Source organism: Micromonospora sp. SD19 (assembly GCF_054462275.1).
In genome coordinates this window covers 228,084-285,015 of the sequence record NZ_JBTLMN010000007.1, presented here as the reverse complement: position 1 = coordinate 285,015, position 56,932 = coordinate 228,084, and the positions used below count along the sequence as shown (strand labels likewise).

Below are 56,932 nucleotides of genomic sequence, written 5' to 3'. Positions count from 1 at the left end.
GGCGCGGGCGGGCCGGCGGGCGACGGCGGCAGCGGTGAACCGGGCGGGGTGTCGGCCATGCGGTCAGCGTAGCCATCCACCGCCGGCTGGTTCGGCCGCATCGGTAGCCGCTATGCTGCCGGCAGGTCACGAGCGCCAGCGTCAAACCCCGGTTTGCTGGCCGGCAACCCTCGTCGAGTTCGCGGTGGGGTGCCCCGGGTGATGACCGGGCCCAGCCCGATCGGTGTGCTGGGCAAGCGCGGACCCCGTCCCGATGTCGCACCCGGGGTCCCTGACCCCGGAGGTTCCGGCGTGTCCGTCACCCTCGTTCCCTCGCTGCCCACAGTGCCCGCCAGGCCGTCCGCGCCGCTCGACGTCCTCGGTATGCCCGGCGAGATCAACCTGGACTACGCGGCCAGCGCACCGTGCGCGCGGGCCGCCGCCGACGCGGTGGCCGAGCTGCTGCCCTGGTACGCCAGCGTGCACCGCGGCGCGGGAGCGCTGTCGCGACGCTGCACCCTCGCCTACGAGCAGGCCCGGCAGACGATCGGGGACCACTTCGGCGCTCGCGCCGACGATCACGTGATCTTCACCCGCAACACCACGGACGCGCTCAACCTGCTGGCGCGGGCCGTGCCGGCCGGCACGACGGTCGTCACGTTCGCCGGCGAGCACCACGCCAACCTGCTGCCCTGGCCGCGCGGATCGGTGCGGCTGCCGGTGCCCACCGACCCCGAAGGGGCGGTACGCGATCTCGCCGCCGCCCTGACCGAGCTGCGTCGGGGCAGCAACCCGGCGCTGCCGGTGCTGGTCGCGGTGACCGGTGCGAGCAACGTGACCGGTGAGCGGTGGCCGGTCGCCGAGCTGGCGCGGGTGGCCCACCGGCACGGTGCCCGGATCGTGCTCGACGCCGCGCAACTCGCCCCGCACGCCCCGGTCGACCTGCTCACGCTGGACGTCGACTATCTGGCCGTGTCCGGCCACAAGCTGTACGCGCCGTTCGGCGCGGGCGTGCTGATCGGCCGGGCGGACTGGTTGGACGCCGCGCCGCCGTACCTGGCCGGCGGCGGGGCCACCAGTCACGTCGGTCCGGCCACCCACGACGTGACCTGGGCGACCGGTCCGGCCCGCCACGAGGGCGGCACCCCGAACCTGCTCGGCGCGGTTGCGCTGGCGGCGGTGTGCGCGGCGCTCGACGACGCGGACCGGGCCACGCTGGCCGCCCACGAGCAGGCAGTGCTGGCCCGGCTGCGGACCGGCCTCGCCGCCCTGCCGCACGTCGTGGAGCTGCGCACCTTCGGCCCGGACGCGCCCCGGGTCGGCATCGTCTCGTTCGTGGTCGCCGGTCGGGACTCCACCGAGGTGGCCACCCGGCTGGCCGCCGAGCACCACATCGGCGTACGGGACGGGTTGTTCTGTGCCCACCCGCTGGCCCGGCGGCTGCTCAGTGAGGCGGCGGGACGTACCGGCCGGCGGGACCTGCCGCCCACCGCGCTGCGCGCCAGCATCGGGCTGGGCAGCACGGCCGCCGAGGTGGACCGGCTGCTCGCGGCGCTGGCCGAGCTGGGCTGAGGCCCGGCCGGCGGCGGCCCGCGCTCAGCCGATCGGCGGGGCGGTGGGTGGCTTCGGCGCCTCGCCGGGCTCGGCGGGCTCACCGACCGGGCGTTCCTGCTCCCCGAAGGCGGTGCGGATCCACCGGTTCGCCTCCTCCTGCTCGATTCCGGAGGCGACCAGCAGGTCGCTCGCTGTGGTGCGGACCTGGGCGACCACCACACTGCCGGAGAAGCCGACCCCCTCGCCGTACGCCCGGCCGGCCTCGCTGACCGCCCGCAGTGACCGTTCCCGGGCCTTCTCCGGCTCCTCACCGGCGGCGAACTCGTGCTTGAGCAGCCGGACCGACTCGGCGAGGTGGCCGATCGCGTCCGGCATCGGATCGGGCACCGGTTCCTCGTCCTCGACCAGCGTGACGGACCGGCGGATCAACGTGCCGCTGTTGCGCATCGCCCGGTCGATCGGGTCGGCCGCCTCGGCGTAGTGGGTCAGTTCGTCGCGGCGGTGCCAACGGGCCGGGGAGAGGGTGGCGGTCTCCTTCGCCCCCTCGATCGCCTCGCCCAGCGTGGCCAACTCCTCCTTGTTGTTGCGCAACCTCTCCAGCGCGCCCTGGATGGTGGCGCGGTCCCGGTTGCGCAGCCCGTCGGCGGTGGCGTCGAGCTGGGAGGCGAGCAGGTCCAGGGCGGGTCGGGCGGCCCGGTTGATCACCCGGAGCGGGTTCAGCGGCAGCAGCACCGCCGTGACCAGCAGCGCGATCCCACCGCCGAGGAACGCGTCGACGAAGCGGGGGATCTCCAGGTTCTGGGTCGACGGGCTCAGCGTCACGATCAGCACCGCGGTGGCCGCCGCCTGGATAACGATCGCCACGCTCGCCCCGGCGAAGATGGTGAGCAGAATCGCCACGGTGACCACCAGGCCGAGCTGCCACGCGCCAGTGCCGAGGAAGTAGATCAGCAGGTCACCGACTGCCACCCCGACGCCCACCCCGACGATCAGCTCCACCGTCCGGCGGAACCGCTGACCGACCGAGGCGGCCAGGGTGCCGACCGCGGAGATCGGCGCGAAGACCGGTTGCGGGTTGCCGAGCAGCCGGTGCGAGACGAAGTACGCGAGCCCGGCCGCCAGCCCGGCCTGCACGGCGAGCCCACCGGCCATCCGTACCCGGTGCAGCCGGTCGTGCAGGGTGGCTCGACCGCGGTGACGCAGCTCTTGGGTGGCTTCGGCGATCCGCGCGCCGTCGATGTCCACCAGCCCTTCACGCAGCGCGGTACGTCGTACCACCGGAGGTCGCTTGTCGCGGGCCACGGCCATGGGCGCGACTACCCGTGGTGGGCTCGCTGAATCCTCCCGTCCGGCGCGTCGCGGGCGGATGCGGCAGACTCGGGCGGTGGCTGATCTGCTGGACCGGTGGCGGGCGGCGGCCCGGGATGCCGGCGCGAGGCCCGACCCGGACACGACCCGGGCCGGGGAGATGGTGATCGCCCGGTGGCGGGAGCCGCACCGGCACTATCACACGCTGGCCCATCTGACGGCGGTGCTCGATGTGGTGGACCAGCACGCCGACCTGGCCGATCGGGTCGACGTGGTCCGGTTGGCGGCCTGGTTCCACGACGTGGTCTACGATCCCCGGGCCGCTGGCGACGCCAACGAACGCGACAGCGCGGCGCTGGCCGGGAGCGTGCTCACCGGGCTCGGGGTGCCGACGTCCACGGTGGCCGAGGTGCGCCGGCTGGTGCTGCTCACCGCCGGGCACTCGGTGACCCCGGACGACCGGGACGGCGCGCTGCTCTGCGATGCGGACCTGGCCGTGCTGGCCGCGCCGCCGGCCCGCTACGAGCGGTACGCGGCGGCGATCCGCCGGGAGTACGCCCACGTGCCGGAGCCGGCCTTCCGGGCTGGACGGGCCGCGGTGTTGACCGGCCTGCTGGCGCTGCCCGCGCTGTTCCGGCTGCCGCCGCTGGCGACCCGGTGGGAAGAGCCCGCCCGGGCCAACGTGCGCCGGGAACTCGCCGCGCTCAGCGGGGAGCCGCAGAACGCGGGCTGACCAGGTGCTTCGGGCGACGCAGGCCGGTGCTGCGGAGCAACTGGACCAGTTCCCGGCTCGGCACGACCTGCGCACCGAGCCACACCGCCGCCGCGAACCGGTCGGCCGGGATGTCGTAGTGGTCCCGGTCGAAGCCGCGCCTCGGCGCGCCGAGCGTCTCGGCGAAGGCGTGCAGCTCGGCGTACGAGACGTCACTGATCAGGTGCGACCAGAGCCGGCCGCGCCACGGCCAGGCCGGCCGGTCCAGGTAGAGCATGATGTCCAAGCTATCCCGTCGAGTCGATCATGTTGTTGATCGCCGGTCGGCGGCTTAGCCTCGGCTGCATGGCTGCCACCGCGCTCCTCGACGACCTGCGCGCCGCGCTCGGTGACGACGCCGTGCTCACCGACCCGGACCTGCTGCTGATGCACCAGCGCGACGAGGCCGACCTGTGCGCCGCCGGCCTGCCGTTGGTGGTGACCCGCCCGCGCGACACCGGGCAGGTGGTCGCCGTGGTCCAGGCCGCGGCGCGACACGGCGTACCGGTGGTGCCGCAGGGTGCGCGGACCGGGCTGGCCGGCGCGGCGAACGCGGTGGACGGCGCGGTGGTGCTCAGCACCGTCGCGATGAACGAGATCCGGGAGATCGATCCGGTGAGCCGGATCGCTGTGGTCCAACCGGGGGTGGTCAACGCGGCGCTGGCCGGTGCGGTGGCCAAGCAGGGCCTCTGGTACCCGCCCGACCCCGGTTCCTGGGAGTCGTCCACGATCGGCGGCAACGTGGCCACCAACGCCGGCGGCATGTGCTGCGTCAAGTACGGCGTGACCACCGAGTACGTGCTCGGCCTGGAGGTGGTGCTCGCCTCCGGCGAGGTGCTGCGCACCGGGCGGCGGACGGCCAAGGGGGTGGCCGGCTACGACCTGACCCGGCTGTTCGTCGGTTCGGAGGGCACCCTCGGCGTGATCACCGAGGTGACCGTGGCGCTGCGGCCCGCCCCGGCCGACTCGCTGACCCTGGTGGCGGTCTTTCCGTCCGTCGCCACTGCCGGCGCGGCGGTGGCCGAGATCGCGGCTCGCGGACTCACCCCCAGCCTGCTGGAGTTGCTGGACCAGACCCACCTGCGGGCGATCGAGGCGTACCAGCCGATGGGGTTGCGGACCGACGCGCAGGCCCTGCTGCTGGCCGCCGCGGACACCGGCACCCGGGCGGCGGACGACCTGGCGGTGCTGGCCGAGGTGTGCGAGGCCGTCGGTGCCGACGAGGTCTACGCGGCCACCGACGCGGTGGAGGCGGCGGCACTGCTACAGGCCCGCCGGTTGGCCCACCCGGCCATGGAGAAGTTCGCGGCGGACACCTACCCGGGCGGCAACGGCGGCCTGGTGATCGACGATGTGGCGGTGCCGCGGGGCGCACTCGCCGCGCTCCTGGACGGGGTCGCCCGGATCGCCGCCGAGTGCGAGGTGCCGATCGGCGTGGTGGGGCACGCCGGGGACGGCAACATGCACCCGAACATCGTGGTCGACCGGGCCGACCCGGCGAGCGTGGCGCGGGGCCGGCGAGCCTTTGACGAGATCATGCGGCTCGGCCTGGACCTGGGCGGCACCTGCACCGGCGAGCACGGGGTGGGGCTGCTCAAGCGGGACTGGCTGGCCCAGGAGGTCGGGCCGGTCGGCGTCCGGGTACATCAGGCGATCAAGTCGGCGCTCGACCCGGCCGGCCTGCTCAACCCGGGCAAGGTGCTCTGACCGGCTGCGGTCAGCCCTTGACCTCGGCCGGGGTGGCCTGGGTCAGCAGCAGCAGGATCTCCCCGGCGACCGGCGTGAGTTCCTCACCGGGGCAGTCCTGTGAGGTGATCAGCCCGGTCGAGGTGATGAGGCTGGACGTCAGCGCGTCGATGCAGGTGGTCCGGTACCGCCGGGCCTGATCGGTCTCGTCGGCCAGCGCCGGGTTGGCCAGCAGCACCTGGAGCCGCTCGGTCAACTCCGGTGCGAGGGTGCCCCGGGAGGTCACCCCGTCGCCGGCGCAGTCGACGCACTGCCACGCGCCGTTGCGCTCGACGCTCAGGGTGCGCATCGGCCCGTCCTCACCGAGGCGTTGGAGCAGGCTGACCTGGCCGGCGGCGACAGTGGTGGGGATCTCCAGCTGCGATCCGCCACCCGCCGTGCCCGTCGTCTGCTCCACCGAGCTGTTCGGCTTGTCCCGGTCGAAGAGCGAGCACCCGGTCAGGGCGCTGGCGAGTGCGACGGCGAGCAGGGGTCCGAGCAGACGAGGGCGGGCGCGGTGTTGCACGCGCGGAAACCTACCCCACCGTAGGTAGCGTTCGAAACCACCATCCGGGTCGGTATCGATAGTTACCCATTGGTAACGTCGCAATTCGTCATCGAGCGGACTGTCGCAGCTCCGCCTGACCGTCACCACCCCGGTCGGCCGCGTAACCCCGGACGTCCGGAGCGCCCAACCGGGCGGCGTCCGCCGCCGCGTCGTCCGGCATCAACTGGGACTGCCGCTCCGCCTCCACCCGGGCGCGGTAGTGCTCGACCTCGCGGGCCCGGGTGGCCGCATCCCAACCGAGCACCGCCCCCATCAACTCGGCGGCGTGCTCCGCCGACTCCAACCCCCGGTGGCTGGTCTCGAACGAGATCCGGGTCCGTCGGGTCAGCACGTCCTCCAGGTGCAGCGCACCCTCGGCCCGCGCCGCGTAGGCGACCTCGGCCGCCAGATACTCCGGAGCACCGGCCAGCGGGGACGCCAGCAGTGGATCGGCGTCCACCAGCGCCAGCAGGTCCAGGGTGAGGGTGCCGTACCGCTCCAGGAGGTGCTCCACCACGCCCACCGGCACGCCGTGCCGGCGGGCCAGGTCGGCCCGGTCCCGCCACATCGCCGGGTAGCCGTCGGCGCCGAGCAGCGGCAGGTCGGCGGTGCGCGACGCGCGGGCCCCACCGAGGCGGCGAGCGGCCCGGTCGACCACGTCCGACGCCATCACCCGGTACGTCGTGTACTTGCCGCCCGCGACCAGCAACAGCCCGAGCATCGGCTCGAAGACCGCGTGCTCACGGGAGAGCTTCGAGGTCGAGTCGGCCTCGCCGGCCAGCAGCGGCCGCAGCCCGGCGTACACCCCCTCGATGTCGGCGGTGGTCAGCGGCCGGTCCAGCACCGTGTTGACCTGCTGGAGGAGGTAGTCGATGTCCCGGGCCGAGGCGGCCGGGTGGGAGCGGTCCAGCCGCCAGTCGGTGTCCGTGGTGCCGATGATCCAGTGCCCGCCCCACGGGATGACGAAGAGCACCGAACTCGCCGTCCGCAGGATGAGCCCCGTCTCGCCGGTGATCGCCGAGCGGGGCACCACCAGGTGCACCCCCTTGGAGGCGCGCACCCGGACGCCGGGCCGCAGGCCCACGTCGTTGAGCATCCGGGACATGTCGTCGCTCCACACACCGGTGGCGGCGATGACGGTGCGGGCCTGCACCTCGAACTCCGCGTCCGGTGAACCGGGCGGGGCCTCCAGGTCCCGGACCCGGACGCCGGTCACCTCGCGCGCCTGCCGGATCAGCCCGACGGCGCGGGCACTGCTCACCACGGTGGCGCCCAGGCTGGCCGCGGTGCGGGCCAGGGTGACCACCAGCCGGGCGTCGTCGACCTGCCCGTCATAGTAGCGGATGGCCCCGGCCAGCGCGTCGGCCCGCAGACTCGGGAAGATCCGCCGGGCACCCTCCCGGGTCAGGTGACGGTGCAGCGGCATACCCCGGCCACCGCCGAAGACCCCCGCGAAGGCGTCGTACGCGGCCACGCCCGCGCCGTAGTACGAGCGACGAAAGACCCGGGCCGGCAGGTCCCGCAGGCCCCGCCCCGCCGGCAGCGGCACCATAATCGGCACCGGGCGGACCAGGTGCGGCGCGAGCCGGGTGGCCAGCAGGCCGCGCTCGGTGAGCGCCTCGTGGACCAGGTGGAACTCCAACTGCTCCAGGTAACGCAGGCCACCGTGGATGAGTTTGCTGGACCGGCTGGAGGTGCCCGCCGCGAGGTCACGCGCCTCGACCAGCGCCACCTTCAGGCCCCGGGACGCCGCGTCCAGCGCGGCACCGGCACCGGTCACCCCACCGCCGATGACCAGCACATCGAAGCGCTCGGCACGTAGTCGACGCAGGTCGGACGCACGGCGGACCGGTGAGAGCTGACCGGCGACGGATCGGGAGATATTGGGGTCGCGCACCCGTCCACCGTAACCGCCGGGCCGACGTGTCGACATTTCGCCGCCCGCGCCGCACGGCCCCAAATGCCCATTTCGCGACCCTCGCCTGTCGGAGATCTTGGACAGTTTCCGTTAGCTGCCAACGGAAACTGTCCAAGATCTCGACGATTCTTCGAGGCGGCACTCGGTCCGGAACCGTTCACCGTGGTCGTAAGGTTCTCGGATGCACGGTCAACCCGGGTACCCCGCAGTCAGCTCTCGAACGTCCCCATGGCCGGTGGTCGCGGCAGTGCTGGTCGGCTGCTGGACGGTAGCGGTCACCGTGGGCACCCAGACCGGTGGCTGGCTCACCGATCAGGTGCTGCTGGGCTTCGGACGGGACCGGTTCGGCTGGCTCTGGCCGGTGCTCGGCCTGGCCACAGTGGCGCTGCTCGGCACGCCCGCCCTGCTGCTTGCCGTTGCACCCCGGTCGGCAGCGGTCCGGGCCACCGGGCGGGTCTGGCTGCTCGGCGCACTCGCTCTCGGCGTGCTCACCCTGCTGCGGGTCGTGCCACCGGTGCACCACGAGGCGTACCTCGCCGCGCTGGCCGGCGTCGCGTTGCTCGGTGCACTCGCCGTGCGTTGGGCGGCGCGCTGGTGGGCGTACACCGGGCTGGTTGGCCCGATCGGCGGCCCGGCACTCACCGGGAACGGCGACGCCACGCGGCCCGAGGCCACCGGGAACGGCGACGCTACCCGGCCCGAGACGGCCGGGAACGCGGAGCCGGTCGCACCCCAGCGACGCCCGCGCCGGCCCGGCCCGGTGCCGCTGCTCGCGGTCGCCGCCGGGTTGGCGCTGCTGCTGCCGTGGGCGTGGTTGGGTGCGCTCGGTGGCCTCCTGGAGACCGCGCTCGCGCTGCTGGCGGCCGCCGCGCTGGGAGTGCTCGCCGCGACCCTGCTGGATGCCCCCTTCTGGTCCGTGTTCGCGGTTGGTCGACCGCCCCGGCCGGCTCGACTGGTGCTGGTCGGCGGCCTGGTCGCCGGGGTGGCGTTGCTGCTGCTCGCGGCCGGGGCCGGCCAGTCCGGCGGACAGCTCCCCGGGCTGCTGACAGTGCCGCCGGTGGGGTTCGCGCTGGCCGCGCTCTGGGCGGCGACCTGGCGGTCCGGCGCCAATCCGGCCGAGGCCAGGCGGGCGGGTCGGGCGGCGACCGGCTGGCTCGTGGGCCTGGCCGCGCTCGGCCCGCTGGCCTTCACCGACCCGGAAGAGATCACCCTTTTGCTGGTCGGCACCCGGGACATCCCGTTCTGGGTGGCGGCCGCGGCCGGCGTCGGGCTCGCCGTCGCGGTGGTGGTCGCCATCGGGTACGCGGTGCTGCTCGCCCGGCCGACGGCACGCACCCCGAACCGGCGGGTCGCCGCGGTGGCGGCGGTGGTGCTGCTGGTGGCGTTCGGGGTGGTCGACCTCGGCCCCGGCCAGCCGGGCCTGTACGGCGAGCGGCTGTTCGTGGTGCTGCGCGCCCAGGCCGACCTGAGCGATCTTCTGGCCGGCGCGCCGGGTCAGGCCGGGCGGGACGCCCGCGCGGCGGAGGTCTACCGGCGGCTCGTGACGACCGCCGAACGCAGCCAGGGCGACCTGCTGCGGGAGGTGAACCGGCTGCGCCTCGACCCGGTGTCGTACTACCTGGTCAACGCGGTGGAGGTGGACGGCGGCCCGGCGGTGCGGGCCTGGCTGGCCGGCCGGCCGGAGGTCGCGCGGGTGCTGGTCAGCCAGCGTCTACGCCCGCTGCCGGCCCCGGCCGGGCAGAGCCGGGGCGACGTGCCCAGACCCACCGCCCCGGAGTGGAACATCCGCCAGATCGGTGCCGACCGGGTCTGGTCCCAGCTCGGGGTCACCGGCACGGGCATCGTGGTGGGCAGCTCCGACTCGGGGGTGGACGGCAGCCATCCCGCGCTGAGCGCCGGGTTCCGTGGTGGAGACGACTCCTGGTACGACCCGTGGGACGACACCCGGAGCCCGACCGACCAGGGCGGGCACGGCACCCACACGGTGGGCAGCGCGGTCGGGCGGGACGGCATCGGCGTGGCACCGGACGCGAAATGGGTGGGCTGCGTCAACCTGGACCGCAACCTCGGCAACCCCGCGCACTACCTGGACTGCCTCCAGTTCATGTTGGCGCCGTTCCCGGCAGGTGGCGACCCGTTCACCGACGGCCGTCCGGAGCGCGCCCCGCAGGTGCTGACCAACTCGTGGGGCTGCCCGCCTATTGAGGGCTGCGACCAGCGGGTCCTGCGGCCGGCCACCGCCGCCCTGGACGCGGCCGGGATCTTCGTGGTCGCCGCGGCCGGCAACACCGGCCCCTGGTGCGCCTCGATCGACGACCCGCCCGCCCCGTACCCGGACGTGCTGACCGTCGGCGCGGTGGACGCCCAGCGGCGGGTGGCGGAGTTCTCTTCGCGCGGGCCGGTGCCGGGCGGCTCGGGCAAGCCGGACGTGCTGGCACCGGGGGTGGGCGTGGTGTCGGCCATGCCGGGCGGCACATACGCCGCACTGGACGGCACGTCGATGGCCACCCCGCAGGTGGCCGGGGTGGTGGCGTTGATGTGGTCGGCGAACCCGGCGCTGGTCGGCGACGTGGACCGGACCCGGCAGATCCTCCGGGACACCGCCACGGCGGCGACGCCCACCTACCGCTCCGACAGCCCCTCCGACGCCTGCGGTGGGCCGTCGAACGTGACCGGCGCCGGCCAGGTCGACGCGTACGCCGCCGTGCGCGCCGCCCGGCGGTAGTAGGGGGTGCGACCCGACAGCCGGTGATCTAGGGTCGGCGACCATGGACGCCGAGATCACCGTCACCGAGCTGACCGCCGACCTGGCCCCCACCGTGGTACGGCTCTGCCAGCAGGCGCTCGACCTGCCCGAGGACGCCGCCGAGGCGGCTTCCATCGTGGACGTGCTCTGGCCGCGGGCCTCCGCCGACCGGCCGGTGGTCGGGCTCGGCGCGTACCGGGGCGCGGACCTGGTGGGGGTGCTGATCTGCTCGGTGTCGTCGGCCGAGCCGGGGATCGGGCACGTGGACCTGGTCGCGGTTCACAGTGATCAGCGGCGTCGGGGTGTCGGCCGGGCCCTGCTCCAGCGGGCCGAGCGGGTGCTCGCCGAGCGGGGGGTGACCGAGGTGCTGCTGGCCGGGAATCCGCCGTACTACGCGTGGCCGGGCATCGACGTCCGCTACACGCCGGCGGTCTGCGCCGCCCTCGCGCTCGGCTACCAGCAGGACCGGACCGCCTGGAACATGACAGCGGACCTGTCGTACGACGGGTCGCCGGCACTGCGGTCCACCGAGGCTGCCCAGCGGCGGCTGGCCGACCAGGGCGTCACCGTACGGCGGGCGGAGCCGGCGGACCTGCCGGCGTTGACCGCGTTCGCCAGATCCACCTTCGGCGGTACCTGGGACGGTGAGTTGGCCGGGTCGGTGGGGCGCGCGGACGCCGGTTGCCACCTGGCGGAGCGGGACGGCGAGCTGCTCGGCTTCGCCGCGTACGGGTCGTCGCGGCCGAGTTGGTTCGGGCCGATGGGCACCGCGCCGGCCGCCGAGGGGTCGGGCATCGGTGGGGTGCTGTTGCGGCGCTGCCTGCGCGACCTGCGGACGGCGGGGCTGGACCGGGCACAGATTGGCTGGGTCGGGCCGGTGCCGTTCTATTCGGGCAGCGCGGGCGCACGGATCGAGCGGGTCTTCTTCCTGTACCGGAAAACCCTACCGATCACCTAACCGGGGCAAACAGGACGTAGATCCTTTCGCCCGCGTCGGCCATCGACGCCCCCTACCGTTTCGGTAGAGGAGGCAGCCATGACCACGGATGACAACCAGACCGAGGACGGCCCGCCGATCACCTGGAAGCCGGTGGGTGAACTCCCCGGTCAACTGCCGTTCGACCGGCTCGACTACGGCGACGCCGAGCAACTGGCCGAGATGACCACCGACGGTGAGCCGTCGATGGCCGAGGAACCTCAGGAGATGGTGGACGCGCCGATCCAACTGCTTCCGCCGTACAGCAGGGCACAGAAACGGCGCAACCAGCGCCCCCTACCGACCTGACGACGAACGGGGCGGGCCGCTGACGCGGTCCGCCCCGTTCGGTGTGTCGGAACTGGACTCAGAAGTCCATTTCCCCGCCACCCGGGCCAGCCGGGGCAGCCGGGGTCTTCTCCGGCTTGTCCGCGACAACAGCCTCGGTGGTGAGGAAGAGCGCCGCGATGGAAGCGGCGTTCTGCAGCGCCGAGCGCGTCACCTTGGCCGGGTCGATGATGCCCGCGGCCAGCAGGTCGACGTACTCGCCGTTGGCGGCGTTGAGGCCGTGACCCGCTTCGAGGTTACGGACCTTCTCCACCACGACGCCGCCCTCAAGGCCGGCGTTGACGGCGATCTGCCGCAGCGGGGCGTCCAGCGCGACCTTGACGATGTTCGCACCGGTCGCCTCGTCGCCGACCAGGTCGAGCTTGTCGAAGGCGGTCTTGCCGGCCTGCACCAGCGCGACGCCACCACCCGGGACGATGCCCTCCTCGACGGCGGCCTTCGCGTTGCGAACGGCGTCCTCGATGCGGTGCTTGCGCTCCTTGAGCTCGACCTCGGTGGCCGCGCCGACCTTGATGACCGCAACGCCACCGGCCAGCTTGGCCAGCCGCTCCTGCAGCTTCTCCCGGTCGTAGTCGGAGTCGCTCTTGTCGATCTCGGCCCGGATCTGGTTGACCCGGCCCTGGATCTGCTCGGCGTCACCGGCACCGTCGACGATGGTGGTCTCGTCCTTGGTCACCACGACCTTGCGGGCGCGGCCCAGCATGTCGAGGCTGGCGGCGTCGAGCTTGAGGCCGACCTCCTCGCTGATGACCTGGCCACCGGCGAGGATGGCGATGTCGGTCAGCATGGCCTTGCGGCGGTCACCGAAGCCCGGCGCCTTGACGGCGACCGACTTGAAGGTGCCACGGACCTTGTTGACCACCAGGGTGGCGAGGGCCTCGCCCTCCAGGTCCTCGGCGATGATCAGCAGCGGCTTGCCCGACTGCATGACCTTCTCCAGGATCGGGAGCAGGTCCTTCACCGACGAGATCTTGCTGTTGGCGATCAGGATGTACGGGTCGTCGAAGACGGCCTCCATACGCTCCGGGTCGGTCATGAAGTAGGCCGAGATGTAGCCCTTGTCGAAGCGCATACCCTCGGTGAGCTCCAGCTCCAGCCCGAAGGTGTTGCTCTCCTCGACGGTGATGACGCCTTCCTTGCCGACCTTGTCCATCGCCTCGGCGATGATCTCGCCGACGGTGCTGTCGCCAGCGGAGATGGAGGCGGTGGAGGCGATCTGCTCCTTGGTCTCGACGTCCTTGGCGAGCTTGGACAGCTCCTCCGAGACGCTCGCGACAGCAGCCTCGATGCCCCGCTTCAGGGCCATCGGGTTGGCGCCGGCGGCCACGTTGCGCAGGCCCTCGCGAACCAGGGCCTGGGCCAGGACGGTCGCCGTCGTCGTGCCGTCACCGGCAACGTCGTCGGTCTTCTTGGCGACCTCCTTGACCAGCTCAGCGCCGATCTTCTCGTACGGGTCCTCGAGCTCGATCTCCTTGGCGATGCTCACACCATCGTTGGTGATGGTGGGGGCACCCCACTTCTTCTCGAGCACGACGTTGCGGCCCTTGGGGCCGAGGGTCACCTTTACGGCGTCGGCGAGCTGGTTCATGCCCCGCTCGAGGCCGCGGCGCGCCTCTTCGTCGAACGCGATCATCTTGGCCATACGGCGTTGTCCTCCTGGACACTCACGGGCCACCCGAGATGTGTGCCCCGGATGGGCCGCCTGGTGTACGCACCTTGGGACGTCGCCACCTGGCGACGACGACGTCCTTCGGCCGGGCCGGATAGCCCGCGACGACCGGCCATGTGTCACCCCGGCGTCTCCACGCCGGTGCAACCTGGCCCCACCGTCCCGACCATTGGCACTCACGGTATGCGAGTGCCAATGACTTGTTTAGCACTCTCCCATGCCGAGTGCAAGCACGATGCCGCCGCTCAACCGAGTTCCGCAGCCAGTACGGAGGTGTTCACCGGCGCCTCATGGGCCCGCTGCTCGGCGTACGTCACCAGCAGACCGATGAGTTGGGCCAGGTGAGCGGGCAGGGCCAGCACGGCGGTGATCCCGATCACGACCACCGCGCCGACCGCGGTGCCCGCCGAGGCGAACGGATCCGTTCCGAGCGGGGAGGTGCCCACCCCTTCCAGCACACCGGGGATCACCGTGCCGACGATCACCGCCGCGGCCACCAGGGCGACCCGACCGAGCAGCAGGCCCAGCCGATCATGGAACATCCGGAACGATCGGCCGATCGGGTTGTGCCGCTCGAAGAGATAGACCGGGCCGGCCATGCTCAGCGCGAGGGCCAGGTAGATGCCCGGCAGCACACAGAAGCAGAGGCCCACGCCGATCAGCAGGCCGATCAGCAGGGTCCAACCCCACAGCCCGAGGGCCCGGCGCAGGCCGTAGCGCAGTGCCGACTCCAGGCTGACCGGCTGACCGGCCGCCTGCTTGGTGATCACCCAGGTGCCGGCGGCCCATCCGACGGCCTGCACCAACCCGACCAGCAGGCTGCCGCCGACCAGCAGGACCAGAAGGTTCAGCAGCTCGGCGGCGAAGTTGTCAGGAAGCGCCGGGTTCGGACTCGACTCGGCCTGGGCGGCCCACTGCGCCGACGGGTCCAGCCCGAGCGAGATCACCGAGAGCACCGCCGCCGGCAGCACCTGGGTGAGCAGCACGATCGGCACCAACTGCCGCCAGCCCCGGCGCAAGGCTGCGCCACATCTGTCGAACCAACCGCCGAGGCCGGCGCCAGGCGGCGTGACCAGTGCGTCGTTCGGGTCGAATCCGTAACCCGGCGGGTACCAGCCGGCCTGCGGCCCCGGATACCACGGCTGCCCGCCGTAGGGGCCCGACCCGGGCGGGTAGCCCCCGGTGGGCGGGAACGTCCAACCCTGCTGCGGCGCACCGGCGCCCCAGGACCCGGTTACGGGATCCCAGCCGGGCGGCGGGCCGGCCGGGGGCAGGCCCGGGCCCCAGCCGGGCGGCGGGCCGGCCGGGGGCAGGCCCGGGCCCCAGCCGGGCGGCGGACCGGAGTGGCCGGGGCTGCCGGCGGGCGAGGACGGGTCCGGCTCCCCGGACCCGGCGGACGACGTGGGCGGGGGCGGCTGGTCGGTCATGAACGCTCCTCGGCATCGGCTGGAACGGTCACGATCTTCCCGGCTGGGTGCCCCTGCCGCAGCCCCGACTCACCGGGGCCGATCGGTCCGAAAGCTCAGCCGGTGACGCGTACGTGCTCGGCCTGCGGACCCTTCTGACCCTGGGCGATCTCGAACTCGACCCGCTGACCGTCGTCCAGCGCCTTGTAACCGTCCATCTCGATAGCGGAGAAGTGGACGAACACGTCCTGACCGCCGTCGACGGCAATGAAGCCGTAGCCCTTTTCGGCGTTGAACCACTTCACGGTGCCCTGTGCCACGGTGCACTTCCCTTACTCGCGCGGCCTTGCCTGACCCGGCGCACGGCGCGGCCGGGCGCCCCGACCACCGACTCAGCGATCGATGACCGCCATTGAGTGAGGTGACCGAAATCGCACGCTACACGAGGAGTGACGGCCGCGCACGGCCACAAATCGGACACACTCCGGGGCCACGCCGAGGTGACGGCGAGCGGGCACAGCTCACGAGAAGGCGGCCATCCCCTGTGGTAGGCATGCGGACATGACCACCGACATGGGCTCGCCGGCGGTGCGGCTGGCGGAGATCCGCCGGGTCCGGCCGGAGGACGCCGCCCGGATGCGGGCGCTGCGCCTGGAGATGCTGGCCGACGCGCCGTTGGCCTTCCTGGAGACCCTGGCGGACGCGGCGGCCCGGCCACACAACGAGTACGCCGCCCGGGTCGCGTACACCTCAGCCGGTTCCAGCAACGCGCAGTTCATCGCCGACCCCGGTGGCCGGCTGGTCGGGCACGCCGGCGGCACCACCGCCCCGAACGAACCCGGCGTAACCGTGATCTACGCCGTCTACGTCACGCCGACCTGGCGCGGCAGCGGGCTGCTCGGCGAGCTGATCGACGGGGTGGCCGCCTGGTCGCGCGCCTGTGGCCGACCGGAGCTGCTGCTGGAGGTGGTGGTCGGCAACGACCGCGCCTACCGGGCCTACCAGCGCCTGGGCTTCCAGGACACCGGGGTACGCGTCCCGCACCCCACCATCCCAGCCCTCACCGAACTGCACATGCGCCGCCCCGCCTAGACCCAAGGAACCACCACGCCGACCGGGACCACCGCGCCGATAGCCATGATCGTGCAGCAACCAGGATCTAGTGGTAACCCACCGACGGGAGACCACTACATCCTGGATCGAGCACGATCATGGGGTGGCGAGAAGGGCTCCAGCCTGGACAGTCGACGACCACCGTGCCTACGGCGGGTTTCCGGGGCAGCCCGACCCGCGCAGGGATCAAGCCTGACCGCCCGGAGCGGGGCGGACTGCCCCGGAAACCCCAACCGCAACCAAGATCGAAGATCAGACGTGCCGCCGGGACTGCACGATCCGGAACCGGTTCGCCACGTACGCCCCGTCCGTCAGCGCCGAGTTGGCCGCCGCGTTGGCCCCACTGCCGTGGAAGTCGGAGAACGCCGCCGACTGGTTGACGAAGACACCTCCGGTGAGGTTGCAGGACAGGTGCACCCCGACCTCGACCGCCACCGCCTCGGCCGCGTCCAGCACCGCCTCGTCGGTGGAGTAGACACCGGCGGTGAGCGCGCCCTTCTCGCCGACCGTCCGGCGCAGCAGTTCCAGGCTGTGTGCTGTGGAGTCGGTGGCGATGGCGAACGAGATCGGCCCGAACCACTCCCGGCCGTACGTCTCCGCGTCGTCAGCGGTCAGCTTCACGATCGTCGGGGTACGCACCACCGCGTCGGCGTACGACGGATGCTCCACGGCGCGCGACTGAAGCACCGGCTCGCCGACCTTGGTCACCTCGGCCAGCCGCTCCAGCACCCCGTCGTTGACGATGGCGCCGGTGAGTTCGACACCCCGGGCCGGGTCCGCGGTGAGCTTGCCGACGGCGGCGGCGATCCCGCCGGCCACCTCGTCGAAGCTCTTGTGCCCCTGGTCGGTCTCGATGCCGCCGGCCGGGATGAGGATGTTCTGCGAGGTGGTGCACATCTGACCGCTGTAGAGGGTCAGCGTGAAACCGAGGTTGCGGCACATGCCGGCGAAGTCGTCGGTGGAGTCGATGACGACGGTGTTCAGCCCGGCCTTCTCGGTGTAGACCGAGGCCTGCCGCGCGTGCGTCTCCAGCCAGTCGCCGTACTCGGTGGAGCCGGTGAAGTCGACGATCTTCACGGCCCGGTGCAGGGCCAGGTCGCTGGCGAGCTTCTCGCCGGGCGCCTCCGCCGCCAACATGATCAGGTTCGGGTCGAAGCCGGCCTCGGCGAGCACCTCCCGGGCGTACTTCACGGTGATGGCCAGCGGCAGCACGGCGCGCGGGTGCGGCTTGACGATCACCGGGTTGCCGGTGGCCAGCGAGGCGAACAGCCCGGGGTACGAGTTCCAGGTCGGGAAGGTGTTGCAGCCGATCACCAGCGCCACCCCACGCGGCACCACGTGGAACGTCTTGGTCATCCGCAGCGGGTCGCCCTTGCCGGCGGCCTTCTCCCAGCCCGCCGTGCCCGGGTGCCGGGTCATCTCGGCGTACGCGTACGCCAGGGCTTCCAGCGCCCGGTCCAGCGCGTGCGCGCCACCGGCCTGGAAGGCCATCACGAACGCCTGCCCGCTGGTGAACTGCACCGCGTTGGCCAGTTCGAAGATGTTCTTGTGCAGCCGGTCGAGGATCTCCAGGCAGACGCCCACCCGGGCCTGCGGGCCGGCGTCACGCCACGCCGGCAGCGCGGCGGAGGCGGCGCTGACCAGCTCGCCGGGGCCGGCGTGCGGGTACCGCACCGCCAACTCCACACCGAACGGGCTCGTCTCGGTGGCGACCCGAGCGCCGCTGCCGGGCTGGTCGAGCGGAAAATCACCACCGAGGTACGCCTCGAAGGCGGCCTTACCGTCGGCGGCGGCGGTCTCGCCGTACACCCGGGGGCTGGGGGATTCAGGATAGGCGGACCAGTAGCCCCGCTCCGTGATCGCGGTCAGCGCACGGTTGAGGGTGTCGGCGTGCCTGTCGTACAGGGGATGCGGGGTCTCCGTCATGCCCGCCATCATGCCTGAGTCAGGTCCGCGAGCAGTAGCGCGAATGCCCGGCAGCGGCGCATGCCTGAGTCAGGTCCGCGAGCAGTAGCGCCGATACCTGTCAGAGGGTGAGCTGCCAGTCGGTCCAGGAGTCCACCGGGCGGAAGCCGAGCTGCTCGTTGATCGCCACCATGTAGCTGTTGCTTGTCGCGTTCCAGGTGTCGATCACCTGTATCGCCGGCTGGTGGGTGAGCAGGTGGTGCAGGTTCTCCGCCTTGGCGATGAGGCCGAGCCGGTGCCCACGGTGGGCCGGGTCGACGATGGTGATCTGCTGGAACGCGTGCCAGTCGGCGGAGGCACCCACGTCCAGCAGCGTCCAGGCGACAAGTCGACCGGACGCCTCGTGGCGCATCCCGAGGTGGTAGCGCCGCCGGCCCCGGGCGTCCAGCGCCCGCTCGTTGCCGCGGATGCGCTCGGCGTCCACCCGCTCCGGCTCCCACTGCACGTCGCCCATGGGCGCGTCCATCAGCAGCCGGCCGTCGAGGTAGGCGATGTCGGCGACGTACTCCGGCGGGGTGGCCCCCTGCCAGCAGACCGACTGGTAGCCCTCGGCCCGCGGGCGGGCCTCGGCGAGCGCCGCCCGCAGCGCGACCCGGTCGAGCTTGCTGACGTCGAGCCGTCGGCGCACCTCGGCGAGGGCGGGCTGCGCTCCGGTAGCGGCGGCGAACGCGTCACCGGCCACGCTTCGGGGCGGCCCGCCGGGCAGCGCGGAGACCGCCATCCCCACCACCCGCTTGCGGCCGTGTTCGCGGAGCAGACGCACGCCGTACTCGTGCAGGGCCCGGCCGACTCCACGACGCCGCAGCTGGGGATGCACCAGCAGGTCGGCGGTGGCGTTGTCGGTGTTGTCGAGCTGCGGCAGGTCCAGTTGGAGGTAGCCGGCCGGCACGCCGTCCAGTCGGGCCAGCGCCCAGAGTGACCGGGTGCCGGGCATCGGCGTGTGGAACAGCGCGTCGAAGCGGCGCCGGCAGGAGGGCGGGAAGTCCGGCAGGTCGGCGTGGTTGACCGCTGACCCGATCCGGTACGCCTCGTCGACCGCGGTCCGGTCGGCGCCGTCGAACGACGCGATAGTGATGCTCATTGCGCTGAGGGTGCACCAGGCAAAAGCGATCGGGCCAGCGAATTAATCGCTGGCCCGATCGAACGTGGTCGGGAGGGACACTCGCACAACGCCTCCGGCGTTGGGTCGCAAGAACTTCAAAAGTCTTCGGCGAAATGCCCTCCCGCACGGAGCATCTTGCGCCGTCCGGTTCCTGCCGTCAAGTCCGTAGCGGCGGGTTTTCCACACTCACAGCGAAAACCCAGTTACTGGCTGATCCACCTGGCCCGTGGGTCAGCCGAGGAGGCCGGCGTCGCGGGCGGCACGCAGCGAGGGCTTGATGTGGTGGGTCGGGCCAACCTGGCCGGCCACCGCGTCGATGGTCTTCAGACCCTCGCCGGTGTTGAACACGACGGTCTCCGCCGACGGGTCGAGCCGACCGGACTCGACCAGCTTGCGCAGCACGGCCACTGTCACCCCACCCGCGGTCTCGGCGAAGACCCCGGTCGTGCGGGCCAGGTCGCGGATGCCCGCCCGGATCTCGTCGTCGTCGACGTACTCCATCCAGCCACCGGTGCGGCGGACCGCTTCCAGGGCGTAGAGGCCGGCTGCCGGGTCGCCGATGTTGAGCGACTTGGCGATGCCGGTCGGCTTGACCGGGATGATCGTGTCGGTCCCGCCGTGCAGGGCGGTGGCGATCGGGTTGCAGCCTGCGGACTGCGCACCGAAGACCTTCCAGCCGCCGGCCGGCGCCTCGACCAGGCCGATCTCGACCAGCTCGGAGAACGCCTTGTCAATCTTGGTGAGCAGCTCGCCGCTGGCCATCGGAATGACCACCTGCGCCGGGATCCGCCAGCCCAGCTGCTCGGCCACCTCGTAGCCGAGGGTCTTGGAACCCTCTGCGTAGTACGGCCGGACGTTCACGTTGACGAACGCCGTGTCCTCGAATTCGTCGGTCTCCACCAGCTCGCCGCAGAGCCGGTTGACATCGTCGTACGAACCGTCGATGGCGACCAGTTCGCCACCGTAGACGGCGGTGGTGATGACCTTGCCCTGCTCCAGGTCGCTGGGGATGAAGACCACCGAGGGCACCCCGGCGCGGGCGGCGTGGGCGGCCACCGAGTTGGCGAGGTTGCCGGTCGACGCGCAGGCGAACCGGGTGAAGCCGAGCGCCTTGGCGGCGGTGAGCGCCACCGAGACGACCCGGTCCTTGAACGAGTGGGTGGGGTTGGCGCTGTCGTCCTTGACCCACAGCGGCGCGGTGATGCCCAACTCGGCGGCGAGGTGCGGGGCCGCCACCAGTGGGGTCAGCCCCGGGTCGAGGGTGACCCGGCTGGCCGGGTCCTGACCGGCGGGCAGCAGTGCGGCGTACCGCCAGATGTTGTCCGGGCCGGCTTCGATCTGTTCACGGGTGACGGTGGCCAGCGCGGAGGTGTCGTAGTCGACCTCCAGCGGGCCGAAACACTCGTAACAGGCGTGCTGGGCGGCGAGCGGGTAGCGGGCCGAACAGGCGCGGCAGACCAGGGCGCGGGCCGGGCTGGCAGAGGTGTCGATGCCGGAGCTGACGAGCGTCGACGTCATGTCGAGAGTCCTCTCATCTTTCCCCGCATCGCACCGTGCGGCGGGGACGGAATTGGCACCTGCCCCGCGGGTCGCTCAGCGGTGAGCGCGCGGGGTGGTTGCCGGGGCGTCGTCGGGCCGTATCCCTCAGCCCCTCTGGATGAGGTATTCAGTTGTGCCGCCGAGTCTAGGCAAAGCTGGCCGTGGCCTCCAGGGCGAATCCCAGGGAGTGGGTCAGCGGGCGTTCACGGCCACCGGGTCGGTCACCGCGATCGGGTCCGTCACCGCACCCGACTGGGGCAGCGGCGTGGTCCGGGGGCGGGCGGCGAGATTCGCGGCGATCAGGGCGGCGATCGTGATGGCGGCCCCGACCAGTTCGACGGGTTCCGGGCGGTAGCCACGGGCGATCTGCACCGCGAAGGTGGTCACCGGAACCAGGTTCATGAACAGCGCGGCGTTGGCGGCACCGAGTCGCTGCACGCCGGTGTTCCAGGCCAGGACCGCGATGACGGCACCCACCACGACGGCGTACGCCAGCTGCGGGGTGACCGCCACGAGGTCGGCGGCGCCTGGCGCGTGCTGCCAGCCGACGGCGTCGGCGCCGATGCTCAGGACGAGCATGGCGGCCGTGCCGGCGAGCGCGGTCAGTGTGGTGAAGCGCAGCGGCGTCCACTCGCCGAACCGGCTGGCGCCGTGGGTGTAGATGGCCCAGCCCAGCACCGCGCCGATCATCATCAGCCCGCCGAGGCCGAACTGGCCGAGCCCGGCCAGGCTGCCGCGCGTGATCACCAGGCCGACTCCGATGAGCGCCACCAGGGAGAGGGCCAGCAGGAGCGGCTTCGGGCGTACGCCGTCGCGAGCCCAGCGGACGAGCTGGGTGATCACCGGGGTGGTGGCCACGAAGAGGGAGACCTGCTGCGGGGCGGCGTGTTCGAGCGCCAGGTTCGTGAGCAGGTTGAACCCCGCGAAGCCGACCACGCCGAGCACCACCACCTCCAGCGCCCTTCCACCGTGCCGCAGCGCGCCGGCCCCCTCGCGGAGCAGCAGGATGGCGACCAGGACGACGGCGGCCAGCAGGTAGCGCGCGGTGGTCAAATTGAGCGGGTCGACCCGGTCGAGCGCGCTGGCCAGGATCGGGAACATCACGCCCCAGCCGAGCACGGCGACCAGTGGGTAAGCGGTGGCGCGGGATCGCATCGGCAACTCCAATGTTCGAGTATCGTCGAACCAACGACACCGACAGTAGGAGCTTGTTCGACTCTTGTCGAACAATGGTTACACTGGTCACATGGAGCCGCACGAACCCGACCTGACCGCCGTACCGGTCACCAGCGTGCTGGCCGCGCTCGCCGACGACGTGCGGCTACAGATCGTCCGGGCGCTCGCCGAGGGCGGCGAGTCCCCCTGCGGCAGCTTCGACTTCGGCGTCTCCAAGGCGACCCGCAGCCACCACCTCAAGGTGCTGCGCGAGGCGGGCCTGACCCGGACCCGCGCCGCCGGCACGAGCCGCCTGGTCCGGCTGCGCCGCGACGAGCTGGACAAGCTCTACCCCGGCCTGCTGGACGCGGTCCTCGCCCACCACCGACCGGCCTGACGCTCCCGCCTCGGCCCCTCCCGCACGTGTCGCTGACGGTCACGGCTGCGGAGCGGGTGACACCTACCATTCGCGCATGCTTTGGAGCTGAATCGTTTACGACATCAGCGCCCAGCTGGGATCCGGCGCGCGGGGCGCAGAGCCGGGCCGGCGCACGGGGCGCAGAGCCGGGCCTGCGGGGGACGGCCGTGACCGGCGCGTCGCCGGGGCCGCCTCGTCGAGGCCCCGGCGACGCGGAACGGGTGCGGTCAGACGACGATCGAGCTGCTCTCAGCCATCGGCGTCGCCGGCGCGGACTCAACCTCGCGGCGACGCGCGAGCAGCGTGTCGAGCGCCCAGGAACCCGGACCGAGGGCCGCGATCAGCAGGAACGACCAGCAGAAGAGTGCCGACAGCTCACCACCGTTGTGCAGCGGCAGCAGATGATCCGGCTGGTGCACGACGAAGTAGGCGTACGCCATCGAGCCGGATGCGAGCAGAGCGGCGGGTCGGGTGAAGAGGCCGGCCAGCACCAGCGCGCCGCAGACCAGCTGGATCAACGCGGCCCACCAGCCCGGCCAGGTGCCGGGGGCTATCGCCGCACCGGTCACGGGGTTGCCGCCGAACAACCCGAACACCGAGGTCACACCATGCAAAGCGAACAGCAGGCCGATCACGATGCGGAACAGGGACAGGGTCGGCCCGCCGAGCCGAGAAACGTTCATCGGTACCTCCATCGAAGGGATTGGATTCCCTCAATGTGAGGCATGAAAGTATCGAAGGTTATAGATTCCTTGTTAGTGGGAAAGTCCCCGGTTGGAATGTACCGGCGTGCAGGGCCCTCGTCGAGCGCTCGCCGCCTCACGGAGCCGGCCACCCGATCCCCTGAGCTGCGAAAACAATCGATGTCGCGTCGCTCCGACCGCCATGGGCACGCTCCCACAGTGTGGGTACGGCCGGTTACCCCACCTCAGACACCGGCGGACCGGCTGCTCGCGGCGCTGGCCGAGCTGGGCGGACGCCCGAGCGATGCCCTGAACGATTCAGCTCGAAAGGCATACCGGGACGGCACATCAGCCGGCCAGGGACAGCGTCACCGCCCCGGATCCGGGGCAGCTCCAGAGGCCCGGACCAGCAGACGGCAGGTGCACACCAGCGCTGCTGCGGGGCCAGGCAGCGGTGAGGCACCTCGATGGGTGAGGATCGACACATGATCTTCAGCTGCACGGCAGCACGGCGATGGTTCAGCGCAGTGGTCGCGGTGCCTCTCGCACTCGCCGCCTGCACCCCCGGTGACCATCGCGGCCAGGGTGGGGACCCGACGGGCCCGCCACCGACCCCGTCGAGCCCCACCCAGTCGCCCAGCGTCGCTCCGGTGGCCGAGTGTCCGGCCTCCGGCGTCCGGATCCGGGCGACCGGCGGGGACGCCGCCTCGGGCCTGCGCGCCCTCGGCATCGAGCTGGTCAACTGCGGCGAGCATCCCTACCAGCTCAACGGCTACCCGGTGCTGCACGTGTTCGACGAGGAACGCGAGCCGATCATGCTTCGGGTGGTCAACGGCGCCAAGGAGATCACCATGGGCTTCGACCAACCGCCCCGGAAGATCACCCTCGCTGCCGGTGAGCGGGCCACCGCCGTGGTGCTCTGGCGCAACCTGGTCACCGACTCGACAGTGGTGGCCACCAACGGCGCGTTTCTGACAGTGGCGCCTGCCGCCGGGCAGCCGGCCGAGGAGGTCGACCCGGACGGGCCGATCGACCTCGGCAACACCGGCCGGATCGGCGTCAGCGCCTGGAAGAAGGCCGACCCGTCCGCGCCGGTACCGACCCGGCCGGCCCCACCGCCGGCGCCGAGCGTGGTGCCGTCGTCGGTGAGCCCACCCGACAGCCGGTTGTGAGCCGCCCCGCTACGACGTGATGTCCTTTCGGGTGAACCGCCAGAACGCCAATCCCCAGAACAACGTCGCGTAGCTGATCGCCGAGATGCAGCCGCGCACCACGTCGTCGGTCTGCACCGGAGTCGACAGCAGCCCCAGCCAGGCGGTGCTGAAGTGGGTGGGCAGGAAGTCACGCAACGCGCCCAGGGCGGTGATCTGGTCCAGGATGCTCGACAGGATCCAGAGCAGCACCGCACCACCCACCGCGCCCAGCGCGGCGTCCGTGGTCACCGACAGCAGGAACGCCAGGCCGGCCACCACCAGCAGGACGATCGCCAGGTAACCCAGCACGGCCAGCAACCGGAGCAACCCCTCGGTGGGTTCCAGCTCGGCGGCGACGGTGCTGCGCAGCGGCGACCACCCGTAGCGCAGGGTGCCGGCCAGCAACGCGGTGCCGGCCAACAGCAGCAGGGCAAGTCCCGAGTACGCGAGCGCGACCACCAGCTTCACCGTCAGCAACCGCGCCCGGGGCACCGGGATCGCCAACAGATACCGCAGGCTGCCCCAGCTCGCCTCGCTGGCCACCGTGTCGCCGCAGAACAGCGCGACGACCACCACCAGCAGGAACGACGCCGACACAAAGATCGAGAACAGGGTGAAGTTGAGCCCACCCGTGGTGGCCAGGTCGACCAGGCTGGAGAACTCGTTGCGCCCGTTGTCGTCGTCGCCACCCGAGTTGAACTGGAACGCGATCAGGATGATCAGCGGCAGCAGCACCATGAACCCGAGCGCCAGCTGGGTCCGCCGTCGGGATGCCTGCCGGCGGAACTCCGCCTTGAACGGCATCGTGGCCGACGGCCGGTAGCCGCGTGCCTCACCTGCGTCGACAACTGCCATCACCGGTCACCGCTTCCCCGAGAGTTGTCGCCCACCAGGGCGAGGAACGCGTCCTCCAGGCGCCGCCGGGGCACCACCCGGTCCACCCCGATGCCGGCGCGTACCAGCTCGGCCACCACCTCGCTGCGGGCCGTGCCGTTGGTGTCGACCACCAACTGGCCGTCGCTCTCCGGCAACACCCGCACGCCGTGCAGCCGGTCCAGCACCGCCCGCGCCGCCACCGGGTCGGTGACGTCGAAGAGCACGCTCGGCGACTCGCCCACGATCTCCTCCACCGGTCCGGACGCCACGATCCGGCCCTTGTTCACCACCACCGCGTGGGTGCACGTCTGCTCCACCTCGGCCAGCAGATGGCTGGAGACCAGCACCGCCCGGCCGTCCGTGGCGTACCGCTGCAGCACCCGGCGCATCTCGGCGATCTGCGGCGGGTCGAGCCCGTCGGTCGGCTCGTCCAGCACCAGCAACTCGGGGAGGCCGAGCATGGCCTGGGCGATGGCCAGACGCTGACGCATCCCGTGGCTGTAGTTCTTGATCTTCCGGTGCACGGAGTCACCCAGCCCGGCGATCTCCAGCGCCGCGTCGAACTGGGCGTCCTCCCACGGCCGCCCGGTGGCCCGCCAGTACGCCTTCAGGTTGTCCAGGCCCGACAGGTGCGGCAGGAAGCCCGGCCCCTCCACCAGCGCCCCGATCCGGGACAGCACCGGCGAGCCGGGCACCAACCGCCGACCGAAGACGTAGATCTCCCCGGCGGTCGGCTGGGTCAGCCCCATCAGCACCCGCAGGGTGGTGGTCTTGCCGGCACCGTTCGGCCCGAGCAGACCCACCACCTGACCCGGGTGCACCTCGAAGTCCACGTTCGACACCGCGACGAAGCCGTCCGCGTACTCCTTGCGCAGTGCGCGCACGGCCAGCGGGGTGTCCGCGTACTCCGGATGCACGGAGCGGTCCTGGCGGCGGTGCCGGCGGCGGACCACCGCGACGACCACGACGAGCCCGATCACGATGGCGGCGAGCAGGCCGGCGAGCACCCAACGCCAGACCGTGGCCGCGGTGGGGATCGGCTCGCCGGCGACAGTGGGCAGGCTGACGGGGCCGTCCGCGGCCACCGTGTAGACGGTGGGTTCGGCGGGGGTGGTGTACGCCTGGTCGGAGCTGGCCACCACCAGCCGCAGCCGATGCCCGGCCTCCACCCGGCGGACGATCGCGGGCAGCGTGACGGTGACCGGGCGGGCGTCCTGCGCCCGCTGCGGCAGGCCGGTCAGCCGGATCGGGGCGACCAGGCCGTTCGGCAGGGTGGCCGCGCCGTCCTTGTCCACGTCGTAGAGCTTCACGAAGAGCACCGCCTCGCCGGTGGGCGACGCCGCCCGCACCGTGACGGTGGGCGCACCGGCCACGTCGACCGCCTCGGTCAGCGGGGCCGACTCGAACCGGGCGTGCTGGCCGGGCACGTCGCTGGCCACCCCGTCCAGCAGCGAGGTGAGCCCGCCCGCGAACGGGATCGAGGAGATGGCGGCCGGGTTGCCGTTCGGCGGGTTCGCGATCGGCTGCGCCGGGCCGGTGACAGTCACCTCCCGGCGGTCGGTGCCGGCCAGGCCCGGGTAGTCGGCGCGGCGGAAACCGGTGGCGACGAGGCCCCGGTCGAGCGCGTCGAAGCCGGCGATCCGCGACCAGGTGAAGTCGTCGCCGGGCGCGTCCCCCTCGCCCTTGACGTAGTGGTCGAGCCACTGGACGGTCAGGAACTTCACCCGGTCCGAGTCCGAGCGGGGGCCGGCTCCGCCGTCGTGGCCGCCGGTGAACCAGGCGACCCGCACCGGGGTGCCGGCGGCGGCGATGCCCTTCGCGTTCGCGTCGGCCTCGCCGAGCGGGAAGAGCGTGTCAGCCTCGCCCTGCACCAGCAGGGTGGGGGCCTTGATCCGGTCCAGCACGCCGGCCGGGCTGGAGCGGCGCAGCAGGTCCACGGCGGCCTGGTCGGCCTGACCGGTGGTGGCGATCCGCAGGTACGCGGCGCACACGTCGGCGGCGAACCGACCGCAGGACGGGTCGGCGGCACCGGTTGGGGCACCACCGGGGGCGGTACCCGGGCCGGCACCCGGCCCGGGGCTGGGCGGGCCGGCCGACTCCGGTGCGCCCTGCGGCGCGGCGGCGGTCCCGCCGGAGAGCCCCGCCGGGCCGGAGCCCACGTTGCCGCCCCCGCCGAAGAAGAGGCCGGCCCAACCCTTCTTGAACACGCCCTCGGTTGGCGCCCCGCCGGTGCTCTCCGGCAGGAACGCCCGGGACAGGTCGTTCCAGGTGATCATGGGGACGATCGCGTCGACCCGCCGGTCCTGGGCGGCCAGCAGCAACGCCAAACCGCCGCCGTACGAGCCGCCGACCACACCGACCTTCGGGTCGCCGGCGGCGTCGGTGCGCACCTCCGGCCGAGCGGCCAGCCAGTCCAGCAGTCGCTCGGCGTCGCGGACCTCGTAGTCGGGGCTGTCCAGGTGGATCTCGCCGCCGCTCCTACCGAACCCGCGCGCGGTCCAGGTGAGCACCGCGTAGCCGCGGCCGGCGAACTCCTCCGCGTCGGAGCGCACCGACTCCTTGGTGCCGCCGAACCCGTGCGCCAACAGCACCGCCGGCACCTTCCGGGCGGATGAGGCGTCGGCCGGCAGGTAGAGAGTGGTGTCCAGGTCCACCGGCTCGTCGCCGGACGGTCCGGAGCGGACGGTGAGCATCGCGCTCTCGGCGCGTACGCCCGACCCTTGTGGCCACACCGCCCAGGTCACGGCGGCGGCCAACAGTACGACGACCACCGCGGCGGCGGTCGCGCGGCGACGGGTGGGCAGGGCACGCCGGAACCACGCGGCCGGCGACGGCGATGTCATGCGGCACACGGTACGGCGCGGAGGCTGAGCGTTGGCTGAGATCCGCCGTACGTCTGTCCGGTTGCCCCGATCGGTGCCGGGTGGGGGTGCGAGCGCGCAACGTCCGACGCGGCACAGCGAGTTGAGTTCGGATTTCGTGAATTCCGATCTTCCGCGGATATCCACCTCGATCCCTCCATGTCACACACACAGCTGACACAGAGCGTGCTGGCAACGCGGACAAATGGTGACATGACTCGAACTGACGCGAACCTGACTCGTTCAGTCGGGTCTGACCAGTCGGGGGTTCGATTAGTTTTCCGGTCCGGTGGACGGGACTTGTCGGGCTAGCCCGACGCCGCCCCGATTCGCGCCCACGCCGGAGGAGACACACATGACAGTCCCCGCGCCGCGGGCCCGTCGACGGCCGTCCATGCTGGGCCGACTGTTGCCCCTGCTGCTCATCGGAGCACTGTTGGCACCGTTGGGCCTGCTCGCCACCTCGAACTGGGGGCGGATCACCGACGATCGGGACTTCGCCGCCCGGGAACGGCTCGGCGTGCAGTACCTCACCGCGCTGGCGGCGGTCACCGACGCCCTCGTGGAGGCCCAGTCCAACGCGGTCAACGGCCGCCCCGCGGCACGCGAGGCGTTGGACAACGCGGTCGAGGAGGCCGCCGCGGTGGACGCCCGGATCGGCGGGGAACTGCTCAGCCAGGAACGCTGGGCCGGCGTACGGGCCAAGCTGGAGGCGTTGCGCGGCCGCAGCGCCACCGACCCGGAGGCCGCCTACACCGCCTACGGCGAGGTCGCCGACCTGCTGCTGGCCCTGCACCGGAAGGTCCGGGACAGCTCCGGGCTGGTCCGCGACCCCGAGGCGGACTCGTTCTTCCTCCAGGACAGCGCCGGCGAGGAGCTGCCCGAGGCGGTGGTCGCCGCCGGTCGGCTCGCCGACCTCGGCGTGCTGGTCTCCCGCCGGCCGGCCGCCCAGCAGCCGCGCGGCCTGATGGAGTTCAGCGGCGTCCGGGTGTCCGCCCTGACACCCGCCACCGACGTCGTCGACAACCTGCGCTCGGCCGTGGACGGCTCGGAGAGCACCGACCTCGGCGCCAACGTGCTCACCCCGTTGGACACCTACCAGCGGTCGGTGGAGGCGCTTGCCGGGTACTCCCTGCCGGACAAGGACAGCGGCGTGGTCAGCCCGGGTCAGTTGAGTGCCGCCGCGCTCAACTCGCACCGCTCGGCCCGCCAACTTCAGCCGGTCATCCTCACCGAGCTGGACGCCCTGCTGGTCGAGCGCATCGACCGGCTCAACCGGGACCGCTGGCTGACCGCCGGGGCGGCGGTCGTCGCCGCGCTGTTGCTGGGCTGGCTCGCCGCGTTGCAGGTCGCCGCCGGCCGCCGGGCCCGGCGTCGGGCCGCCCTGGCCGCGACCCACGCCGAAGGCGCCGACACCCCGCCGCACCGCGACCCCTGGCAACCGCTTGCCGACGAGTCGCGGGCGCTGCAACCGGTCGGCGCGGCCCGTGATCCGGAGAGCACACAGTGGGGGGCGTTCGATGCTCAGTAGGCTCCGGATCCGCGGCAAGCTCGCACTGCTCGTGGTGATTCCGCTGCTCAGCATGGTCGGCCTGGCCGTGCCGGTGATGCTCGACCGGGTCGCCGCGGCGCAGCGGGCCGGCGACACCGCCGAACGGGTCCGGCTCGCCAGCCGGGTCGGCAGCCTGGTCCAGGATCTCCAGCAGGAACGCATCCTCTCCGTCGGCCTCCTGCTCGGCCGGGTCGAACGCAGCGAGCTGATCCGTAAGTCCGCCGACGTGGACGACCGGGTGGCCGACCTCCGGGCGGCGCGGAGCGACGCGCTGACCGACGAGGTCGACAGCGCCCTCGACCGGGTGTCCAGCCTCATCGACCTGCGGACCGCCGTCCTGGCCAGGGCCGCCAACCCCGGTCAGGTGATGGACACGTTTGGCCCGGTCAACAAGGGCATCATCGAGTCACTGCGGCTGGTGTTCGGGGTGGACACCGACACGTTGCCGGGCCGGCAGGTGCTCGCCCTCGACGGGCTGCTGCGCGCCGACGAGGGGCTGGGTGCCTGCGCCACCCTGAGCCTGCTGGTCAAGGCGATCGGCACCCCGGACACCACCGCCGGGTACGTGGCGTGCATCGCCGCGCTCCAGGTCGACAACTCGCGTTTCCGCAGCCTGATCACGCCCGAGCAGCTCACGGTGTCCCAGCTCAACGACGCCGCGGTGGCCGCGCGTACCAGCCCCGACTTCCTGGTCAGAAGTGCCCGGGATCCGGCCGCCGCGGTTCGCGACGTGCCGATGGAGGCGCTCTTCCCGGCCGTCCGCACGATGATCCGGCTCGGTCAGTTCGTCGAGAAGAAGCTGGTCGCTGACGTGCTCGCCGAGGTGACCGCCGATCAGCGGCGGGCGCTGACCGCCGCCTACCTGGTCGGTGCCCTGGCGGCGTTGATCCTCACGCTGGTGGTGCTGCTCAGCGTGGCGGTGGCGCGGACGGTGGCCCGACCGCTGACCCGACTCACCCGCTCGGCCGACCGGGTCGCCCGGGTCGCCGAGGAGGAGCTGGTCCGGGTCACCGACGACGAGACGGAGAAACATCAGTCGGTCCGGCTGGAGCCGGTGGACATCCGCGCCAACGACGAGATCGGCGACCTGGCGCGGGCCTTCGACCGGGTGCAGAACACCGCGGCGCAGCTGGTCGAGCGGCAGGTCGCCGGCCGACGCAACGTGGCGCAGATGTTCGGCCACGTGGGGAGGCGTACCCAGAACCTGGTGGGTCGGCAGATCGCGCTGATCGACCGGTTGGAGCAGCAGGAGGCCGACCCCGGCCGCCTGGAGCACCTGTACCGACTCGACCACATCTCCAGCCGGTTGCGGCGCAACGCCGGCAGCCTCGTGGTGCTCTCCGGCTCGGCCGGGGCCGACGCGCACACCGCGCCGGTGCCGCTGGCCGACGTGGTCCGGTTGGCGCTCGGCGAGATCGAGGACTACACCCGGGTGGATGTGCAGGTGCCGGCGGGCGTCTCGGCCGCGCCGGCAGTGGTCGGTGACCTCGTCCTGGCGCTGGCCGAGCTGATGGAGAACGCCACCGTCTTCTCCCCGCCGCACACCCGGGTGCTGGTCAGCGCCGAGACGTCCGGCCTCGGTGCGCGGCTCACAGTGGTGGACCACGGCATCGGCATGAGCGAGCAACGGCTGGCTGAGGAGAACGCCCGGTTCACCCGCCGGGAGCGGCTCGACCTGGCCCCGACCGAGGTGCTCGGCCTCTTCGTGGTGGGCCGGTTGGCCCGTCGGCACGGCTGGCAGGTCGCCCTGGCCGCCACGGGCGGCGGTGGGGTGACAGCACAGCTGGAGATCCCGTCGGCGTCGCTGGTGCTGCGTCGCGCCGACCGCGCCGGGGCCGCCGTGGCCCGCGCCGCGGTGCCGAATCGGGATCGGCGTACCACTGTGACCCGCGATCCCGAGAAGCCCCGCACGGCGGCCGTCGCCGTACCGGCCCGTTTCGACTCGGACCTGCTCAGTCGGGCCACCCGCAGCCTGGACGCCGGCCCGTCCTGGAACGCGTTCGGTCGGGGCCAGCCGGAGGAGACCGTTGCCGAACCCCAGAGCCCGGAGCAGGCGGACAAGCCGGCCACGCCACGGGTACGGCAGCGGGTGCCGGGGGCCACTCTGCACACCACCGCCGGGACGACCCGGCCGGTGGACGCCACCGGGGCGGACCCGGCCGCCGCCCGCGCGCTGGTCGAGGCCTTCCAAGCCGGTGTACGCCGTGCCGAACTGCACGGGGCACCCGCCCCCGACGGTGCGTCGGCGCGGACGACCAGCGACCCGTCGGCCCGGGCCGGGGCGGCCGTGGTGGACCCGGACACGACAGCGGACCTGCCCAGCACACCGGGAGGCGCCGGCCCCACGGTGCCCGGCGGTGACGGTTCGACAGATGCCGCCGCGGGGCGGCCCCGGTTGAGCCGACGGGTACCGGGGGCGAACCTCACGGCCGTCCCGGCCTGCCAACCGCCCAGTACCCACCTCGGCGACCCGGCCGAGGTCCGCGACCTCATCAGCGAGTTCGAGGCGGGCGTCGCCCGCGCTCTCCGCGAAGTCAGCCCCGACCACCGGAACGAAGAAGGATCATCACGGTGACCAGCCCCTTCCTGCACGAAAACGTCGACCAGACCCAACCCAGCGCCAGTGGGGACCTCAGCCCGGAGGCCCGGACGTTCAACTGGCTGCTGGACTCCTTCACCTCCAGCACCGCCGGGGTCCTGGAGGCGATCGCGGTCTCCTCGGACGGTCTGCTGATGGCCATGTCGGCGATCAAGGACCGGTCCAACGCGGAACGGCTGGCCGCCGTCGTGTCCGGGATGACCAGCCTCGCCGGTGGGGCCGCCAGTTGGTACGCGCTCGGCGGCTTGAACCGGGTGATCGTCGACATGGCCGACGGCTATCTGTTGATCAGCGCGATCAGCAGCGGTTCCGTGCTCGGGGTGGTCGCCGACCGGTCGGCGAACCTGGGCACCGTCGCGTACGAGATGACGCTCTTCGCCGGGCGGGCCGGTGGCGCCCTGACCCCGCGACTGATCGTCGAGTTGAAGAACGCCGTTCAGCAGTGACCCCCGACGTCGCCGGCGAGGATCCGGATCCGGAACCCAGGGTTCGGATCCGCCCGTACCTGCGCACGCCACCATCGCTCGGCGACGGCGCGGCGGCGACACCGGGGCGGCCGGAGCCGGCCGGGGACCAGCCGGCCGGTCCCCGGCCGTTCGTGCTCACCGCCGGGCGGGTGGCGGGTGCCGACCCGGCGATCGGGCTGGAGACCCAGGTGACCATTCGCATGGACAGCCCCGGGTGGGGCGGCCCGACCGGGGCCCTGCTGGCACCGGAACTTCAGACGATCATCGCGTTGTGCGTCGAGCCGATCTCGGTGGCCGAGATCTCGGCCCGCGCCCGACTGCACTTCGGCGTCGTCCGGGTCCTGGTCGGCGACCTGCGCGCCGCCGGGCACCTGGACGTGCACGTCACCGACACCGACGACGCTGTCGATCCCGATCTCATCCTGCGAGTGATTGATGGACTCCGTGCGATCTCCTGAATGGCCGGCCGCCCCGCTCGGCGGGGTCGCCGCGAACAGCGCCGCCGCCCGTTACGGCATGTCCTCGGGCACCGGGCCGATAGTCGGCCGGGCCGGGCCACCGCCGACCGCACCGCCGCCGTACCGGCCCTCCTCGGAGCAGGGGTCGGTGCCGCCTCCGGTCGGTAGGCCGGCCGCACCGCCGATCCCGGTCAAGATCCTGATCGCCGGCGGGTTCGGGGTGGGTAAGACCACCACCGTGGGGGCCATCTCGGAGATCGCGCCGCTGACCACCGAGGCCGAGATGACGAGCGCCGGGATCGGCGTGGACGACCCGGGTGTCCGGTCCACCAAGACCACCACCACGGTGGCGATGGACTTCGGCTGCGTGACGATCGACCGCAGCCTGAAGCTCTACCTGTTCGGCACGCCGGGGCAGACCCGGTTCGGTTTCATGTGGGACGACCTGGCCCGGGGAGCGCTCGGCGCGCTGGTGGTGGTGGACAGCGCACGGCTGGACGACTGTTACCCCGCCATCGACTTCTTCGAGCGGGCCGGGCTGCCGTTCGTCGTCGGGGTCAACGCCTTCGACGGGCGGCTGGCCCTGGAGCTGGGTGAGATCCGTTGGGCGTTGGCCATCGGCGATCATGTACCTCTGGTGCAGTTCGATGCCCGCGACCGACTCTCGGTGCGGGACGCCCTCCTGGTCGTCCTGGACCGCGCGCTGGACCGTGCTACCCGGGAGAGGAAGGCCTGAGCTGGTCAGCTCCGGCCGTGGCGGGAAGAGGTGATCTGGTGAGGGGCGACCTGGACGAGACGCTGGCCCGGCTGGCCCGACGTGAGGAGGCGTCGCGCCGTCGGGCCGCCGACCGTGACGACACCACCGCACCGTCGAGCCCGCCCGGCAGCGGCACCCGCAACACCTCGGGCCGGCACGACCCGCGGCACGCGGGGGTGGAGGCCCCGAGCGACGTGGCCGGATGGGGACCGGTCGAGGAGGTGGCCGAGGCGGTCCGTCAGGTCGTCGGCGCCCACCCCGGGCTGGCGGTCACAGTGCAGGTGGAGCACGGCGGGCGGGCGTACCCGATGCGGGTCTCCTGGAACGGGCCGGCGGTCACGGTCGGACCGGTCCCCGCACCGACCCCGGTGGAACCCCCGCCGGCCTGGCCGCTCTCCGGGCGGACGGTGCCCGCCTGGGCGCCCGGCCCGGACGGGTTGAGCCCGGACCCGGCGGCCCGGTTGGCCGAGCTGATCCGGCGCGATCCGACGCTGCTGGACGAGCTGGATCCGCGGCGCTGACCGACGGGGTTGGCCGCGGGCGGCTACGGTCGGGCGGTGGCGCAACCCGACCTGACCCTGACGGCGAGCCTGCGACCGGCGGCGCTGGACGCCCGACGGGGCATCGTGCGGCTGCACCCGGAGGCGCTGACCGCGCTGGGGTTGCGCCCCGGCGACCCGGTCCGCCTCGCCGGCCGCCGGGAGACGGCCGGCATCGCGGCGGCTGCCGGGCCGGGCGCGAGCAGCGCTCTGCTGTACGCCGACGACCTGACGTTGGGCAACCTGGGTCTGCGCGACGGCGGTCAGGTGCGGGTGAGCCCGGTGCCGTTGGTCCCGGCGAGCCGGGTCGTCCTGGCCGGGCCCGCGGGGGTGGTCGCGGCGGTCAGCCCGGAGATGCTCCGGCTCGCGCTGCTGGGCAAGGTGCTCACCGTCGGGGACGACGTGTCGCTGCTGCCGCAGGACGTGCTGCCGGACGCCTCGGTCCGCAGCCTGGTCGAGGCGGCGCGGCACAGCCTCGCCAACACCGTGGGCTTCGCCTGGACCAGCACCCTGCTCACCGTGGTCGCTGTCGAGCCGGCGGCCGGCGCGCTGGTCACCATGGGCACGTCCGTCGGTTGGCAGCACGGCGCGAGCACCCACGGCGGGCCTGCTCCGGGCGGCGCGGCGCCGGCCCGGCCGGGTGCGAGCGCCGACGCCGTTGCGCCGGACGACGCACCGGACGTGGACGAGTTGCCCGGGCTGCGGGCCCAGGCCGAGGAGCTGACCGAGCTGCTGGACCTCGGCTTCCACCACCGGGAGGTGTTGGGCCGCCTCGGCACCACCGTCTCGCTGGGGGTGCTGCTGGTCGGTCCGGCGGGTTCCGGGAAGGCGGCGCTGGTCCGCGCCGTGGCCGCCCGGGTCGGTGCCCGCGTGCACCCGCTCTGGGCCCCGGAGGTGGCGGCGCTGGCCAGTCAGGCCGCCGCCGAGCGGTTGCGGGACGCGGCGACGGCGGCCCGAGCCGGCGGCCCGGCGGTGCTGCTGGTCACCGACGTCGAGGCGCTCGCACCCGTTGACGATCCCGGCCCGGTGGCGACGGTGTTCCGTCAGGTGCTCGCCGAGAGTGTCCGCGCGGGCGTCGCAGTGGTCTGCACCAGCAGCCGACCGGAGGCGGTCGACCCGGTACTGCGCGCGCCCGACCTGCTGTCGCTGCGGATCAGCGTCCCGCTTCCGGATCAGGCGCTGCGCCGCGAACAGCTCACCGTGCTGACCCGGCAGGTGCCGTTGGCCGACGACGTCCGGCTGGACGACGTGGCCGCGCGTACCCCCGGGTTCGTCGCGGCGGACCTGGCCGCACTGGTCCGGGAGGCCGGGGTACGCGCGGCGCTGCGGCAGAAGTCCGCCGAGACGCCGACGGTGTCGATGGCGGACTTCACCGCCGCCCGGGAGGTGGTGCGGCCGACCACGATGGCGTCCTCCACCCTGGATCTGGCGTCGGTGACCCTGGACGACGTGGGTGGGCTGGAGGAGGTCAAGCAGACCCTGACCGAATCGGTGCTCTGGCCGCTCACCTACCCGGACACCTTCGCCCGGCTCGGCGTGCAGCCGCCGCGCGGTGTGCTGCTCTACGGGCCGCCGGGCTGCGGCAAGACCTACCTGGTCACCGCGCTGGCCGGGTCGGGGCGGGCCAACGTGCTGTCGGTCAAGGGCGCCGAACTGCTCTCCAAGTGGGTCGGCGAGAGCGAACGCGCGGTCCGGGAGCTGTTCCGTCGAGCCCGGGAGGCAGCTCCCACCCTGATCTTCCTGGACGAGGTGGACGCGCTGGCCCCGGTACGCGGTCAGGCCACCGACGGCGGCACCACCGACCGGGTGGTCGCCGCCCTGCTCACCGAGTTGGACGGGATCGAGACGCTGCGCAACGTGGTGGTGGTCGGCGCGACGAACCGGCCGGACCTGGTCGACCCGGCGCTGCTGCGGCCGGGCCGGTTGGAACGGTTGGTCTACGTGCCACCGCCCGACGGGCCAGCCCGGGCGGAGATCCTGCGGGCCGCGTCCCGGCAGGTGCCGCTGGCACCGGACGTCGACCTGGCCGCCCTGGGCGACGAGCTGACCGGTTTCTCGGCAGCGGACTGCGCGGCGCTGGTCCGCGAGGCGGCGTTGGCCGCGATGCGCGAGTCGCTCGCCGCTGCCACCGTCACGGCCGAGCACGTGTCGGCGGCCCGGTCCCGGGTACGCCCGTCGCTGGACCCGGCCCAGGTGGCCTGGCTGGCCGCGTACGCCGCCAACCGGGAGTGATCAGACCAGCACAACCTTTTGTCGCGCCCCGAACGTTCCTAGTACGTCACATTCCTCAGTGGAGTCATCCACTGCGACGTCAGGTGGTGTTCGGTGCGCAAGCGGCTCTCTCTTCTCCTCGTCCCCCTCGTGGCGGCGGCGACGCTGGTCTCGGTCGGCGCACCGGCGACGGCTCATCCGGCGAAGCCGTTCCCGGCCCGGATCGCGCTGCCGGACGGGTTCACCCCGGAAGGGTTGACGATCGGCCGGGGCACCACCGTCTACGTGGGTTCCGTCCTGGATGGTGCCGTCTGGCGGGGTGACTTACGCACCGGACGCGGCTCGGTGCTGATCCCCGGCACCCCGGGCACCGCCAAGGCGGGCATCAAGCTCGACGCGAAGGGGCGGCTCTGGAGCGCCGACTTCTTCGGCGGTGGGGCCAGCGTGTACGACCCGGGCAGCGGCGCCCGGCTGGCCCACTACCAGTTCACCACCGACGCCAACACCCTGGTCAACGACATGGTGATCACCGAGCGGGCGATCTACTTCACCGACTCCGTCCGCCCGGTGCTGTACGTGGTGCCGCTGGGCCCCGGTGGTCGACTGCCGGCCCCGGACGCGTTCCGGGTGCTGCCACTCACCGGTCCGGGCGCGACGCCGGACGCGTTCAACAACGGGATCGTGGCACTGCCGAACGGGGACCTGCTGGTCGCGCAGATGCTGACCGGGCAGCTGGTCCGCGTCGACCCGCGTACCGGCGGCAGCGCCCTGTTCGACCTGGGCGGCTACTCGGTGGACCGGGCCGACGGGCTGGTGCTGCGCGGACGCACCCTGCACGTGATCCGCAACCTGTCCAACGTCGTCGCGGTGGTCCGGCTGAACGCCGGGTACACCTCCGGGGTGGTGCAGCGGGAGATTACCGGCCCGCAGCTGCGGTCCCCGGCCACCGGCGACCTGCTCGGCTCGGCGTTGTACGTGGTGAACGGCCGCTTCGACGTGGAGTCGACGCCGAGCACCGACTACGACATCGTCCGGCTGCCGGCCTGAGCCGGGGCGGCCGGCGGCGGCCCTGCGGTCACCGCCGGCCCATCGGCTGCTCAGAAGGTGGGCGGCGTCGAGTCGAGGCAGATCTGGGCGCGGATCTTGCCGTCGTCCTCGTGCAGTTTCGCGCCGCACTTCTCCAGGACGGCGACCGCACCGATGTTGTCCGGGGTGGTCTCGGCGACCACCACCCGCATGCCGGCCCGAGCGGCGGCGTTCAGCAACTCCCGCAGGGCTGCCGCACCGATCCCCTGCCCTCGTGCCGAGCGGCCGAGCCACATCCCGGTCTCCACAGTGCCGGGCTCGTCACAGCGCGTCATCCGCACCATGCCCATCACCTCGCCGCCGACGAGGATGGCGTACATCTGTGAACGGGTCGGGCCGTCCAGTCCGCCGAAGCTGGCTCGGTGGAACTCGCGGAACGCCTCGCGACGGGCGAGTGACCAGCCTGCCGGTGCCTCAACAGGGGGCATGACGTCGCCGGGCTCCGCCTCGGCCGCCGCTACGGAGAGCAACGGCTCCAGGTTTCGCTCGTCCACCGGCTCCAGCCGGACCGCACCCGCCACGTGCCGCAGTCTGCCGCCCTCATCGGCCGAAGTCCACCCCATTGGCCATCCACTGGCGGTCCGGACAGCGGTACCGGCCGGTCGGGCGGTATGGGTGTTCCGCATCACGCTCTGTTGTCACCCGACCGGGTGTCTAACGCGCGAACCGCCTACCCGAACTCGCAGAACACCACCGACGCGTCGTCGGTGGACTTGTGCCGGCGCAGTCGGTCGGGGTGGTCGCGCTCGGCGTCCCGCACCCTGTCGATCAACGCGCCCGGACCGTCGACGCTCAGCAGGTCCAGCAGACCGGCCCAGTCGGTCAGACCGAACTGCTCCACCGCGCTGGACGCACCGTCGCTGAGCAACGCCGCCCGCCGCAACGCCCCCGGACCGTACCGGGGTGCGGTCCCGGTCACCGCGTGGAAGGCCGCGTCCGGGTCGGCGGCGGCCACCCAGTAGCCGTGGGTGCGGTTCATCCGCTCCCGCTGGACGCTCACCGCGTGCCGGAACCGGGTGACCGGGTCCGCCGCGCCGCCCGGCACGATCGCCACGGTCTCCCGCAGCTCCGTCATCGCCGCGTCCAGCCGGTTGTCGGTGACCACGCTGACCTGCCCGCCCGCGTCGAGGACCAGCGGGCTGTCGCAGAGCACCAGGTAGTCGACCTGGTCGCCGCAGTCCCGCAGGAGGCACACCGTGCTGGACGGGGTGCCCGGATGGTCGAGGTCGCACTGACCGCCGTGGTCGGCGCGCACCGCGAGGATGGCAGCGGCCAGGTTGCTGGTCAGCCGGGCCGCCGGGCGTACCGCCTCGGCGACGCCGATCCGGGCGGCCAGGTGCCGGACGTACCACTCGGGCCCGTGCACGCAGCCGGTGTCGAAGCCGTCCGGCACCGTCGCGCCGTCCAGGACACCGACCAGCGGGCCGAACCGGAAGACCAGATCCTCGTTGACCGGCCGGCCCGGGGCCGGCGCGGACGCGGAGCGTACCCGCATCATCGACGCCGGCCCCGGCACGCCGACCGGGTCAGCGCTGTCGAAGGTCGTCGACGGCCGCATGCGTCTCTCCCTGCACCCGACCGGCGGCCGAACGGCCCTGGTCGCGGACCGCGGACACGCCTTGCTGGGCGCTGGACCGCACCGACTGCGCCGCCTGCTGCGCAGGCTCCCGGAGGTTGTCCTGCATCTGGTGGCCGACCTGGCTCGCCTGCTCACGCAGCTGATCGGAATGTTCACTCACCATGGTCCGCGCTCGTCCGGCGAGTTGCCGCTCACGCCCGCTCGGCGGGATCAACGAGGCGGCCAGCAGACCGACTCCGAAGGCGACCAGGCCGGCTGCCATCGGGTTGCCCTGAGCCTGCTCGCGGGAGTGCTGCCCGAGTGAACGGGTTTCGTCGCGTACCGAGCCGACCGCGTGCGACATCCGCTGGCTGGCCTCCTGCCCGAAGTGGTTCGAGCTGCCCATCATCTTCTCCTTCGCTCGGGTGAACGCCCCGCGGGCCTGCCCGACGCGGTCACCGGCGATCCGACGCGGGTTGACCTTGTCGGTCAACGCGTCGACGTCACTGCTCAACTCGTTGCGGGTGGTCTCGATCTCCCGCCGGATCCGATCCGGATCAGTGGACATGATCTGTTCCTCCCGACTCGTTCACCGGCCCCGCAGGGCGTCCGGCAACTCCCGGGCAGTCTGCTTTGTTCGAGGCAGAACCGCACGTGCCCGCTTCAGCTGGGTCCGGGCGTTGATGAAGAGGCCACCGGCAACGGCGGCCCAGAGCACCGCGACGATCAGCGCCGCCCACCCCTGGTCCATCGTGTTGGACAGCCCCCACCAGAGGGCGTACGACACGAAGAGCACCGCCAGGAACCCGGCCAGTCCGGCGCCGCCGAACATCCCGCCGGCCTTGCCTGCCTGGGCGGCCTCCTCGCGCAGCTCGGCCTTGGCCAGCTCGATCTCCTTGCGCACCAGGGTGGACATGTCCCGGCTCACGTCGCCGATCAGCTCGCCGACCGACGCCTGGGTCCGTTCCTTCTCCGGGGCGCTCACGGTGCCACCCCGCCGGGCAGGTCCCGCGCCGGTTGACCGGCCGGCGAGACGTTCTGCGCCCGGGCCGTGCCCACGTACGGCTGCTGACCGGCGTCCATCGGTGCGCCCTGCGCTGGTGACGGAGCACCGGACGCGCCGCCGCCCTGACCGTTGGCCGAGGTCGGCGCGGTCAGGCCACGGGTGAGCCGCCCGACGAGCAGCCCGGCCACCGCCGCGCCCGCGAGGAACGTCGCCGGATGGCGCCGCGCGTACGTGCGGACCTCGTCGAGCACCTCGCCGGGCTGGCGCTCGTCGAGCCAGCCGGCGGCCTGCTGGGCGGCGTCGGCGGCCCTGCGCACCACCTGACCGGCCAGCCCGGAATCGCCGTCCCGTTCGGCCATCGAACTGAGGTTCTGGCCCAGGTCGCGCAGTCCCGCAGCGGCCCGCCGCTGCTGTGTCTGCGCCTGATCCCGAAGCTGCCCAGTGGCCTCCCCGGTCAACTGCTGGGCCTGTCGCCGCGCCTCTGCGGCCACCTGCCCGCCCTGCGCAGCGGCGGTGTGGGCGACCTGACCCCCGGCCTGCGCGGCCTGCTGGCCGACCCGCGAGGCCTCCTGTCGCGCCTGCTGTCCGGTACCGCTCTGGTTCGTTGCCGTCATACCCCGCTCCCTTCCTGGGCCCGAGGTCGCGTGCGACCCCGGAACGCCTCCCGCCTACCCGCCAGGTCAGGCGGCATGCGGCTGGGCCGACCGCCGGACGGCGGGCCGCCAACAGCAGGGCCCACGACCGCCGCCGGCGATCTTGCACTTTGAGTCGCGACAAAGGCGTGCAGAAGGCGCGAAACGGCCGCAGAAGGTGCAAGATCGCGGGGCGTTCGGTCAGCGGCGACGGTTGCGGGCGCGCGACGAGCGCAGCCGGCGGAGTCGGCTGATCAGCACGGGGTCGGCGGCGAGGGCGGCGGGATTGTCCAGCAGACCGTTGAGCAGTTGGTAGTAGCGGGTCGACGAGAGCCCGAAGGTGTCCCGGACGGCCTGCTCCTTGGCGCCGGCGTGCCGCCACCACTGCTGCTCGAAGGCGAGGATGGCCCGCTCCCGCCCGGTCAACGCCGCCGCCGGGTCGACGGGCTGGACGTCCACCGGTTCGGCCGGCAACGCCGGATCGTCAGCGGTCTCGACCGGCTCGACCGGCAGCGCCGGTTCGTCGGCGGTCTCGATCGCAGGAGCGGGCCGGGGAGTCGGAACGGTCTGGCCGACGCCACCCGGACGAGCGTCGGTGGACGGCTCCGGGGTGGTGGCGTCGGCGGACATTCGCTCAGCCTAGCCAGCCTGGGCCCGGGTCGCAGCAGCCGGCGCGGCGGTGCCGCACGCCCGACGGCCCCCGGCGCGCGCCGGGGGCCGTCGGGGGCCGAACGTCAGGAGATGTCGCGGCGGCGCATCGCCCAGAGCGCCGCCCCGAGGATCACCACCACTCCGACCGAGAGCAGCACGGAGGACTGCTGCCAGGTGATGTCCATCGTGGCCGGCTTGCACTCCCCGTAGTAGGTCGCGTTGCAGGCGTTCCAGTCCTCCAACGTGATCTTCTTGGTCATCCAGGCCAGCGCGTAGGTGGGCAGCAGCCAGGCCTCGGCGAAGCGCACTCCCGCCATGTCCAGCAGGATGCCCAGGCCGAACTGGCCGACCACCATCACCGCCACCACGCCACCGAGGGCCATCGCGGTGTGCCGACCCAGCGAGGCGAGGGCGAACCCGATGGTGGTGAACACCACCACCAGCGCGACGCCGCGTACGCCGGTCAGCACGAACGACTGCCAGACCCCCGAGGTCATCTTCTCGGTGCTGCCCCGGAACGTGGCGACCGCCCAGAACCCGGCGAACCACAGCACCGCGGCCGGAAGCGTCACCGCCAGGATGCCGGTGAGCAGCGCGGCCAGCTTGGTGAGCAGTACGGTGAGCCGCTTCGGCCGCCAGAGCAGCAGGTTCATCATGCCGCCGGTGCTCCACTCGGCGCCGACGAAGGACGCGCCGATGACGAACCCGACCAGGGCGAGGATCGCCGCGAACGGGATCAGCGTCTCGTCGAACGTCTCCTTGAAGTTGAACGTCGAGGGCAGGAACCACTTCGCCTCGATCTGGTCCCGAGGCGGCGGCGCGATCATCGAGCAGTCGTCCGGGTAGCGGCCGTCGCTCGGAGTGCCGGCCGCCTTGGCCTGCTCGCAGGCCGCGCGCTCCTGCTCGCTCCAGCGCACCTGCTCCTGGTACTGCTGGTCGGCCTGACGCTCGGCCCGGGCGAGCTGACCGGCGTCGATCTTCTGGTTGGTGAAGAACACCCCGACCACCACCGCGGCCAGCACCACCAGGCCGAGCAGCGTCATGTAACGGGTGAAGCGCCGCTTGCTGAGCCGGCGCAGTTCGGTACGAAAGAGGCTCACGCGCCCCACCCTCCCCCGGCGGGACCGGGCTGAGCCGTCCCGCCGACCTTCATGGACTCGTCGACCTGCCGGTGCTGGCCGGGGACCGGCGCGGTGGCGGTCAGTTCGAGGAAGACGCTCTCCAGGTCGACGGCGATCGGCGCCAACTCGCTGACGTAGAGGTTCTTCTCGGCGAGCAGCCGGGTCACCGACGCCGGCTTGTCGACGCCGGCCAGCATGAGGTGGTCGGGGTGACCGGTGACCCGGATCCCCGCCTGGGTGAGCACGTCGGTGGCGACCGGCAGGTCGCTGACCGCTTCCAGCCGGATCCGCACCGCACCGGACGAGTGCTGCGCGAGCACCTCGTCGACAGGGCCGAACGCGACCCGCCGGCCCAGCGAGATGATGGTGACCGAGTCACAGATCAGCTGGATCTCACCGAGGATGTGGCTGGACAGCACCACTGTCATTCCGGACTCGGCGAGGTTACGCATCAGCGTGCGCATCTCCCGGATGCCGCCCGGGTCGAGGCCGTTGGCGGGCTCGTCGAGGATGAGCAGCTTCGGGTTCTTCAGTAGGGCCGAGGCCACCGCGAGCCGCTGCTTCATGCCCAGCGAGTACGTCTTGACCCGCTCGCCGGACCGGTCGCGCAGCCCGACGAGTTCCAGCACCTCGTCGACCCGGGTGGCCGGCACCTCGCCCGCCCCGGCGAGCAGGGAGAGCGTGTCGCGTGCGGTGAAGTGCGGGAAGAACTGCGGGCTCTCCACGATCGCGCCGACCTGGCCGGCGACGGCGGGCAGCGCGTCGGGGACCTCGTGCCCGAGCAGCACCATCCGGCCGCCGTCGGGTCGGATCAGGCCGAGCAGGGTACGCAGCGTGGTGGTCTTGCCGGACCCGTTGGGACCCAGGAAGCCGTGCACCTGCCCCGCGTCGACCCGCATGTCGAAGCCGTCGAGCGCGTTGCGGGTGCCGCGTCGACGACTCTTGTACGTCTTACGTAGACCTTCGATCTCCAGGACAGCTGGCAAGCTGCACCTCCCCCGATGGGTGGGCGTGACAGCCGACACCATACGCGGTATGCAGGGCCACGCAATACGCGGTATGCATTGACGCGCCGATCAGGTTATTTCATTGACGGAGCGTGACCGGTCAGGCGCAGATGACCTGCACTCCGGCGGCGCGGAACGCGTCCACGATCTCCGGCGCGGCACCGGAGTCGGTCACCAGCGTCTCCACCCGCTCGACCGGGCAGATCCGGGCGAAGGCGTGACCCCCCAGCTTGGACGAGTCCGCGATGATCACCACGCGCTTGGCGCGGGCCACCATCAGGTTGTTCATCGCCGCCTCCCCCTCGTGGTGGGCGGCGGCGCCGAGCTGCGGGTCGATCGCGTCCACACCGAGCAGGGCGACGTCCAGGGTGACCTCGCGCAGCAACGCCCCACCCAGTGGGCCGACCAGCTCGAACGACTTCGGACGCACCACGCCGCCGGCCACCACCACCTTCATCCGGGATCGGACCAGCAGCTCGTTGGCGATGTTCAGCGCGTTGGTCACCACGGTGAGCTGGGCGCCCTCGGCACTGGTGTTGAGATCCGGCCGGACGGCGAGCGCCCGCGCCACCTCGGTGCTGGTGGTGCCACCGTTCAGGCCGACCACGGTGCCCGGCGTGACGAGCGCCGCGGCGGCCGCCCCGATCCGCTGCTTCTCGGCCGAGTGCTTGGCCGTCTTGTACCGCAGCGGCAGGTCGTACGACACGCCGTTGGCGACCGCGCCGCCCCGGGTCCGCGTGATCATCTGCTGTTGCGCGAGCTGGTCGAAGTCACGCCGGATGGTGGCCTGGGAGACGTCAAGCCGCTCGGCCGCCGCCTCGACGCTGACCCGGCCGTTGTCGGTCAGCATTTCGAGCAGGGCGTTCCATCTGGCGTACCGGTCCACCGCGGGGGCCCTCCCAGCAACTGCACGGACGGTGATTGATTGCGTGCACACTAGTGCGCGAAACTAGGCTGGCGCAAAAGACTGACCTGCGCGATCGACTGGTCGGTTGCCATGGTCACCTGCGTTCGCGCAGAATAACGCGCGAAATGCGGGTGTAACGAGCCGTATTGCGCACCGATCGGCCCTGCGAGGAGTTTCCCATGGCGTACGTGGACGCGGAGATCGCGAGCCAACCCGACTGCTGGCGGGAGGCGGCCAGGCTGGCCGAGGTCGTACGCGGTGACCTGCCGCGCCCCGGTGAGCGGGTCGCCGTCGTCGGTTGCGGCACGTCGTGGTTCATGGCGATGGCGTACGCGGCCCGCCGCGAGCAGGCCGGCCAGGGTGAGACCGACGCGTTCCAGGCGTCCGAGTTCCCCGCCGGCCGCCGCTACGACCGGTTGATCGCGATCACCCGTTCCGGCACCACCACCGAGGTGCTGGACCTGCTCGCCGCGCTGCGCGGGCACACACCCACCACCGTCATCGTCGGTGACCCGGCCTCCCCGGCGGTCGACCTGGCCACCGCCACCGTGACCATGCCCTTCGCCGACGAGCGGTCGGTGGTGCAGACCCGCTTCGCCACCACCGCGTTGGCCCTGCTGCGGGCCCAGCTCGGCGACCCGGTGACCGCGCTCGCCGCCGACGCCGAGGTGGCGGTGCGATCCCCGTTGCCGATCGACCCGGCCACCATCGAGCAGGCCACCTTCCTCGGTCGGGGTTGGACGATCGGGCTGGCGCAGGAGGCGGCGCTGAAGTGCCGCGAGGCGGCCACCTTCTGGGCCGAGGCGTACCCGGCGATGGACTACCGGCACGGGCCCATCTCGGTCGCCGCGCCGGGCCGGCTGGTGTGGGCGTTCGGTGAGCTACCCGACGGGCTGCCCGAGGATGTGGCCGCCACCGGCGCGGCCTTCGTGCACAGCCGCACACACGGGTGGCGCACGGTGCTGGGCAGCTGGTCCGCCGGCCGTACCCCGGTCGACCCGATGGCCGACCTGATCCTGGCCCAACGCTTCGCGGTCGCGCTGGCGACCAGCCGGGGCCTCGACCCGGACGCGCCCCGTCATTTGACCCGGTCAGTGGTTCTCGCGCCATGACCGATGACCGCGTGGTCGTTGCGCTGGACGTCGGCGGCACCGGCATGAAGTGCGCAGTGGTCCGACCGGACGGCGTCGTGGTACGCGCCGAGCGGCATCCCACCGACGCCGCGCGCGGCCCGGCCGCCGTGGTCGGCACCATCCTCGACGTGGCCGAAGGGCTGGCCGACAAGGCCCGCGCCGACGGGCTCACCCCGATCGCCGTGGGCATCGCCGTGCCCGGAGTGGTGGACGAGGCGCGCGGCGTCGCGGTCTGGTCGGCGAACGTGGGCTTCCGGGACGTACCGGTGCGGGACCTGGCGGTGGCGCGGCTCGGCCTGCCGACGGCGCTCGGCCACGACGTGCGGGTCGGTGGTCTCGCCGAGGCCCGGCTCGGCGCCGGGCGCGGCAGCGGGCACGTGTTGTTCGTGGCGATCGGCACCGGCATCGCCGCCGCGCACGTCGTCGACGGCACGGCCGCCGTCGGTGCCCACGGCGCCGCCGGGGAGATCGGCCACATCCTGGTCCGGCCCGACGGTCCGCGCTGCGGCTGCGGTCGTCCGGGCTGCCTGGAGGCGATCGCGTCGGCCGCCGCGATCGGCCGCCGCTACGCCGAACTCGCCGGGCCGAGCGCCGACGCCGCGGTGACGGCGGCGGAGGTGGCCGAACGGGCCGCAACCGGCGAACCGCTCGCCGGCCAGGTCTGGCAGGAGGCGATCGACGCGCTCGCCGACGGTCTCGCCAGCGGGCAGGCGCTGTTCGACGTGGCGACGATCGTGCTGGGCGGCGGCCTGGCCCAGGCCGGGGACGGGCTGCTGACCCCGCTGCGGGCGGCCATGCGAGAACGAATGACCTTCCACCGGGAGCCGCACCTGGTCGCGGCAGCCCTCGGCGACGAGGCCGGTTGCCTCGGTGCCGCCCTGCTCGCCCTGGACGCCGTGGGTGTCCGTGACCATCAGGAGAAGCGATGACCGTACGGGTGAACGGCCGAGTGGTGACCCCGACCGGAGTCGTCCGACAGGGCTGCGTCGAGTGGGACGGGGATCGGATCACGGCGGTGGCCGAGTATCCATCGGTGCGCGACGGGCACTGGATCCTGCCCGGTTTCGTCGACATGCACACGCACGGCGGGGGCGGCCACACCTTCACCACCGGGGACGCCGACGAGGCCCGCGCGGCGGCCGGCTTCCACCTGAGCCACGGCACCACCACCCTGCTGGCCAGCCTGGTCAGCGCGCCCTTCACGTTGATGCGGTCGGCCACCGAGGCGTTCGCCCCGTTGGTCGAGGAGGGCGTGTTGGCGGGCGTCCACTTCGAAGGGCCGTACCTGTCGGCCGCCCGCTGCGGCGCGCAGAACCCCGAGTACCTGCGCGACCCGTCGACCGACGAGCTGTCCGAGCTGATCGAGCTGGGCCGGGGCGCGGTCCGGATGGTCACCCTCGCCCCGGAGCGCGACGGCGCGCTGGAGGCGATCAAGCTGCTCACCGCGCAGCGGGTGGTGGCCGCCGTGGGCCACACCGACGCCACGTACGAGCAGACCCGCGCCGCGGTCGCCGCCGGCGCCAGTGTCGGCACCCACCTGTTCAACGGGATGCGGCCGGTGCATCACCGCGAGCCGGGACCGGTGGTGGCGTTGCTCGACGCGCCCACGGTGATCTGCGAGCTGGTCGCCGACGGGGTGCACCTGCACGACGGCATGCTGACCTTCGTCACCGCGACCGCCGGGCCGGATCGCGCCGCGCTGATCACCGACGCGATGGCCGCCGCCGGAATGTCCGACGGTGAGTACGAGTTGGGCGGCCAGGCTGTCACCGTCGCCGACGGGGTGGCCCGACTCGCCCGCGACGGCGCGATCGCCGGCAGCACGCTGACCATGGACGCCGCGCTGCGGCACGCGGTGAACGCCGGAATCCCGATCGCCGACGCCGCCCGGATGGTGGCCACCACCCCGGCGCGGGCCATCGGCCTGGGCGACCGGGTGGGCGCCCTTCAGGTGGGCCTGCGCGCCGACCTGGTGGTGCTGGACGACGACCTCAACGTGGTGCGGGTGCTGCGCGGCGGCTCCTGGGTGGAGTGACGCGCCCGGTGTCGGCCCATGGCCGCAGGCTGCCCGCCCGCGGCTAGCCCCACAGTGCACCTGGAGGGCCTTTGGAGCTGAATCGTTTGCGGCATCAGCTCCAAAGGCAGCCGCTTGGATAAGTCCGGCCGCCGAGCAGACCAGCAACCGTATGAACGAGCCGGCCGCGCAGGCCAGTAATGACCAGGCCAGGAACAACCGGGCCGGGCCTCAGCTCAGGCTGGCGACTTCCACGCCGAGGACGGCCTGCTCGTCGGGGCGGTGCACCAGCACGTCGGACAGGTACGACTGGACCGCGTGGCGCATCCCGACGTCCCGGCCGGCCTGCTCGGAGAGCAGCCACTTGTGCTCGATGATCTGGGCGAACAGCTCCTGCGGCTCCAGCTTGCGGCGCAGGTGCGTGGGGACGGCCCGAACCACCGGCTCGAAGACCTCGGTGAGCCAGCGGTGCGCGGCCTGCTGCTCGTCGATCAGGTCGCTCTCGGCCCGGTAGGCGTCCAGGTCGTTGAGCAGCTTGCGGGCCTGGTTCTCCTCGGCGTCGAGCCCGGTCAGCCGCAGCAGCCGCCGGGTGTGGTAGCCGGCGTCGACGACCTTCGGCCGGACCAGGAAACGCCCACCGTCGATGGACGACATGGCCACCTCGGCGACGTCGAAGCCCAGCTCGTTGAGGCGGCGGATCCGACCCTCGATGTCGTGCCGGGCCTCCCGCTCGATCGCCTGCTCGTAGGTGATCTCGTGCCAGAGCCGCTCGTAACGCTGCACGACCTCCTCGCAGACCACCTCCGGGTCGATGGACTCGTGCAGCAGGCCGGCGGCCTGCAGGTCCAGCGCCTCACCGAAGATGTTCACCCGGGCGATCTCCAGGTCCTCACCGCGCTGCCCGTTGGAGAGCGAGTTGTGCAGGGCGCCCGTCTCCGCGTCCACCAGGTAGGCGGCGAACGCGCCAGCGTCCCGCCGGAACAGCGTGTTCGACAGCGAGCAGTCGCCCCAGAAGAAGCCGGTGAGGTGCATCCGCACGATCAGGGCGGCGAGCGCGTCGAGCAGCCGGCTCATCGTCTCCGGCCGCAGGGTGTGCGAGAACAACGCCCGGTACGGCAGGGAGAACTGCAGGTGCCGGGTGATCAGCACCGATTCGAGAGGTTCCCCGTCCTCGGTCTGCCGGTCGGCGACGACCGCCACCGCCTCGACCGAGGGAAAGTCGATCCGCTCCAGGGCCCGCAGCAGGTCGTACTCCCGCTCGGCGATCCGCTCGCGGGTCTCCTTGAACGCGTACACGTAATCGCCCAACCGGACGAACCGGACGATGTGCCGGGAGATGCCCTGCGGCAGCGCGACCAGGTGTTGGGCAGGCCACTCCTCCAGCGGCGTCGACCAGGGCAGGTCGAGCAGCGCCGGGTCCACGAGGGCAGACGTGATCCGCACGGGCACAAGCATGACGCCTCGCCCCCGGTATCCGCTCCTGATCGTGGTTGGGCCCACAGCGCCGCACATCCCGGCCTCGCACCGGGCCGGTAGCGTGGTCGCGTGTTCAAACCCACGGCGGTACGACGTGACCTGCGGCTACGGCCCGTCCGCCCGGCCGGCTGGTGGTTCGACGCCCTCCTGCTCGTCGGTCTGGCCGGGTTGACAGTCGCCCTCGCCACCGGCCAGCTCTTCGGGTTGGACCGGGCGGTCGCCGACTGGGCCGACGGGCATCGACCGACCGCCGCGTACTGGGTCGCCCGGGTGCTGAACTTCCTCGGCCAGGGCACCCCGCTGACCCTGATCGGCGCCGGGCTGGGCGTGCTGCTGGCCGTTCGGCTGCGGTCAGTGCGGCCCATCCTGCTGCCGGTGGTCGGATTCGTGGTCACCACCTTCACGATCGGTCCGCTCAAGGTCTGGACCGCGCGGACGGCACCGAGCGCCAGCATCAAGGAGCCGTTCCTGCCACCCGAGCAGACCCTGCCGCTGTTCCACGACGACCTGCCGGTCCGATTCGCCCAGTCCTACCCGTCGGGGCACGTCGCCAACGCCATCGTCTGGTACGGCGTCATCGCGCTGCTGCTCGCCCCGCTGGCCCGCAGCTTCGGCCGGCACCTACCGGCCCGACTCGTCACCGTGATCCGCATCGTGCCGCCGCTGGTCGTTCTCACCACCACCACCTACCTGGGCTGGCACTGGTTGACCGATTCGGTGGCCGGGCTGCTGCTGGGGCTGTTCCTGGACCGGCTGCTGCACCGGGTGCCCTGGGACGGCATCCCGCTTCCCGGCCGGCTACGCGAATGGGACCGGCCGTTCACCTCGTACTCCTAGGTTTGGCCTGTGGATCAACTGGCGCGGCGACTGGGCGTACCCGATGCGGTTGTCATCGGGTTGGGCTCGATGCTCGGCGCGGGCGTCTTCGTGGTCTTCGGCCCGGCCGCGGCGGCGGCCGGCGGCGCCGGCCTGCTGCCGGCGCTGGTGCTGGCCGGCTTCGTCGCCTTCTGCAACGCGACGAGTTCGGCGCGGCTGGCCGCCCGGTACCCCGAGTCCGGCGGCACCTACGTCTACGGGCGGGAACGCCTCGGGCCGTTCGCCGGGTTCCTGGCTGGCTGGGGCTTCGTGGTCGGTAAGACGGCCAGCTGCGCGGCGATGGCGTTGACCATCGGGGCGTACCTGTGGCCGGGTCAGGCCCGGCTGGTGGCCGCCGCCGCGGTGCTCGCGGTGACCGCGGTGAACCTGCGCGGCATCGGCAAGACCGCCGCCGTGACCCGGGCGTTGGTCGCGCTGGTGCTCGCGGTGCTGGCCCTCGTCACCGTCGTCGGCCTGCTGGGCGGGCCGGTGCACCTGGACCGGCTCGGTGAGAGCGGCGGTTCGGCGCGGGGTGTGCTCACCGCCGCCGGGTTGCTGTTCTTCGCCTTCGCCGGGTACGCCCGGATCGCCACGCTCGGCGAGGAGGTCCGCGACCCGCAGCGGACCATCCCGCGTGCGGTGCCGCTGGCGCTCGGGGTGGTGCTCGCGATCTACCTGGTGCTGGCCGTGGTCGCGCTGGGTGTGCTCGGCGCCGACCGGTTGGCCGCTTCCGCCGCGCCCCTGGTCGACGTGGTGACCGCCGCCGGGCTGCCCGGCCTGGCGTGGGTGGTCCGCGCCGGTGCGACCATCGCCGTCGTCGGGGTGCTGCTGTCCCTGGTCGCCGGGGTCGGCCGGACCACCCTCGCGATGGCCCGCCGGCACGACCTGCCCGGTGCGCTGGCCGCCGTGCACCAGGTGCACCAGGTGCCGCGCCGGGCCGAACTGGCGGTCGCCGCCGTGGTGATCGTGGTGGTGCTGCTCGGCGACGTACGCGGTGCGATCGGCTTCTCCAGCTGCACGGTGCTGGTCTACTACGCGATCACCAACGCGGCGGCCCTCACCCTCGGCCGGGACCCGGACCGGCGGCTGCCGGTCCAGGTCCTCGCCGCTCTGGGTCTGGTGGGCTGCCTGCTGCTCGCCGTCAACCTGCCGCTCAGCAGCGTCCTCGCCGGATTCGGCGTGCTCGCCGTCGGCGCGGCCGTCTACGCGCTGCGGGCCCGCCGCTGACCCCCGTCACGTCCTCGATCAGCGACTCAACCGCCGGTAGCGGCGCACCGCCAGCGGGGCGAAGATCGCGATCAGCAGCACCGGCCACAGCACCGCCAGCAGCATGGCGTGCTCCGCCGGCCAGGAGTCGCCGCCCAGGCCCGGGTTGCCGAACAGTTCGCGGATCGCCGCGACGGTGGCCGACAGCGGGTTCCACTCCGAGATCGCACCGATGACCGACGGCATCAGCTCGGGCGACACGAAGACGTTCGATATCGCGGTGAGCGGAAACGCGGCCGGGAAGACGATCACGCCGACCGTGTCCGGGTTGCGGACCAGCAACGCCAGGTAGATCCCGACCCAGGTGATCGCGACCCGGAGCAGCAGGAGCAGCCCGACGGCGAGCAACGCCTTGCCCACCCCGAGTCGCCACTGCCATCCGACGAGCAGGCCACAGACCAGCAGGGTGGACATCTCCAACAGCGCGCGCAGCAGGTCAGCCGCGCTGCGACCGGTCATCAGGGCGGACCGGGCCATCGGCATCGACCGGAACCGGTCCACGACGCCCCGGCTGAGGTCCAGCGCCACGCCCGTCGCGGTGGCGCCGAGTCCGTACAGCATCGTCATCACGAAGACGCCGGGCAGCAGGAACTCGCGGTAGTTGCCACCGCCGGCCACCTGCATGCCGCTGCCGAACACGTACCCGAAGACCAGCACGAACATGATCGGCAGGGAGAAGTAGAGGATCAGTTCCTCCGGCGCGCGGACCACGTGGAGCATGTTCCGCCGGGTCATCGTCCAACCGTCGGTGATCGCCGTGGTCATGCCACTCCCGCCTTTCGTCCGGCGCCGACGGGCTCGCCGGTCTCGTCGGGCCGGTGCCCGGTCAGGTACAGGAACGCCTCGTCCAGCGTGGCGCGCCGCAGACCGATGTCCTCGACAGCGATCCCGGCGTCGTCCAACGCCCGCACCACGTCGACCAGCCCGGCGACCCGGTCGGCCACCGGGACGCTGAGCCGCCGGATCTCCGGATCGACAGCGGGCTCGACACCGCAGATCGGCGCGACGACACCGGCGGCCCGGGTCAGGGCGGCGGGGTCGCGGACCACCACCTCGATCCGGTCGCCGCCGGTCATCGACTTCAGCTCGTCCGGCGTCCCCTCGGCGACCACCCGCCCGGCGTCGATGACCGAGATCCGGTTGGCGAGCTGGTCGGCCTCCTCCAGGTACTGCGTGGTGAGCAGCACCGTGGTCCCGTCCGTGACCAGGCCCCGGACCAGGTCCCACACCTGGTTGCGGCTGCGCGGGTCCAGGCCGGTCGTCGGCTCGTCGAGGAAGAGCACCCGAGGGGTACGGATCAGGCTGGCGGCGAGGTCCAGCCGGCGGCGCATCCCGCCCGAGTACTCGCCCGCGGACCGGTTCGCCGCCTCGCTCAGCCCGAACCGTTCCAGCAGTTCGTCGGCGCGTCGGCGGGCAGCCCCTCGGCCGAGCCGGAACAGCCGGCCGAACAGTTCCAGGTTCTGCCGACCACTGAGGGTCTCGTCCACCGCGGCGTACTGCCCGGTCAGCCCGATCCGGGCGCGCACCTCGTCGGGCTGGCGCAGCACGTCGTACCCGGCCACGCTGGCGGTGCCGCTGTCGAAGCGCAGCAGCGTGGTGAGGATCCGTACCGCCGTCGTCTTGCCCGCGCCGTTGGGGCCGAGCAGCCCGTACACGGTGCCGGCCGGCACGGCCAGGTGGAAGGTGTCCAGCGCGCGGGTGGGGCCGTAGCGCTTACCCAGCCCTTCGGCCACCACGTCGAATGTCGTCATGCCCCCACCGTGCGGTGGCTCGCTGACGGGTCACGCACGCTCCGCTGACGGCGGCGCACCAGGGCCGGCCTTCTCCGCCTCGGTGATCTGTTCGAGAACGAACATGATCTCCGTACGGGTGGCGTCGCCGACGTACCAGCCGGTGAGTCCGCCGGTCAGCGCCGCTTCGCAGAACCGCCTCGCCTCGGCCAGGTCACCGCGCAGCCGGGCAACCTGGGCGAGGCCGAGCCGGGCGCCGGAGACGAACTCCGGTGCGCCGCTGCGCTGCGCGAGGAGCAGGGCGGCGGCGAAGTCGTCGCCCGCGGCGCCGAGGTCACCGGCGCGCAGCCTGATCTCGCCCCGGGTACGCAGCATGTCGGCCCGGTCGACAGTCGATTCGAGTTCCTCGGCCAATCTCATGGCCTGGTCCATGTGTGCACCCGCCGCTTCCGGATCGTCACGCCAGGCGGCGAGTTCGCCGAGCACGCCCAGCGTGATCATGGACCCCCAGCGGTCCCCGGCCTGCCGGAAGCCGTCGAGTGCGGTCTCCAGTGCCGTCGCGGCCTGGTCCCACCGGCCACTCCACATCTGCGCCGAGCCACTGCCCATTGCGCCCAGCGCGTTGATCCACACGTCGGAGCCGACCAGCCGCCGCAGCTCCCGCATCAGCTCGTTGACGTGCTCGGACCCGCCGGACGGCGGTCCGGCCGAGATCCCGGACAGATACAGCAGGAAGGGTTGCCGGGGCGGACGGTCGAGACTGCGGATGACGGAACGCTGCGTCGTCAGCGAGTCCAGCGGCCCCGATCCACCGAGCGAGGCGTTGTAGACGCAGAGCGTGTACTCCTCGCGCAGCGCCGCAGGCGCTTCGGGGCCGAGCACACCGAGGACGTCGGCCGCCAGCCGGGCCCCTTCCCCGCGCATGCCGCGCAGCCACCAGTAGAACGACAGGGCGGCGACCATCCCGGCCGCGTCGGACGCGTCACCGGCGGCCGTGGCCCGGCGCAACGCCGCGTGCAGGTTGTCCCGCTCGGCGTCGAGCAGTCGCAACCAGTGCAGCTGTTCGGCGCGCCGGAGGTGGTCGCTGGCGGTCCAGGCGAACTCCAGGAAGTACGCGGTGTGCGCCCGACGCAGGTCGTCGGCCTCGCCCGCGTCGGCGAGACGCTCGGCGCAGAAGGCCCGCACCGTCTCCAGCATCCGGTACCGGCCGCCGGACATCTCCACGAAGGACTTGTCGACCAGGCCGGTGAGCGCGTCCACGAACTCCCCGCCGGGCAGGCCGCAGACCCGTTCGGCCGCTTCCAGCGTCGCGCCGCCGGCGAAGACGGTCAGCCGGCGGGCCAGTCGGCGTTCGGCGTCGCCGAGCAGGTCCCAGCTCCACTCGACCACGGCCCGCAGTGTGCGGTGCCGGGGCGACGCCGCCCGGCTGCCCATCGACAGCAGCCGGAACCGGTCGTCGAGGCGGGCGGCCACCTCGGCGACGGGCAACGCGCGCAGCCGGGCGGCGGCCAGCTCGATCGCCAACGGCAGGCCGTCGAGGGTGCGGCAGATCCGCAGCACCGTGTCGACGTTGGCAGCCGTGACGGTGAAGTCGGGTGCGACGTCGGTGGCCCGCTGGGCGAAGAGGCGGACGGCGGCGTACTCGTCGGCGTCCAGCGCGGACGCGCCCGGCGGTGGCACCGTGAGCCCGGAGAGCGGGCACAACGCCTCACCGGCCAGCCCGAGCGGTTCGCGACTGGTGGCCAGCACCCGCAGCGTCGGGCACGCGCCCAGCAACCGGGCGGCCAGCCGGGCGGCGTCGGCGATGACGTGCTCGCAGTTGTCGAGCACCAGCAGCAGTCGCCGCTCGGCGAGCGCCTCGACCAGCCGGTCGGTGGGGTGCCGGCCCGGCTCGGCGGAGGCGCGCAGACCCGCGTCGCGCAGGCCGAGCGCGCTCAGCACCGCCTGCGGTACGTCCGCACCGTCGGCCAGCCCGGCCAGTTCGACGAAACGGACCTCCCCGTCGACGTGGCCGGCGGCCTCGATCGCCAGGCGCGTCTTGCCCGCGCCGCCGGGGCCGGTGAGGGTGACGAGCCGGCGCTCACCGAGCAGTTCGCCAACGCGCTTGAGCTCCTCCTCCCGCCCGACGAAGGTGGTGAGTTGACCGGGTAGCACCGGTTGGGCGGACCCGCGTTCCGCACCGCGCAGCACCGCCAGGTGGATCGCGGCCAGCCCCGCCGACGGGTCGACGCCGAGCTGCTCGGCCAGGATCTGCCGGGCGTCCTCGAACTCGGCCAGCGCCTCCGCAGGCCGACCCACTGCGGCCAGGGCCCGCATGAGCTGACCACGCGCCCGCTCCCGCAACGGATGCGCGACCACGAACTCCCGTAGCTCCGCGATCAGTACGCCGTCCGCGCCCAACGCCAGGTCCGCCTCGACCCGGTCCTCGACGGCGGCCAACCGCAGCTCGTCCAACCGGGCGGCCTGCGCGGAGGCGCCGATGGCATCGGCCAGCGCAGGGCCTCGCCACAGCTCCAGCGCCTCGCGCAACAGGGCCGCCGCCCGGCTCCAGTCGCCGTCGACGAGCGCGCGGCGTCCCGCCTCGGCGAGCCCTTCGAACCGGTACGCGTCGACGTCGTCGGGATCCACGGCGAGGCGGTAACCGGCCGGGTGGAACTCGACCGGGTCGTGCCCGACGGGCAGGGCCTGGCGCAGCCGCGACACCTGGGACTGCAACGCGTTTGCCGCTCCCCGGGGCGGATGCTCCCCGTACAGGCCGTCGATCAGCCGTTCCGCGGAGACCACCCGGCCCGCGTCGAGCAGGAGCAGCGCCAGCAGGGTGCGCAGCCGCGGACCGCCGACGGGGACCTCGCGCCCGTCGGCAAGCACCACCTGGGTCGGCCCCAGGATGCGGAAACGCATGCCATGGATTGTCGCGCAGTGCCGGCCGGTTCCCACGGCCCGACCAGCCGACCTCACGGATCGGGAGGCTCAGCCGCGTCGGGATGGCGTCAGCCCTCCTCGCGGGTGCCGTCATTCCGGAGGGGCAGCTCACGTCCGTCGGGTTGGTCGCCGTTGGTCGCCCAGGGCGCCTCCCCGGCGGCAGGAACGGGATGCGCCGCGCCGGGCGCCGAGGCGGCGACCTCGGAGTCGGTCGGGCCCGGCACCGAGGGGGGTGCCGCCGCCGTGGCGTGCACCCCGCCGTGGACCGCCCCGGCCGGTCGGGGGATCGGGCCCGGTCGGGCCGGCGGGGCGCACTGCCGGGTCAGCCAGTCCAGCCCGCGCCGCCGGGCGACAACGGTCAGCCGGTCACCCGCGAAGATCACCTGCCGGGGGTCGAGGTCCTTCCACCAGATCGTCTTGGCACCGCCCGCCGGGGTGCGTGCGATCAACCGGACCTGCCCGTCCCGGTTGACCACGTCCAGCGGCCGACCGTCCAGTTCGGAGCCAGCGGCGACCGGCACCTCGGCGACCGGCAGCGCGTGCCTGTCGACGGGGATGGTGGTGATCACGGCGCGTTCGGTGAGGGCCCCGATGAAGGCCGGTGCGGCCAGGTAGGAGACCGACCGGGACACCCCGAGGGCGAAGGTCTCCTCCACCCGCTCGGCGAAGTCACCGTCGAAGAACCGCAGCACCACCCGCAGGTCGTTGCGGAGGTCGCGAGCGGCGAGCGCTGCCTCCAGGTTGGCCACGTCGTCGGTGGACGCCACCACCAGCGCCTGACAGTCCGCCACCGAGGCGGCCACCAGCGTCTCCGGCAACGCGGCGTCGCCGACGATGAGCGGCACCTCCAGTTGGCGGGCCAGTGCCGCACCGCGCGGCTCCGGGGCCTTGTCGATCGCCACCACCTCGACGTCGTACTCGCGCAGCTGCGCCATCACCCGGGTGCCGACGTTGCCCAAGCCGATCACCACCACGTGCCCGACCCGCGCCGGTTGCAGCCGGCCGGTGTGCAGGGCCAGCCGGGCGTTGACGATGCCGTCCACCACGACCGCGGTGATCAGCGGGATCAGCGCCAACCCGGCCAGGTTGAGCACCACCTGCATGATCTGCGCGTCCGGTGCCTTGGTGGTGTCCGGGTCGGCGCCGCTGAGGG

The 56,932-nt window shown here is 72.6% G+C and carries 51 protein-coding genes and 2 riboswitches (2 of these 53 only partly in view); of the genes, 22 read left to right on the top strand and 29 right to left on the bottom strand.

From position 1 onward, the window contains the following. Window positions 1-101: the beginning of a PrsW family intramembrane metalloprotease gene (locus ACX27O_RS23325; protein ID WP_030327791.1), read on the bottom strand. It extends 1,387 nt beyond the left edge of the window; the window shows 101 of its 1,488 coding nt (coding positions 1-101); the start codon lies at window positions 99-101; the stop codon falls past the left edge of the window. Window positions 102-124: 23 nt separating this feature from the next. Then, window positions 125-245, top strand: a riboswitch (SAM riboswitch). Between the two features lie 118 nt (window positions 246-363). Between ACX27O_RS23325 and ACX27O_RS23320 the strand changes: the two genes are divergently transcribed. Beyond that, complete coding sequence (locus ACX27O_RS23320; RefSeq protein ID WP_458940076.1) at window positions 364-1,551, top strand: aminotransferase class V-fold PLP-dependent enzyme; 1,188 nt, start codon at window positions 364-366, stop codon at window positions 1,549-1,551. A 24-nt stretch (window positions 1,552-1,575) separates the two neighbouring features. Here the strand turns inward: ACX27O_RS23320 and ACX27O_RS23315 are convergent, their stop codons facing one another. Continuing rightward, the gene (locus ACX27O_RS23315) at window positions 1,576-2,835 is read right to left on the bottom strand and encodes an FUSC family protein (protein WP_051708135.1); all 1,260 of its coding nucleotides are present in this window, start codon (window positions 2,833-2,835) and stop codon (window positions 1,576-1,578) included. A gap of 82 nt (window positions 2,836-2,917) precedes the next feature. Here ACX27O_RS23315 and ACX27O_RS23310 point away from each other — a divergent pair, with 82 nt between their 5' ends. After that, window positions 2,918-3,574, top strand: coding sequence for an HD domain-containing protein (locus ACX27O_RS23310; RefSeq protein ID WP_458940065.1), 657 nt, complete (start codon window positions 2,918-2,920; stop codon window positions 3,572-3,574). Here ACX27O_RS23310 and ACX27O_RS23305 read toward each other — a convergent pair. After that, entirely contained in the window at window positions 3,546-3,830 is a 285-nt protein-coding gene (locus tag ACX27O_RS23305; protein ID WP_030327795.1) for a DUF4031 domain-containing protein, read from the bottom strand. The genes ACX27O_RS23310 and ACX27O_RS23305 overlap by 29 nt on opposite strands. A 68-nt stretch (window positions 3,831-3,898) precedes the next feature. On the opposite strand from ACX27O_RS23305, the gene ACX27O_RS23300 reads away from it, so the two are divergent. Next, entirely contained in the window at window positions 3,899-5,299 is a 1,401-nt protein-coding gene (locus ACX27O_RS23300) for an FAD-binding oxidoreductase (RefSeq protein ID WP_030327796.1), read from the top strand. Between the two features lie 10 nt (window positions 5,300-5,309). Here ACX27O_RS23300 and ACX27O_RS23295 read toward each other — a convergent pair whose 3' ends face one another. Next, complete coding sequence (locus ACX27O_RS23295) at window positions 5,310-5,843, bottom strand: hypothetical protein (protein WP_030327797.1); 534 nt, start codon at window positions 5,841-5,843, stop codon at window positions 5,310-5,312. A gap of 88 nt (window positions 5,844-5,931) precedes the next feature. Next, complete coding sequence (locus tag ACX27O_RS23290; RefSeq protein WP_030327798.1) at window positions 5,932-7,746, bottom strand: glycerol-3-phosphate dehydrogenase/oxidase; 1,815 nt, start codon at window positions 7,744-7,746, stop codon at window positions 5,932-5,934. Window positions 7,747-7,963: 217 nt separating this feature from the next. Here ACX27O_RS23290 and ACX27O_RS23285 point away from each other — a divergent pair, with 217 nt between their 5' ends. From ACX27O_RS23285 to ACX27O_RS23275, 3 genes are all read left to right on the top strand, one after another. Further along, the gene (locus tag ACX27O_RS23285) at window positions 7,964-10,507 is read left to right on the top strand and encodes a S8 family serine peptidase (protein ID WP_458940064.1); all 2,544 of its coding nucleotides are present in this window, start codon (window positions 7,964-7,966) and stop codon (window positions 10,505-10,507) included. 43 nt (window positions 10,508-10,550) lie between these two features. After that, complete coding sequence (locus ACX27O_RS23280; RefSeq protein WP_387219951.1) at window positions 10,551-11,486, top strand: GNAT family N-acetyltransferase; 936 nt, start codon at window positions 10,551-10,553, stop codon at window positions 11,484-11,486. Between the two features lie 78 nt (window positions 11,487-11,564). Beyond that, window positions 11,565-11,813, top strand: a complete 249-nt coding sequence (locus tag ACX27O_RS23275; protein WP_030327801.1) for a hypothetical protein — start codon at window positions 11,565-11,567, stop codon at window positions 11,811-11,813. A 58-nt stretch (window positions 11,814-11,871) separates the two neighbouring features. Here the strand turns inward: ACX27O_RS23275 and groL are convergent, their stop codons facing one another. The 3 genes from groL to ACX27O_RS23260 form a co-directional block, all read right to left on the bottom strand. Next, entirely contained in the window at window positions 11,872-13,494 is a 1,623-nt protein-coding gene (gene groL, locus ACX27O_RS23270) for a chaperonin GroEL (protein ID WP_030327802.1), read from the bottom strand. A 272-nt stretch (window positions 13,495-13,766) separates the two neighbouring features. Further along, entirely contained in the window at window positions 13,767-14,948 is a 1,182-nt protein-coding gene (locus ACX27O_RS23265; RefSeq protein WP_458940063.1) for a hypothetical protein, read from the bottom strand. Between the two features lie 95 nt (window positions 14,949-15,043). Then, window positions 15,044-15,247, bottom strand: a complete 204-nt coding sequence (locus ACX27O_RS23260; protein ID WP_030327804.1) for a cold-shock protein — start codon at window positions 15,245-15,247, stop codon at window positions 15,044-15,046. 241 nt (window positions 15,248-15,488) lie between these two features. Here ACX27O_RS23260 and ACX27O_RS23255 point away from each other — a divergent pair, with 241 nt between their 5' ends. Next, complete coding sequence (locus tag ACX27O_RS23255) at window positions 15,489-16,019, top strand: GNAT family N-acetyltransferase (protein ID WP_030327805.1); 531 nt, start codon at window positions 15,489-15,491, stop codon at window positions 16,017-16,019. A 273-nt stretch (window positions 16,020-16,292) separates the two neighbouring features. Here ACX27O_RS23255 and paaN read toward each other — a convergent pair whose 3' ends face one another. From paaN to ACX27O_RS23235, 4 genes are all read right to left on the bottom strand, one after another. Then, complete coding sequence (gene paaN / locus ACX27O_RS23250; RefSeq protein WP_210860658.1) at window positions 16,293-17,966, bottom strand: phenylacetic acid degradation protein PaaN; 1,674 nt, start codon at window positions 17,964-17,966, stop codon at window positions 16,293-16,295. A gap of 100 nt (window positions 17,967-18,066) precedes the next feature. Beyond that, on the bottom strand, window positions 18,067-19,086 hold the full coding sequence (locus tag ACX27O_RS23245) for a GNAT family N-acetyltransferase (protein WP_458940062.1): 1,020 nt from the start codon (window positions 19,084-19,086) through the stop codon (window positions 18,067-18,069). A gap of 252 nt (window positions 19,087-19,338) precedes the next feature. After that, window positions 19,339-20,625 (bottom strand): threonine synthase, encoded by a 1,287-nt coding sequence (gene thrC, locus ACX27O_RS23240; RefSeq protein WP_030327808.1) that lies wholly within the window; start codon window positions 20,623-20,625, stop codon window positions 19,339-19,341. 10 nt (window positions 20,626-20,635) lie between these two features. Beyond that, a riboswitch (SAM riboswitch) is annotated at window positions 20,636-20,771 on the bottom strand. A gap of 67 nt (window positions 20,772-20,838) precedes the next feature. Continuing rightward, a complete protein-coding gene (locus ACX27O_RS23235; RefSeq protein WP_051708109.1) occupies window positions 20,839-21,801 on the bottom strand; it encodes a DMT family transporter in 963 nt (320 codons plus the stop codon). A 91-nt stretch (window positions 21,802-21,892) separates the two neighbouring features. Between ACX27O_RS23235 and ACX27O_RS23230 the strand changes: the two genes are divergently transcribed. Then, window positions 21,893-22,198, top strand: a complete 306-nt coding sequence (locus tag ACX27O_RS23230; protein WP_210862139.1) for an ArsR/SmtB family transcription factor — start codon at window positions 21,893-21,895, stop codon at window positions 22,196-22,198. 248 nt (window positions 22,199-22,446) lie between these two features. Here the strand turns inward: ACX27O_RS23230 and ACX27O_RS23225 are convergent, their stop codons facing one another. Then, entirely contained in the window at window positions 22,447-22,902 is a 456-nt protein-coding gene (locus ACX27O_RS23225) for a DoxX family protein (protein ID WP_210861511.1), read from the bottom strand. Window positions 22,903-23,387: 485 nt separating this feature from the next. Between ACX27O_RS23225 and ACX27O_RS23220 the strand changes: the two genes are divergently transcribed. Continuing rightward, on the top strand, window positions 23,388-24,074 hold the full coding sequence (locus ACX27O_RS23220; RefSeq protein ID WP_245233486.1) for a DUF4232 domain-containing protein: 687 nt from the start codon (window positions 23,388-23,390) through the stop codon (window positions 24,072-24,074). A gap of 9 nt (window positions 24,075-24,083) precedes the next feature. Here ACX27O_RS23220 and ACX27O_RS23215 read toward each other — a convergent pair whose 3' ends face one another. Together ACX27O_RS23215 and ACX27O_RS23210 are read right to left on the bottom strand one after the other, a co-directional pair. Beyond that, complete coding sequence (locus tag ACX27O_RS23215; RefSeq protein ID WP_051708110.1) at window positions 24,084-24,950, bottom strand: ABC transporter permease; 867 nt, start codon at window positions 24,948-24,950, stop codon at window positions 24,084-24,086. Beyond that, window positions 24,950-27,814 carry an alpha/beta fold hydrolase gene (locus ACX27O_RS23210; protein WP_210864824.1) on the bottom strand — a complete coding sequence of 955 codons (2,865 nt, stop codon included), beginning with the start codon at window positions 27,812-27,814 and terminating at the stop codon, window positions 24,950-24,952. The genes ACX27O_RS23215 and ACX27O_RS23210 overlap by 1 nt, the downstream gene beginning before the upstream one ends. Window positions 27,815-28,187: 373 nt before the next feature. On the opposite strand from ACX27O_RS23210, the gene ACX27O_RS23205 reads away from it, so the two are divergent. The 8 genes from ACX27O_RS23205 to ACX27O_RS23170 all read left to right on the top strand — a co-directional run bounded on the left by ACX27O_RS23205 (window position 28,188) and on the right by ACX27O_RS23170 (window position 37,462). Next, window positions 28,188-29,363 carry a hypothetical protein gene (locus ACX27O_RS23205; RefSeq protein ID WP_387219967.1) on the top strand — a complete coding sequence of 392 codons (1,176 nt, stop codon included), beginning with the start codon at window positions 28,188-28,190 and terminating at the stop codon, window positions 29,361-29,363. Further along, on the top strand, window positions 29,353-31,959 hold the full coding sequence (locus ACX27O_RS23200; RefSeq protein ID WP_458940061.1) for a nitrate- and nitrite sensing domain-containing protein: 2,607 nt from the start codon (window positions 29,353-29,355) through the stop codon (window positions 31,957-31,959). The genes ACX27O_RS23205 and ACX27O_RS23200 overlap by 11 nt, the downstream gene beginning before the upstream one ends. After that, entirely contained in the window at window positions 31,956-32,429 is a 474-nt protein-coding gene (locus ACX27O_RS23195; RefSeq protein WP_030327817.1) for a roadblock/LC7 domain-containing protein, read from the top strand. The genes ACX27O_RS23200 and ACX27O_RS23195 overlap by 4 nt, the downstream gene beginning before the upstream one ends. Next, window positions 32,426-32,908 (top strand): DUF742 domain-containing protein, encoded by a 483-nt coding sequence (locus ACX27O_RS23190; RefSeq protein ID WP_030327818.1) that lies wholly within the window; start codon window positions 32,426-32,428, stop codon window positions 32,906-32,908. Before ACX27O_RS23195 ends, ACX27O_RS23190 begins: the two co-directional genes overlap by 4 nt. After that, window positions 32,886-33,644 (top strand): GTP-binding protein, encoded by a 759-nt coding sequence (locus ACX27O_RS23185; RefSeq protein WP_358133343.1) that lies wholly within the window; start codon window positions 32,886-32,888, stop codon window positions 33,642-33,644. Before ACX27O_RS23190 ends, ACX27O_RS23185 begins: the two co-directional genes overlap by 23 nt. Window positions 33,645-33,682: 38 nt before the next feature. Continuing rightward, a complete protein-coding gene (locus ACX27O_RS23180) occupies window positions 33,683-34,186 on the top strand; it encodes a hypothetical protein (protein WP_030327820.1) in 504 nt (167 codons plus the stop codon). 36 nt (window positions 34,187-34,222) lie between these two features. Next, a complete protein-coding gene (locus ACX27O_RS23175) occupies window positions 34,223-36,436 on the top strand; it encodes an AAA family ATPase (protein WP_358133346.1) in 2,214 nt (737 codons plus the stop codon). 93 nt (window positions 36,437-36,529) lie between these two features. Next, window positions 36,530-37,462, top strand: a complete 933-nt coding sequence (locus tag ACX27O_RS23170) for an NHL repeat-containing protein (RefSeq protein WP_156057235.1) — start codon at window positions 36,530-36,532, stop codon at window positions 37,460-37,462. A 50-nt stretch (window positions 37,463-37,512) separates the two neighbouring features. Here ACX27O_RS23170 and ACX27O_RS23165 read toward each other — a convergent pair whose 3' ends face one another. From ACX27O_RS23165 to ACX27O_RS23125, 9 genes are all read right to left on the bottom strand, one after another. Then, on the bottom strand, window positions 37,513-38,022 hold the full coding sequence (locus ACX27O_RS23165; protein ID WP_030327823.1) for a GNAT family N-acetyltransferase: 510 nt from the start codon (window positions 38,020-38,022) through the stop codon (window positions 37,513-37,515). Window positions 38,023-38,171: 149 nt separating this feature from the next. Continuing rightward, window positions 38,172-39,059 carry a hypothetical protein gene (locus ACX27O_RS23160; protein ID WP_210858068.1) on the bottom strand — a complete coding sequence of 296 codons (888 nt, stop codon included), beginning with the start codon at window positions 39,057-39,059 and terminating at the stop codon, window positions 38,172-38,174. Beyond that, window positions 39,028-39,627 (bottom strand): DUF3618 domain-containing protein, encoded by a 600-nt coding sequence (locus tag ACX27O_RS23155; protein ID WP_210864827.1) that lies wholly within the window; start codon window positions 39,625-39,627, stop codon window positions 39,028-39,030. The genes ACX27O_RS23160 and ACX27O_RS23155 overlap by 32 nt, the downstream gene beginning before the upstream one ends. 21 nt (window positions 39,628-39,648) lie before the next feature. Beyond that, window positions 39,649-40,044: a phage holin family protein gene (locus ACX27O_RS23150; protein ID WP_210864828.1), complete on the bottom strand. Its 396-nt coding sequence runs from the start codon at window positions 40,042-40,044 to the stop codon at window positions 39,649-39,651. After that, on the bottom strand, window positions 40,041-40,679 hold the full coding sequence (locus tag ACX27O_RS23145; protein WP_458940059.1) for a hypothetical protein: 639 nt from the start codon (window positions 40,677-40,679) through the stop codon (window positions 40,041-40,043). Before ACX27O_RS23145 ends, ACX27O_RS23150 begins: the two co-directional genes overlap by 4 nt. 219 nt (window positions 40,680-40,898) lie before the next feature. Next, window positions 40,899-41,327, bottom strand: coding sequence for a DUF3263 domain-containing protein (locus ACX27O_RS23140; protein WP_030327828.1), 429 nt, complete (start codon window positions 41,325-41,327; stop codon window positions 40,899-40,901). 104 nt (window positions 41,328-41,431) lie between these two features. Continuing rightward, window positions 41,432-42,448, bottom strand: coding sequence for an ABC transporter permease subunit (locus tag ACX27O_RS23135; protein WP_210864830.1), 1,017 nt, complete (start codon window positions 42,446-42,448; stop codon window positions 41,432-41,434). Continuing rightward, window positions 42,445-43,455, bottom strand: a complete 1,011-nt coding sequence (locus ACX27O_RS23130; RefSeq protein ID WP_036410615.1) for an ABC transporter ATP-binding protein — start codon at window positions 43,453-43,455, stop codon at window positions 42,445-42,447. Before ACX27O_RS23130 ends, ACX27O_RS23135 begins: the two co-directional genes overlap by 4 nt. 121 nt (window positions 43,456-43,576) lie before the next feature. After that, entirely contained in the window at window positions 43,577-44,362 is a 786-nt protein-coding gene (locus ACX27O_RS23125; RefSeq protein WP_030327831.1) for a DeoR/GlpR family DNA-binding transcription regulator, read from the bottom strand. Window positions 44,363-44,562: 200 nt separating this feature from the next. On the opposite strand from ACX27O_RS23125, the gene ACX27O_RS23120 reads away from it, so the two are divergent. From ACX27O_RS23120 to nagA, 3 genes are read left to right on the top strand one after another with little or no spacing between them, the layout of a single operon-like run. Then, window positions 44,563-45,495 carry an SIS domain-containing protein gene (locus ACX27O_RS23120; RefSeq protein ID WP_030327832.1) on the top strand — a complete coding sequence of 311 codons (933 nt, stop codon included), beginning with the start codon at window positions 44,563-44,565 and terminating at the stop codon, window positions 45,493-45,495. Next, the gene (locus ACX27O_RS23115; protein WP_210864831.1) at window positions 45,492-46,445 is read left to right on the top strand and encodes an ROK family protein; all 954 of its coding nucleotides are present in this window, start codon (window positions 45,492-45,494) and stop codon (window positions 46,443-46,445) included. Before ACX27O_RS23120 ends, ACX27O_RS23115 begins: the two co-directional genes overlap by 4 nt. Beyond that, window positions 46,442-47,551 carry an N-acetylglucosamine-6-phosphate deacetylase gene (nagA, locus tag ACX27O_RS23110; protein WP_210858063.1) on the top strand — a complete coding sequence of 370 codons (1,110 nt, stop codon included), beginning with the start codon at window positions 46,442-46,444 and terminating at the stop codon, window positions 47,549-47,551. The genes ACX27O_RS23115 and nagA overlap by 4 nt, the downstream gene beginning before the upstream one ends. A gap of 210 nt (window positions 47,552-47,761) precedes the next feature. Here the strand turns inward: nagA and ACX27O_RS23105 are convergent, their stop codons facing one another. Next, window positions 47,762-48,985, bottom strand: a complete 1,224-nt coding sequence (locus ACX27O_RS23105; protein WP_051708113.1) for a DUF4032 domain-containing protein — start codon at window positions 48,983-48,985, stop codon at window positions 47,762-47,764. A gap of 120 nt (window positions 48,986-49,105) precedes the next feature. Here ACX27O_RS23105 and ACX27O_RS23100 point away from each other — a divergent pair, with 120 nt between their 5' ends. Continuing rightward, entirely contained in the window at window positions 49,106-49,843 is a 738-nt protein-coding gene (locus ACX27O_RS23100; RefSeq protein ID WP_210858069.1) for a phosphatase PAP2 family protein, read from the top strand. A gap of 9 nt (window positions 49,844-49,852) precedes the next feature. Next, window positions 49,853-51,088, top strand: a complete 1,236-nt coding sequence (locus ACX27O_RS23095) for an APC family permease (RefSeq protein WP_210858062.1) — start codon at window positions 49,853-49,855, stop codon at window positions 51,086-51,088. Window positions 51,089-51,106: 18 nt separating this feature from the next. On the opposite strand, the gene ACX27O_RS23090 is transcribed toward ACX27O_RS23095, so the two are convergent. The 4 genes from ACX27O_RS23090 to ACX27O_RS23075 all read right to left on the bottom strand — a co-directional run. Then, window positions 51,107-51,892 (bottom strand): ABC transporter permease, encoded by a 786-nt coding sequence (locus ACX27O_RS23090; protein WP_030327838.1) that lies wholly within the window; start codon window positions 51,890-51,892, stop codon window positions 51,107-51,109. Beyond that, complete coding sequence (locus tag ACX27O_RS23085; protein WP_030327839.1) at window positions 51,889-52,878, bottom strand: daunorubicin resistance protein DrrA family ABC transporter ATP-binding protein; 990 nt, start codon at window positions 52,876-52,878, stop codon at window positions 51,889-51,891. The genes ACX27O_RS23090 and ACX27O_RS23085 overlap by 4 nt, the downstream gene beginning before the upstream one ends. A gap of 30 nt (window positions 52,879-52,908) precedes the next feature. Further along, window positions 52,909-55,758: a BTAD domain-containing putative transcriptional regulator gene (locus ACX27O_RS23080; RefSeq protein WP_458940058.1), complete on the bottom strand. Its 2,850-nt coding sequence runs from the start codon at window positions 55,756-55,758 to the stop codon at window positions 52,909-52,911. 89 nt (window positions 55,759-55,847) lie between these two features. Further along, window positions 55,848-56,932, bottom strand: the 3' portion of a protein-coding gene (locus tag ACX27O_RS23075; protein WP_051708115.1) for a potassium channel family protein. 901 nt of this gene lie beyond the right edge of the window; the window shows 1,085 of its 1,986 coding nt (coding positions 902-1,986); its start codon lies beyond the right edge, outside the window; it ends in the stop codon at window positions 55,848-55,850.

Coding starts and splice junctions, on each gene's coding strand:
- ACX27O_RS23230 (WP_210862139.1), top strand. CDS start 21,893: ATGGAGCCGCACGAACCCGACCTGACCGCCGTACCGGTCACCAGCGTG.
- ACX27O_RS23305 (WP_030327795.1), bottom strand. CDS start 3,830: ATGCTCTACCTGGACCGGCCGGCCTGGCCGTGGCGCGGCCGGCTCTGG.
- ACX27O_RS23120 (WP_030327832.1), top strand. CDS start 44,563: ATGGCGTACGTGGACGCGGAGATCGCGAGCCAACCCGACTGCTGGCGG.
- ACX27O_RS23155 (WP_210864827.1), bottom strand. CDS start 39,627: ATGTCCACTGATCCGGATCGGATCCGGCGGGAGATCGAGACCACCCGC.
- ACX27O_RS23105 (WP_051708113.1), bottom strand. CDS start 48,985: ATGCTTGTGCCCGTGCGGATCACGTCTGCCCTCGTGGACCCGGCGCTG.
- ACX27O_RS23275 (WP_030327801.1), top strand. CDS start 11,565: ATGACCACGGATGACAACCAGACCGAGGACGGCCCGCCGATCACCTGG.
- ACX27O_RS23145 (WP_458940059.1), bottom strand. CDS start 40,679: ATGACGGCAACGAACCAGAGCGGTACCGGACAGCAGGCGCGACAGGAG.
- ACX27O_RS23225 (WP_210861511.1), bottom strand. CDS start 22,902: ATGAACGTTTCTCGGCTCGGCGGGCCGACCCTGTCCCTGTTCCGCATC.
- ACX27O_RS23185 (WP_358133343.1), top strand. CDS start 32,886: ATGGACTCCGTGCGATCTCCTGAATGGCCGGCCGCCCCGCTCGGCGGG.
- ACX27O_RS23080 (WP_458940058.1), bottom strand. CDS start 55,758: ATGCGTTTCCGCATCCTGGGGCCGACCCAGGTGGTGCTTGCCGACGGG.
- ACX27O_RS23090 (WP_030327838.1), bottom strand. CDS start 51,892: ATGACCACGGCGATCACCGACGGTTGGACGATGACCCGGCGGAACATG.
- ACX27O_RS23280 (WP_387219951.1), top strand. CDS start 10,551: ATGGACGCCGAGATCACCGTCACCGAGCTGACCGCCGACCTGGCCCCC.
- groL (WP_030327802.1), bottom strand. CDS start 13,494: ATGGCCAAGATGATCGCGTTCGACGAAGAGGCGCGCCGCGGCCTCGAG.
- ACX27O_RS23115 (WP_210864831.1), top strand. CDS start 45,492: ATGACCGATGACCGCGTGGTCGTTGCGCTGGACGTCGGCGGCACCGGC.
- ACX27O_RS23300 (WP_030327796.1), top strand. CDS start 3,899: ATGGCTGCCACCGCGCTCCTCGACGACCTGCGCGCCGCGCTCGGTGAC.
- ACX27O_RS23210 (WP_210864824.1), bottom strand. CDS start 27,814: ATGACATCGCCGTCGCCGGCCGCGTGGTTCCGGCGTGCCCTGCCCACC.
- ACX27O_RS23205 (WP_387219967.1), top strand. CDS start 28,188: ATGACAGTCCCCGCGCCGCGGGCCCGTCGACGGCCGTCCATGCTGGGC.
- ACX27O_RS23140 (WP_030327828.1), bottom strand. CDS start 41,327: ATGTCCGCCGACGCCACCACCCCGGAGCCGTCCACCGACGCTCGTCCG.
- ACX27O_RS23245 (WP_458940062.1), bottom strand. CDS start 19,086: ATGAGCATCACTATCGCGTCGTTCGACGGCGCCGACCGGACCGCGGTC.
- thrC (WP_030327808.1), bottom strand. CDS start 20,625: ATGACGTCGACGCTCGTCAGCTCCGGCATCGACACCTCTGCCAGCCCG.
- nagA (WP_210858063.1), top strand. CDS start 46,442: ATGACCGTACGGGTGAACGGCCGAGTGGTGACCCCGACCGGAGTCGTC.
- ACX27O_RS23160 (WP_210858068.1), bottom strand. CDS start 39,059: ATGCGGCCGTCGACGACCTTCGACAGCGCTGACCCGGTCGGCGTGCCG.
- ACX27O_RS23215 (WP_051708110.1), bottom strand. CDS start 24,950: ATGGCAGTTGTCGACGCAGGTGAGGCACGCGGCTACCGGCCGTCGGCC.
- ACX27O_RS23255 (WP_030327805.1), top strand. CDS start 15,489: ATGACCACCGACATGGGCTCGCCGGCGGTGCGGCTGGCGGAGATCCGC.
- ACX27O_RS23085 (WP_030327839.1), bottom strand. CDS start 52,878: ATGACGACATTCGACGTGGTGGCCGAAGGGCTGGGTAAGCGCTACGGC.
- ACX27O_RS23220 (WP_245233486.1), top strand. CDS start 23,388: ATGATCTTCAGCTGCACGGCAGCACGGCGATGGTTCAGCGCAGTGGTC.
- ACX27O_RS23235 (WP_051708109.1), bottom strand. CDS start 21,801: ATGCGATCCCGCGCCACCGCTTACCCACTGGTCGCCGTGCTCGGCTGG.
- paaN (WP_210860658.1), bottom strand. CDS start 17,966: ATGACGGAGACCCCGCATCCCCTGTACGACAGGCACGCCGACACCCTC.
- ACX27O_RS23265 (WP_458940063.1), bottom strand. CDS start 14,948: ATGACCGACCAGCCGCCCCCGCCCACGTCGTCCGCCGGGTCCGGGGAG.
- ACX27O_RS23320 (WP_458940076.1), top strand. CDS start 364: ATGCCCGGCGAGATCAACCTGGACTACGCGGCCAGCGCACCGTGCGCG.
- ACX27O_RS23200 (WP_458940061.1), top strand. CDS start 29,353: ATGCTCAGTAGGCTCCGGATCCGCGGCAAGCTCGCACTGCTCGTGGTG.
- ACX27O_RS23285 (WP_458940064.1), top strand. CDS start 7,964: ATGCACGGTCAACCCGGGTACCCCGCAGTCAGCTCTCGAACGTCCCCA.